Below are 56,743 nucleotides of genomic sequence, written 5' to 3' on the forward strand. Positions count from 1 at the left end.
CCCGACCCAGCTCAACCGCCAGGGGCCGGACACGGGCCCGCAGTACCGCTCGGCCATCTTCGCCACCGACGCCGCGCAGCTCAAGACCGCCCAGGCCTATGTGGCCCAGCTCGATGCCGCCAAGGTCTTCGGCAAGCCCATCGTGACCCGGCTGGAGGACAAGCCCAGCTTCTTCCCGGCCGAGAACTACCACCAGGACTTCATGACCGAGAACCCGCGCCATCCCTACATCGTCATCAACGACCTGCCCAAGGTCCAACAGCTCAAGCGCCTGTTCCCGGACAGCTACCGGGCCGAGCCGGTGCTGGTCAAGCAGGCCGCGCGGCAGATGTAGCGCCTGCGCAGCGCGGGTGCCTTCAGGCATCGGGGGCGGCTGCCGTATGAGACATTTGCGGCATGCCCTCCAGCCTGCAGACCGCACCCAACCCGCCCGCGCCCCTTCCCGCGGCCCCTGTGGCCCCTGTGGCCCCCACCCGCGCCGAAGCCCTGCGCTACTGGCTGAAGCTGGGCTGCATCAGCTTTGGCGGGCCGGCCGGGCAGATCGCCATCATGCATGAGGACCTGGTGGAGCGGCGGCGCTGGATCTCGGAGGGGCGCTTCCTGCATGCGCTCAATTACTGCATGCTGCTGCCCGGCCCCGAGGCGCAGCAGCTGGCCACCTATATCGGCTGGCTGCTGCACCGCACCTGGGGCGGCATCGTGGCCGGCGGGCTGTTCGTGCTGCCCTCGCTGGTGCTGCTCATCGCCCTGTCCTGGATCTATGTGGCCTTCGGCCATGTGCCGGCCATTGCCGGCATCTTCTACGGCATCAAGCCGGCCGTGACGGCGCTGGTGGTGCAGGCGGCCTGGCGCGTGGGCTCGCGCACCCTGCGCAACGGCTGGCTGTGGGGCATTGCCGCGGCGGCCTTCGTGGCCATCTTCGCGCTGAAGCTGCCGTTTCCGCTGATCGTGCTGGCGGCCGGCGCACTGGGCTACCTGGGGGGCAGGCTGGCGCCGCGCCACTTCGCCCCTGCAGGCGGGCACGGCCACGGCGGCGGCAGCCACGGCCCGGCCGTCATCGACGATGACACGCCCGTACCGGCCCATGCACGGTTCAGCTGGCGTTTTTTCAGCCAGGTGCTGGCGGCCAGCCTGGGGCTGTGGGCGCTGGCGCTGGGCCTGCTGACCGCCGCCTTCGGCTGGCAGGGCGCGCTCACCCAGATGGGCTGGTTCTTCACCAAGGCGGCACTGCTGACCTTTGGCGGCGCTTACGCCGTGCTGCCCTACCTCTACCAGGGCGCCGTGGACCACTACCACTGGCTCACGGCCACGCAGATGATGGACGGGCTGGCCCTGGGCGAGACCACGCCGGGGCCGCTGATCATGGTGGTGTCCTTCGTGGGCTTCCTGGGCGGCTGGAGCAAGCAGGTGTTCGGCCCCGATGCGCTGCTGCCTGCCGGCGCCGCCGCCGCCCTGGTCGTGACCTTCTTCACCTTTTTGCCGTCCTTTGCCTTCATCCTGCTGGGCGGCCCCTTCATCGAGTCCACCCATGGCAGGCTGGGCTTCACCGCGCCGCTAACGGGCATCACGGCCGCCGTGGTGGGCGTCATCGCCAACCTGGCCGTGTTCTTTGCCTGGCACGTGCTGTGGCCACAGGGCTGGGCGGGTCCCTTCGACTGGCCGTCCGCACTGCTGGGCCTGGCTGCGGCGGCCGCGCTGCTGCGCTGGAAGGTCGGCGTGATCCCCGTGGTGGTGGGCGCGGGGCTGGCCGGCCTGGCGATCACGCTGGCACGCCAGGGTGGGTAGGAAAGGCTGCGGCATGGTTTCGACCACGGATGGGCATTTCAGCTGGCTGCGCTGCCGCACCGCAGGCGTGGAGGCCGTGGCCGCCGACACGGCGAGGCACTTTGGGCGGCATACCCACGAGCAGTACGGCATCGGCCTGATCGAGCGTGGCGCGCAGAAGTCCGCCAGCGGGCGAGGTCTGTACGAGGCCGGGGCCGGCGACCTCATCATGGTCAACCCCGGCGAGCTGCATGACGGCATGCCCCTGGGCGATGGCGGTCGCGCCTGGCGCATGCTCTACCTGGAGCCCTGGGTCGTGGCCGGGCTCATGGCGGACATGGATGGCGCAGGGCCGGCGGCCGGCTTCGAGTTCCGCCAGCCCGCCGTGCGCGACCCGCGCCTGGCCGCGTGTTTTCAGACCCTGTACCGCAGGATGACCGGCAGCGGCGAGCCAGCGGACGCCCTGGACCTGGACGAAGCCCTGCTGCAGCTGCTGGGCGGCATGCTGCAGCGCCCTGCCCCTGCGCCCCGCGCACCGGCCCCCATCACCCTGGCCCGCGCCCGGATGGACGACGATCCCGGCGCGCCCCTGACCCTGGGCGCCCTGGCCCACGAGGCGGGCCTGAGCCGCTACCAGTTCCTGCGCGCCTTTGCGCGCGCCACAGGCATGACGCCCCATGCCTATCTGCTGCAGCGGCGCCTGCACCAGGCGCGCGGGCTCATCGCCAGCGGCATGCCGCTGGCCGAGGCCGCCGCGCACAGCGGCTTTGCCGACCAGAGCCATATGACGCGCCTGTTCGTGCGCAGCTTCGGCATGGCGCCCGGCTTCTATGCCAGGGCAGCAAGCGCCTGCGCTGCGTGACGCGCTGCAATTTCCTTCAAGACCACGCAAACCGGCCTGGCGAGGATGGGGATCACATCCCCTCTCCACTCACAAGGCCAGATCTTGCCGTTCTCCTACGCACCCTCCATCCCCCGCGACTTTCCTGAACTGGCCACGCAGACCTTGCTGCTGCGCGGCCTGTCGCCCGACGTGCCCGCACACGCCGTGATCGCCCCCTTCATGGCACAGGCCAGGCAGAACCTGGCCTGCACCCCGGAAAGCGAGATGCCATCCATCCAGGCCTGGCGGCGCGGCTTTGCCAGGATGGGCCTCAAGCCCACGCAATACCGCTGCGCCGCCGAGGCCCTGCTGCGCCGCCTGCGCAAGGAGGGAGATCTGCCGGGCCTGCATCCGCTGGTGGACCTGTGCAATGCGGCCTCGGTGGCCTTTGCCATTCCCGTGGCCGTCTTCGACCTGGACCGCATCAGCGGCTGCCTGCAGGTGCGCCCCGCAACCGGCAGCGAGGTCTACGAGACCTTCTCGGGCGAGATCGAATATCCCGAGCCCGGCGAAATCATCTTTGCCGACACGGCTGGCCGCGCCCACGCCCGGCGCTGGTGCAACCGCCAAAGCGGCCACTCGGCAGTGCGCGAATCCACCGTCAACGCGCTGATCGTGACCGAAGCGCTGCACGCCACCGGCAAGACGGATACGCAGCAGTTGGTGCAAGCCTTGCAGGCGGCGGCCGGTCGGCTGTGGCCCGAGGCCGTTTCACACCCAGGCAACCCCTTGCAGGCCGCTTAGGCCTGAGGCGACCGGGGCCGTTGGCGCCCCGGCGCGAAGAGGGCTATCACGCTGCGCGGACTTCCCGCAAGCAAGACCGTACGCGTATCGCACCGCCCTGCACATCGACCCGCAGGTACCTCCAAAACAAGCTTCTACGCTATCAAATTGATAACAATGCGTTGCATGCTACATACAAATGAAAAGAAAAAGAAATCATTCCCATTGTCATTCTAGAATCCGCACCCGCCATGACAGGCTGCGCTGCTGGCCCCAGGGCCGGCAGCAGCGCCGACGCACCCAGAGCACGCCCCACGGCACAGGTTTCCCAGCTCTCGACCATTGACCATGCTTACCCAAAGACTCTCGCGCACGGCAGTTGCGCATGCCGCCCTGCTTGCCCTGTGCGGCGCAGCCCACGCACAGGCCCAGCCTGACAAGGTCCCCGAGGCCACGCTCGCCCCGGTCACCGTGAACGCAGGCACCGAGAAGGAAAATCCCACCGGCCCTGTGGTGGGCTTCACCGCCAAGCGCGCCATCTCGGCCACCAAGACCGACACGCCGCTGATAGAGACGCCCCAGGCCATCAGCGTGGTCACGCGCGACCAGTTCGAGGCCCAGGGCGTGCAGACGCTGCGCCAGACCACCGCCTACAGCGCCGGCGTGGTGTCCAACTATTTCGACAGCCGGGTGGACAGCTTCTCGGCACGCGGCGGCAGCGTGAGCCAGTACCAGGACGGGCTGCTGCGCACCTACGGCACCTACAACACCAGCCGGCCCGATCCCTACACGCTGGAACGCGTGGAATTCCTGCGCGGACCCTCTTCCGTGCTCTACGGCCAGGGCAGCGTGGGCGGGGTGCTCAACCTCACCAGCAAGCGCCCGCAGGCCGAGGCGCTGCGCGAGGTGCAGGTGCAGATGGGCAGCTACGGGCGCAAGCAGATCGCCGCCGACCTGACCGGCGCCGTCACCGAAGACGGCCAGTGGCTGTACCGCCTGGTGGCCGTGGGCCGGGAAAGCGGCACCCAGGTGGACCATGTGAACGACGACCGCCTGGTGATCGCGCCCAGCCTGACCTGGCGGCCCAGCGCCGACACCTCGCTCACGCTGCAGGCGCTCTACCAGAAGGACAAGAGCGGCTCGCTGATCGGCTTCTTCCCCTGGCAGGGCACGCGCCTGCCCAGCCCCTACGGCCAGATTCCCACCAGCACCTTCATCGGCGAGCCCGGCTGGGACTCGTTCGACACAGAGAACAAATCCTGGGGCTACCTGTTCAGCCACCGCCTGAACGCGGACTGGACCGTGCGCCAGAACCTGCGGCGCACCATCAGCGACGTGGACTACCGCTCCATCTACACCAGCTTCACCGCCATCCCCGGCCAGGGCCGCCCTGCGCGCCCGGTCTTCAACCCCGACAACCGCAGCGTCTACCGCGATGCCTCCTGGCAGGTCAACGGCGGGCGCATGCTGGTGATCGACACGCAGCTCGAAGGCCGGCTGCGCTGGGGCACGGCCGAGCACACCGTGCTGGCCGGCATGGACGCACAGCGCAACAGCACCAGCCAGTCCACCTGGCGCGGACTGACCGCGCCGTTTGACGTCTACAACCCCGTCTACGGCAACTTCACGCCGCCCACGGCCTCGCAGCTGGTGCGCCAGCCGGGCGTGTCGCAAAAGCAATTGGGCTTCTACGCCCAGGACCAGATCAAGTGGGGCCGCTGGACCGCCACCCTGGGCCTGCGCCACGACAGCGCGCAGACGGACACCGAAGGCCGTCCCGCCTCCGCCGTGGACGAGAAGGCCTGGACCAAGCGCGCAGGCGCCACCTACCAGATGGACGGTGGCTGGGCGCCCTACCTGGGCTACTCCGAGTCCTTCCAGCCGCTGGGCGGCGTGAACGTCTACGGCACGCCCTACAAGGCGCAGCGCGGCGAGCAATGGGAAGCCGGCGTGAAATGGCAGCCACCGGGCCAGGGCCTGTCGGCCTTTGCCGCCGTCTACACGCTGCGCGAGAAGAACCGCAAGACCACCGACCCGGCCAACCCGCTCAACAGCCTGCAGATCGGCGAGGTCAAGGTTAACGGCTTCGAGGCCGAGCTGACCGCCAGCCTGGCCCGCCACTGGGACGCCACGCTCGCCTATGCGTACACCGACGCCGTCATCTCGCGCAGCAATGGCGGCGACCAGGGCCAGCGCGTGACCAGCGTGCCGCGCCACACGGCATCGGCCTGGCTGACCCACCGCTTTGCCAGCGAAGGGCGCGGCGGCTGGAGCCTGGGCGCCGGCGTGCGCTACACGGGTTCGCAGTGGACGGGCACCAGCCTGGTGGACACGCCTTCGGCCACCCTGCTGGATGCCATGGTGTCCTATGACGCCGGCCCATGGCGCCTGGCCTTCAACGTGGTCAACCTGACCGACAAGGTGCAGATCACGCAGTGCCTGGCACGCGGCGACTGCTTCTACGGCCAGCGGCGCACCTTTGCGGTGACGGGAACGCACCGCTTCTGAGAGCCGCCGCCGCGCGCCTCACACGGCCCAGGCATTTCACGCAGCGCAGGCAGCTCAGGCAGGCAGCTGCCTGAAGCTCCTTCGGTCCGCCGTGCTGCCAAACGATGCGCAGCCCGACAGCACGGCGGGCGAAGGCGCGGTGGTCGACAGCGCCTCGCTGCACTGCCGGGGCAGCTGGCTGTGCTCGTCTTCCAGGGCCTGTGTCTGGATCATGGGGGCCATGGCCACCACGTTGCCGAAGATGGTGGCAAAGGCCACGTCGGCCGCGTCACGGCCCGTGCCAAAGCGCATGAAGCCCATGGGAATGGCCGTGCCCGATGCATCGAACAGGTACCACCTGTCGCCCAGGTAGGCTTCCACGTAGGCATGGAAATCGGGCGGACCCAGCGCAGGGTCGGCACCGTAGTCCGTGCCGGTGGCGATGCGGGCGGGAATGTTCAGCGCGCGGCACAGGGCGATCATCAGGTGCGTGAAATCGCGGCACACGCCCACCTGCTCCACCAGGGTATCGACGGCCGAGGTGGACGAGTTGCTGGTGGCCGAAGCGAAGGTCACCAGCTCCTGCACCCACTGCTGTATGGCCAGCACGCGCGAATAGCCGGGCGCCAGTTGGCCGAAATTGCGGAAGGCCAGCTGCATCAGCCGGTCGGACTGGCAGTAGCGGCTGGGGTAGATGTACGGCAGCACCTCCAGCGGGATGCAGCGCACCGGAACCTCGCCCAGCGCCGCCGGATCCTCGCGGTGGTGCGCGATGCAGACGGTGGCCGTGTAGGTCAGGTGCAGGGGGCCGGGGTTGGCATGCAGGCGCATGAAGCGCGTGGAGGTGGCGGGCTCGGTGGCAATGTCGGGCTCCACCGGCTGGCTGAGCACCAGACGCTCGTTCTCCACCGTCTGGTGCGAGGTGTGGGCCGCATGGATGTTGAACACGAAGTCGGCCCCGGCCGGATCGCGGATGTCATAGGCAAGATCCACCTGGATCTGCAGCCTGATTCCTGGTTGGGCCATTGTTTTTCCCTGGTTGGTCTGTCGGATCAGCATCCATGGTGGGATCAAGAGTCTCCGCCGGCCGTAGGCCCCTGCTGAAAAGCCTGTAGTGCTTGGCAGGGACAGCGCGTGCGCCCGCCCGGCGGCCCGCAGGGGATGCAAACTCGGCTAACATCGGCGCCGCCCCGCATGGCGCAATGCCTGTGGCGGGGGCATCCACCAGCCAGGAACAGCCAAGGAGACCGCTAGATGGCGGAGATCATCGAGATATCGCGGGCGGCGCTGCACGAGCAGGTGGCGGACCGTTTGCGGTCCATGCTCAACGAGGGGCGCATCGCCCCGGGCGCCAAGCTCAACGAGCGCGAGCTGTGCGAGCAGCTGGGCGTCTCGCGCACGCCGCTGCGCGAGGCCATCAAGCTGCTGGCCGCCGAAGGCCTGGCCGACCTGCTGCCCAACCGCGGCGCCATCGCCGTCAAGCTGAGCGAGGCCGATGTCATGCACGCCTTCGAGGTGCTGGCCGGCATCGAGGGCCTGTCGGGCGAACTGGCCGCCCAGCGCATCACCGACCAGGAATTCGCCGAGATCCGCGCCCTACACTACGAGATGATGGCCAGCGTGGCGCGCGCCGACGTGTCTGCCTACTACCGGCTCAACGCCGCCATCCACGCGGCCCTGAACAGCGCTGCCAAGAACCCCGTGCTGACGGAGACCTTCCAGCGCATCAACAACCGCGTGCAGTCGCTGCGCTTTCGCACCAACCTGGACACGGCCAAGTGGAAGCAGGCCGTCAAGGAGCACGAGGCCATGATCGATGCCCTGGGCGCACGCGACGCCACGGCCCTGCGCGAGCTGCTGGTCACCCACCTGCACCACAAGCGCGATGCCGTGCTGGCCATGCTGCGCGCCGAGGCCCTGCAGCCGCGCAAGGCGCGCTGAAGCCCAGGGCCCCTACCGCTGCGGCGCGGCCCCCAGCGCCGCAACGCCGGCCCGCGCCACCTCCGCATCCTCGGCCGGCTTCACCCCGCTGACGCCCACGGCGCCCAGGCAGTGGCCCTCACTGGTGATGGGCACGCCGCCTTCCAGCAGGCCCTGCAGCGCGGGCACGCTCAGGTAGGCGGTGCGGCCGCCATTGATCATTTCCTCATAGAGCCGGCTTTCCTTGCGGCCCAGTGCTGCGGCGTGGGCCTTGGCCGGCGCGATGTGGGCCGAGGCCGGTGCCGCGCCGTCCAGGCGCTGCAGCCACAGCAGGTGGCCGCCGTCATCGGCGATGGCGATGCTGACGGCCCAGCCGCGCGCCGTGGCATGCGCCTCGGCGGCCTGGGCGATGGCCTTGATGTCCTGGAGGTCCAGGCAGGGCTTGTGCTTCATGGGAGTGCCTTGTCCTGTGAAGGATGGAGGATGGCGATCAGCGGGCAGTCAGCGGGCGTCCAGCAGGCTTTCCAGCAGCCGCGCCACATGCACGGCTTCGCGCGCCGCGCCGTCGGCGATCTGGTGGCGGCAGCTGGTGCCGTCGGCCACGACGATGGCTTCGGGGCGCTGGCGTATGGCCGGCAGCAGGGCCGCCTCGGCCATGTCCATGGAGACCTGGTGGTGGCTGGCCTCGTAGCCGAAGCTGCCGGCCATGCCGCAGCAGGAGCTTTCGATCAGCTCGGGCTGGGCGCCGGGAATCAGCCGCAGCACGTCGAGGATGGGGCTGACCGCGCCAAAGGCCTTCTGGTGGCAATGGCCGTGCACGAGGATGGGCGCCCCGGCGGCGCGCAGCGGCAGCGCGAAGCGGCCGGCCTTGACTTCACGGGCAATGAATTCCTCGAACAGCAGGGCCTGGGCGGCAACAGCCTGCGCAGGCTCGCCCAGGCCCATGACCAGGGCTTCGTCGCGCAGGGTCAGCAGGCAGGAGGGCTCCAGGCCGACGATGGGGATGCCGGCCCGGGCCAACGGCGCCAGGGCGTTGATCAGCGCACCGGCGCTGGCCTTGGCCTGCTCGACCATGCCGGTGGCCAGGTAGGTGCGGCCGCAGCAGTGGTGGCCGCCCCCCTCTTTGCCGGACTTGCTGGCGGTGTGCAGCGCATAGCCGGCCGCCTGCAGCACGCGCGCGGCGGCCAGGGCGTTTTCGCTCTCGAAGGTGCCGTTGAAGGTGTCCACGAAGAGCACGGCCACGCGCTCGCCGGCCGCCGCGCGGGCCAGGGCCTGGTCGCGGTCAAGAAAGGTATGTGCTTCGGGCGCGCGCCAGAAGGTGTCGCTGCGCCAGGCCGGCAGCGAGCGCCGGGCGGACAGGCCCAGCAGCTTTTCGCCCAGTTGGCGCAGCACGGGCAGGCGGTTGCGCAGGTTCAGCAGCCAGGGCATGCGGCTGGCCGTGGCCGCGTAGCGCGGCAGATGGGCAACCAGCCGGTCCTTGAGCGTGTGGCCATGGCGGGCCTTGTAGTGGGCCAGGAATTCCACCTTCATGCGGGCCATGTCCACGCCCGTGGGGCAGTCGCGCCTGCAGCCCTTGCAGCCCACGCACAGGTCCATGGTGTCGTGCATGGCCTCGCTGGTGAAGGCGTCCGGCCCCAGCTGGCCCGAGATGGCCAGGCGCAGGGTGTTGGCGCGGCCCCGCGTCAGGTGCTGTTCGTCGCGCGTGACGCGGTAGCTGGGGCACATGGTGCCGGCGTCGAACTTGCGGCAGTGGCCGTTGTTGTTGCACATCTCCACGGCCTTGGCAAAGCCGCCCGTGACGTCGCCGCCCGTGCCGGGCGCCGTGGTGACTTCGGTGACCGGGTCGGCCTGCACGTTCCAGGCGGACCAGTCGAGCACGGGCGTGATGGGAATGCGCCGGTAGGGCCGGGGTGTATCGGCGGGCGCGAAGCGGAACAGCCGGCCATCGTCCATCTTCGGCGTATCGATGATCTTGCCGGGGTTGAAGAGGCTGTCCGGGTCGAAGTGCTGCTTGATGGCGCGCAGGGCCTCGGTGATGGCGGGCCCGAACTGCCAGGCAATCCACTCGCCGCGGCACAGCCCGTCGCCGTGCTCGCCGCTGAAGGCGCCCTTGTATTTGCGCACCAGTTCGGCCGCTTCCTCGGCAATGGCGCGCATGCGCGCCGCGCCGTCGGTGCGCATGTCCAGGATGGGCCGCACATGCAGCGTGCCCACGGAGGCATGGGCGTACCAGGTGCCCCGGCTGCCGTGGCGCGCGAACACTTCGGTGAGCGCGTCGGTGTACTCGGCCAGGTGCTGCAGCGGCACGGCGCAGTCCTCGATGAAGCTCACGGGCTTGCCGTCGCCCTTGAGGCTCATCATGATGTTCAGCCCCGCCTTGCGCACTTCCCAGAGGTTTTTCTGAGCCGCTTCCTCGGGCATTTCCACCACGCTGCCGGGCAGGCCCAGCTCGCCCATGAGTTCCACCAGTTGGCGCAGCCGCGCCAGCAGCGCGGCGCGGTCGTCACCTGCGAATTCCACCAGCAAGATGGCGGCCGGGCGGCCGATGAGCGCGGTCTCTATGGTGGGCTTGAAGGCCGGGTTGGCCAGGCCCAGCTCGATCATGGTGCGGTCCACCAGCTCCACGGCCGTGGGGCCCAGCTTCACGATGTGCTGGGCCGAGTCCATGGCCGCGTGGAAGGTGGGAAAGTTCACCACGCCCAGCACCTTGGCGCGCGGCAGCGCGCTGAGCTGCAGGGTGAGCGAGCGCGTGTAGGCCAGCGTGCCCTCGGCGCCTATCAGCAGATGGGCCAGGTTGACGCTGCCGTCGGCCGTGTAGGGCCGCTCACTCTGGTTGTCGAAGATGTCGAGGTTGTAGCCGGCCACGCGGCGCATGACCTTGGGCCAGTGGGCGTGGATTTCCGCCCGGTGCTGTTGCGCCAGCCCGTGCACGAATTGCGCAATGCGCGCCGCGCGGCCCGTGGCCTGGGCGACAGGGCCGAAGTCCAGCAGCTCGCCATCGGCCATCCAGGCGCGGGCGCCGCGCACGTTGTGCACCATGTTGCCGTAGGCAATGGAGCGCGAGCCGCAGGAGTTGTTGCCCGCCATGCCGCCCAGCGTGGCCTGGGCGCTGGTCGATACGTCCACCGGATACCACAGGCCGAGCTTCTTGAGCCGGGCGTTGAGGTGGTCCAGCACCAGGCCGGGCTCGACCTCGGCCGTGCCTGCATCGGGGTCCACCGAGAGGATGTTGCGCAAATGCTTGCTGTTGTCGATGACCAGGGCCGCGCCCGTGGTCTGCCCGCACTGACTGGTGCCGCCGCCGCGCGGCAGCACGGGCACCTTCAGCTCGCGGGCGATCTGCAGGGCCGTGGCAATGTCCTGCTCGCAGGTGGGCACGAAGACGCCCACGGGCATGATCTGGTAGATGGAGGCGTCGGTGGCATAGCGCCCGCGCGAGGCGGCGTCGAACAGGACCTGGCCGCGCGTGTCCGAGCGCAGGCGGCGCGCCAGCATCTGGCTGACATCGTCGGGCGGCAGCACGGTGCCGGGGGCGGGCACGGTGTCGTCGGGGGAAGCGGCAAGGCGGTGCGTGGATTCCATCAGCATGGCGGCTCTCATTCGTTCATGGTTCGTGGGTAGATCTGGCCTGCCTTGAGCAGGGCGATGACGGTGTCGCGCTTGTGCTCCAGGTGGGCCACCAGCACCTGGCGCAGCGCGGCGGCGTCGCGCGCCTGCAGCGCCTCCAGCATGCGTTCGTGCTCCTGGACGGCACGCTTCCACTTGGCCGCGTCCTGGTTGGTGCGAAAGCGCAGCGACTGCACGCGGGCGTTGATGCGGCCATAGGTCTCGGCCAGCACGGGGTTGGCGGCGGCGCGGTTGATGGCCGAGTGGATCAGCGCATTGAGCCGGTAGTAGCCGGACAGGTCCTGGCGCGCATGGCTGGCCAGCATCTCGAAGTGCAGGGCCCGCACCTCGGCCAGCTGCTGCTCGCTGATGCGCTGCGCGGCCAGCTCGCCCGACATGCCCTCCAGCCCCGCCAGCACTTCGAAGGTCTGCAGCACATCGGTCTCGCCCAGGCGCACGGCCACGGCGCCGCGGTTGGGCACCAGGTCCACCAGCCCTTCGGAGGCCAGCAGCTTGATGGCCTCGCGCAGCGGCGTGCGCGAGACGCGCAACTGCTCGCACAGCGCGCGCTCGTTGAGCTTGGCGCCGGGCGGTATGCGCCCCTCCACCAGCCAGGTGCGCAGCCGCGCCGCCACCTGGTCATGCAGGGCAAGCCGCGAAATCTCGATGATCTCCGCCATGGATTCTCCTGGTCGAATGAATTTTGCATTCATTTTTACGCAAGCATTTCTCAAGGCATTCATGGTTATCACCAAGGCATTTATGAATTTTGAATGCAAAAATTCGCAAACACCCTCCCCCCCGCAGACCGACCTGGCATTTCCTTGAAAAGGACGCACCATGCTCACGCTCGACAACCATCCCACGGGCCGCCACTTCCTCCAGATCCCCGGCCCCAGCCCGGTTCCCGACCGCATCCTGCGGGCCATGAGCCTGCCCACCATCGACCACCGGGGGCCGGAGTTCGGCCAGCTCGGCCTGAAGGTGCTGGCCGGCATCCAGCAGGTCTTCAAGACCCGGCATCCGGTGGTGATCTATCCGGCCTCCGGCACGGGCGCCTGGGAGGCGGCCCTGATCAACACGCTCAGCCCTGGCGACCATGTGCTGATGTTCGAGACCGGCCACTTCGCCTCGCTGTGGCAGAAGATGGCCACGCGCCTGGGCCTGTCCACCGAGTTCCTGTCCTATGGCGGCTCCGATGAGCACCTGCCCCAGGCGCCGGGCTGGCGCCATGGCGTGCAGGCCGGCCTGATCGAGGCGCGGCTGCGCAAGGACACGGAGCGCCGGATCCGCGCCGTGTGCGTGGTGCACAACGAGACCTCCACGGGCGTGACCTCGGACATCGCCGCCGTGCGCCGGGCCATCGACGCGGCGGGCCACCCGGCCCTGCTGCTGGTGGACACCATCTCGGGCCTGGCCAGCGCCGACTACCGCCATGACGAATGGGGCGTGGACGTGACCATCAGCGGCTCGCAAAAGGGCCTGATGCTGCCGCCCGGCATCAGCTTCAACGCGCTGTCGCCACGCGCGCTGGAGGCCGCCAAAAGCGCGAAGCTGCCCAAGTCGTTCTGGGCCTGGGACGAGATCGTGGAGATGAACCAGACCGGCTACTGGCCCTACACGCCCAACACCAACCTGCTGTACGCCCTGTCCGAATCGCTGGACATGCTGCTGGCCGAAGGGCTGGATACGGTGTTTGCGCGCCACCAGCGCTGGGCGGCCGGCGTGCGTGCCGCCGTGCAGGCCTGGGGCCTGCCCATCCAGTGCGCCGATCCGCAGGTCTACTCGCCCGTGCTCACCGGCGTGATCACGCCCGAAGGCGTGGATGCCGATGCCCTGCGCCGCCTGATCCACACGCGCTTCGACCTGTCGCTGGGCGCGGGCCTGGGCAAGCTCAAGGGCCGCATGTTCCGCATGGGCCACCTGGGCGACAGCAACGACCTCACGCTGCTGGCCATGGTGGCGGGCGTGGAGATGGGGCTGAAGCTGTCCGGCATCCGGCTGGCCGGCAGCGGCGTGCAGGCGTCCATGGATTACTTCGCTGCCCACGCCGCAGCCGGGGCGCTGCGCAAGGCCGCCTGAACCCATCGGCCCCGCGCCGAAACCCCTTGGCAGAGCCGGAGCACATGGCTCGCCCCCTTGATCGTGGATTGCACCAATACCAGGAAATAACAGGAGACAAGAGACATGACATCGCCCCGCAACCGCCTGGCGGCAACTGCCGTCGCCACCCTCGCCGCCACCGCCGCCATCACCCTCGCCGCCCCTGCCGCCTGGGCGCAATGGAAGCCCGCCAAGTCCGTCGAACTCGTCGTGCCGTTCTCGGCCGGTGGCGCCTCGGACCAGATGGCGCGCGTGATCCAGGCCATCGTCACCAAGCACAAGCTGATCGAGCAGCCCGTGGTCATCCTCAACAAGGCCGGCGCCTCCGGCGCCGAGGGCATTCTGGATGTCAAGGCCTCGGCGCGCGACCCGCACAAGCTGCTGGTGGCCTCCACGGCCATCTTCACCCTGCCCATGGCCACGGCCCTGCCCTTCCAGTGGCGCGACCTGAATCCCGTGGCCATGATTGCCCAGGACCAGTTCGTGCTCTGGGTCAATGCCGAGACCGGCTACCAGACGCCCGCCGACTACCTGGCCGCCGCGCGGCAGGCCGGCGGCAAGTTCAAGATGGGCGGCACCAGTTCCAAGCGCGAGGACCAGATCATCACCGCCAACATGGAACAGGCCGCCGGCGTGAAGTTCACCTACATCCCCTACAAGGGCGGCGGCGAGGCCAGCACGCAGCTGGTGGGCAAGCACATCGACTCCAACGTCAACAACCCCAGCGAGTCCATGGCGCAGTGGCGCGCGGGCCAGGTGCGGGCGCTGTGCGTGTTCGACACGCAGCGCATCGAGTACACGGCCAAGGTCACGGGCAGCCAGGCGCTGTCGGACATCCCCACCTGCAGGGAGCAGGGCCTGGACGTGCAATACACCATGCTGCGCGGCTTCTTCCTGCCGCCCGGCACCACGCCGGAGCAGGCGCAGTTCTATGCGGGCGTGATGCACAAGGTGGTGGCCACGCCCGAGTGGAAGGAGTACCTGGAGAAAAACGCGCTCAAGCCCGAGTACATGACGGGGCAGGCCTTCGTGGACTTCCTGGCCAAGGACGAGACGCGCCACCTCGACATCATGAAGAAGGCCGGCTTCCTGTCGGCCAGCGTGGCCGCCGCCGCCAAGTGAGGAGCCGCGCCATGGACACCGCCATCCACCTTGCCCCGCCCTCCTCCAATTCAGCGGCAGCAGCAGCAGCAGCAGCCCCGGCCCAGCCCTCCAGCGCGGCCACCGAATCCATCCCCGCCACCGAAGCCCAGGCCCCCGGCCTGTCCCGCCGCCATGTGGAGTACGGCGTGGCCGCCGTGCTGCTGGCGCTGGCCGTGCTCGTGGTCTGGGACAACCAGCGCATTGGCGCAGGCTGGAGCGACACCGGCCCGCAGGCCGGCTACTTCCCGCTGCGCGTGGGCGCCGTGCTGGGCATCTGCGCCATCGCCGTCTTCGTGCAGGCGCTGCGCAGCCGCAGCCAGGAGCAGTTCGCCAGCTGGCTGCAGCTCAAGCGCGTGGCACAGGTGCTGCTGCCGCTGACGGCCTACATCGCCGTGATCGCGCCGCTGGGCATCTACGCGGCCTCGGTGCTGTTCATCACGGGCTTCATGGTGTTTGCGGGCCGTTATCCCTGGTGGAAGGCCGTGGTGCTGTCGGGCTTCACCAGCGTGCTGCTGTTCTACGTCTTCGAGATCCAGTTCAAGGTGCCCCTGCCCAAGGGTCCGCTTGAAGCCTGGCTCGGATATTGACCCCTGTCGCCGCCACGGAGCAACACCATGGACGAACTCCAATACCTTGCGCACGGCTTCGCGGCCGTCACCACCTGGCAGAACACGGGGCTGATGCTCACGGGCATCCTGCTGGGCATCGTGGTCGGCGTGCTGCCGGGCCTGGGCGGCCCCAACGGCGTGGCCATCCTGCTGCCGCTGACCTTCGGCATGTCGCCCACCTCGGCCATCATCCTGCTGTCGTGCATCTACTGGGGGGCGCTGTTCGGCGGCGCCATCACCTCGGTGCTGTTCAACATCCCGGGCGAGGCCTGGTCGGTGGCCACCACCTTCGACGGCTACCCCATGGCCCAGCAGGGGCACGCGGGGGCCGCGCTGACCACGGCCTTCACGGGCTCGTTCATCGGCGCCATCTCGGGCGTGATGCTGATCACCTTCCTGGCGCCGGTCGTGGCCTCGTTCGCGCTGCAGTTCGGGCCGCCGGAGTTCTTTGCGGTCTTCTTCCTGACGTTCTGCTCCTTCATCGGCATGGGCAAGGAGCCCAAGGCCAAGATCGTGGCTGCCATGGCCGTGGGCCTGCTGCTGGCAGCCGTGGGCATGGACACCATCTCGGGCGACCTGCGCATGACCTTCGGCTCCACCGAGCTGCTGCGCGGCTTTGATTTCCTGGTGGTGGTGATCGGCCTGTTCGGCATCAGCGAGATCCTGATGACCATCGAGGAAGGCCTGGCCTTCAAGGGCAAGAAGGCCTCCATCGACCTCAAGGTGGTGTTCAGGACCTGGGCCCGGCTGCCGCGCTACTGGCTGACCATGCTGCGCTCGGCCCTGGTGGGCTGCTGGATGGGCGTGACGCCGGGCGGAGCCGTGGCGGCCAGCTTCATGGGCTACGGGCTGGCCAAGAAGTTCTCGCGCGACCCCGACAGCTTCGGCAAGGGCAACCCCGAAGGCGTGCTCGCCCCCGAGACCGCCGCCCACGCGGCCGGCACCTCGGCCCTGCTGCCCATGCTGGCCCTGGGCATTCCGGGCTCGGCCACGGCGGCCGTGCTGCTGGGCGGGCTGATGATCTGGGGGCTGCAGCCCGGCCCGCTGCTGTTCACCGAGCAAAAGGACTTCGTCTGGGGCCTGATCGCCAGCATGTACCTGGGCAACATCGCCGGCCTGGTCATCGTCATGGCCACCGTGCCGCTGTTCGCCGCCATCCTGCGCGTGCCGTTTTCCATCGTCGCGCCCATGATCCTCATGGTCTGCGCCATCGGCGCCTTCACCGTGCACGGCAATGCCACGGACATCTGGCTCATGCTGGTCTTCGGCGTGGTCGGCTACGTGTTCAAGAAGCTGGACTATCCGCTGGCGCCCATGGTCCTGGCCATCGTGCTGGGCGACCGAATGGAAGACGCCTTCCGCCAGAGCATGCTCTCCAGCCAGGGCGAGCTGGGCATCTTCTGGCACAACGGCCTGTCCGGCACCATCACCACGCTGGCCCTGCTGATGCTGGTGTGGCCGCTGCTGGGCAGGCTGCGGGCGATGGTGTTCGGGGCGAGGGCTATGGCGGCCTGAGAGGAGCCGTCTACAGCGAGTCAGCCTCCGCTTCCGGCCAGAGGCGGGGGAAGTAAAAACGCAGGGCGTGCAGCGGCACGCCCAGGCGCACTCTTCCATACGGTGAATCCGTCTCCAGCAGGCCGCGCTTGAGCAGTGCCGATACCTGGGCGGTGGCCAGCCGGTCACCCAACCCCAGCATGGCCTTGAAGTCGGCCCGATCCATCTCCGCCTGGGCCGCAAAAAGATAGTGCAATGCGCGCAATGCCTCGCTGCGCACGCCTTGGCGCACCACCCGTTCCTCATAGGCAAGGCATGCCGCCATGCGTTCCTTCATGCCGTCCAGCGACAGAAGTCCCTCCATGAAGCTCACTTGGTCCATGCATAGTTCCAGCACGTATGCGATCCAGTCGATCAACCCCAGTTCGGTCAGATTGCCACGGCCATCAAGGTCACCACGGCGCGGCTCGTCTGCGGCGGCAAGCAAGGCGTAATAGCGCTCCTGCGACCGTGCGAACCCCCTCAGGGGGGACCACAGACCATTGCTCAGGCCCATGTGGGTTAGTACGAGATGTGAATGCAGCCGGGCCACGCGCCCGTTGCCGTCCCGGAACGGATGGATCCAGGCCAGGCGCTGGTGCGCAGCGGCCATGGCCACCAACTGCAACTCGCCACGGCGCACGCCTGAGTAGAAGCTCGACCAGCGGTCCAGAAAAAATGGCAACTGCCCCGCTGCAGGCGCCGCATGCCTGCCCACGCTAACCTCCCGCGTGCGCCATCGACCCGGCTCGATGGCATCGTCGCCAAGGGCGCCGGCCTCCAGATCGGCCTGGGGCAGACGGGCGAAGAGATCCTGGTGGATATCGGCCAGCATCTGGGGGGTCCAGACCTGCGCATTCGTCCATTGCGTGGACCTGTACTCCAGTTGCTCTTCAGTGGCCATGTGCGCCAGCGCCAATCGCTGACGGCGGGCCTGATCTTCGTCCTGCGCATAGTCGTTGTGCAGGGCGCGCTCGATATCCAGCGGAAAGGTGTGCTGCCCCTCGATCCTGTTCGAGTAATACGAGTTCATGGCCCGAAGCAGCCGGCGCAGGCCTGGCAATGTGTCTGGTCGGTAGCGGCCGGCCAGCCGCTCACCCAACCTGATCAGGTCATGGGAGAGCTCCAGCAAAGGGCCCAGCTTGTGTTCCCCCGGCAGCAGCGGCTCCATCTGGGCAGGATGGTCGTAGAGCAGGAATTTTTGCGACATTGATCACCTATATAAGCAGCTGATTTATATAGATGAAATCCGTTTGGTGCGAGATATTTTGCGAGTTCTTCTGCAAGATTCCCTGACACGTCCCCTAATCCCTGTACCGCTTCTTGCGAAACGCCAGCCAGGCGGCGATGACGGTGAAGGCGACGACGATGGACACCACGATCCAGAAGCCGTGCTCGTGCTCGGCCAGCGGTATGCCGCCCACGTTCATGCCGAACAGGCCGGCCAGGATGTTGATGGGCAGGGCCAGCACGGTGACCACCGTCAGCACGAAGAGGCTGTTGCTGTTGTCCTCGTTCACGGCGGCGGCCACCTCTTCCTGCAGCAGCTTGATGCGGTCCTGCAGGGTCTGCATGTCGCGCAGCATGAGCGAGAACTCCTCGCTCGCTGCGGCCAGGCCGCGCCGGTCTTCCTCGCCCATCCAGCCGGGGGGCTGCTGCAGCAGGCGGAACAGCGCGGCGGGCTCGGGCGCCAGCAGGCGCTGAAGGCGCACCAGCAGGCGGCGCAGCCGGCCCAGGTGGGCGCGCGGATGGTGGTAGCGCTGGGCCAGGATGGCGTCCTCGATGTCGTCCACGCGCGCCGTGGTCTCGCGCACCACCTTGACCAGCACATCGGCCTGGGTGCGCATCAGGTGCTCCAGCAGCTCGGCCGTGCTGGCGGGGCTGTCGCCGCGGCGCACGGCGTCGCGCAGGGCATCGACAGAGCGCAGCGGCTGGGTGCGCGCGGTGATGACCAGACGCTCGTCCAGGCAGATCCACAGCGTGGCGATGTCGGCCGAATCGAAGTTGAACTCGAAGTTCACATCGTTGAGCACGGCGACCAGGCTGTCGTCGGCGCGCTCGATGCGCGTGGAGGTCAGGCCCTCGCGCAGGGCGGCATAGAACACGTCGGGCAGGCCCGCATGGCGCTGCAGCCAGCGCAGGGACTGGGTGTGGGTCAGGTTGAAGTGCAGCCACAGGAAATCGCGCCGGCCCGCATCGGACCGGGCTGCGGCATCGGCCAGCCACTGCGCGGCGGATGGCGCCGTCACGGCCTGCACGCACTGCCGTGTGTCACTGAAGAAGCGCCAGCCGCAGATCAGGCCTGCGTCTTCGTGGGCCTGTGCCAGGGGGGAGGCTGCATCGGTCATGGGGAGGAGGAAGCACCTGCGGAAGTGGCCCGCGCGGGCCGGGCAAGTGCGGGATTCTTGGCTGCGTCCATGACAGGGATGTGACAGCCGTCATCAGACCGTCATGCACAGGCCCTTGCGTCCCCTCTCCGCCCCCTCACTGCCCTTTCTCCGCCTCCTCCCCTTGCCGCGACCCTGCATCAGCACATCACGACGTTCTCCAGCGAGAACGAGAAGGGGCGGGAATTCGCCCCCGAGCCGCCGCCGCGCATCACGATGTCGGCACGGGAGATGCCCAGCAGGGAGATTTCGGTGTTCATCTGGGAGACGATGGCCGAGTTCATGATCTGGCCCTGCTGGATGTGCGAGGCCACGCCGATCCAGATGCTGGGCTTGAATTCGAAGACGGCCTTTTGCCGGGGGGCAATCGCGGTCTTGACGGCCAGCAGCCTGCCGTCCTTGTAGCAGCTGGCGTTGATGGCGCCTTGGGGCAGCGCGTTGAGCACCTGCACTTCCTTGGAGCTGGCGCCGTAGCCTGCGGGCGCCAGGCGATCGCCGGCGGTGGACGGTGCCATCTGGAACTGCTGGCCGTACTGCGCCTCCAGCTGCGGCGTGCAGTTGCCATGGCTGTCGCTGGCGCCGACCTGCAGGCCCAGCGGAAAGGTGAACGGATGGTTGTCGCCCTGTCCGCAGTACTTGATGACGCGCCACGCCACGGCAGGCGCATCGAGGTCGCTGGCGACGTTCTTCTGGAAGATGACGATCTGCGGGTGGTTCGCGTCGTTCGATTGGTTGAAGAAATTGAGTTGAACGCCCATGCATTCCTCCTGGTGGAACGAAAAGCGCTGCGGCATCCCCGGGCACTGCCTGCTGTCCCGCCACGCTTGCTGCGGGAGTCACTGTAGGGAACAACGGCCTTGCGGAGAATTACGCCCGATTACATCCCTGGGCTCACCCAGGCACGGCCCAGACCCGGTCCGCGCCCACGGCAAAGAGCTGGCGGCCTGGCTCGGGCGGCAGGCTGGCCATGCCGGTGAACAGGCCGAAGGCGGGCAGCAGGGTAAAGCCCGGGTGCACGGCAAAGCACGGCAGGCGCAGGGCGTCGCGGCCGGTGCCGCGCAGCACGATGGCGGGATGGACATGGCCGGCCAGCACATGCCAGGGCCGGGCCTGCTGCGCCTGCAGGTCCTGCGTTGGCGGCGGGGGGTGATGGCAGGCGGCGAACGGCCCCAGGTGCCAGGGCTCGTCCACGATGGCAAAGCCCAGCGCGGGCGGCGGATCGCCTGCGTGGCTGTCATGGTTGCCGCGCACCAGCACCAGTTCCACGGCCGCATGGCGGCTGCGCCAGCGGGCCAGTGCAGCCAGTACGGCAGGATTGCGTGCCTCGGCCGCGTGCAGGAAGTCGCCCAGCACCACGAGCCGCCGCACGGGCAGGCCCAGAAGAAGGGCCGACAGCCGCTCCAGGTTGCCCTGCGTGGTGCCCGCCGGCACGGGAATGCCGCGCGCGCGGAAGGTGGCGGCCTTGCCCAGGTGCAGGTCGGCGATGAACAGCGTGCCCTGGGCGGGCCACCACAGCGCATGCTGGGCCAGCAGGTGCACGGGCTCGCCGGCCAGGAACATGCCCAGGCTGCCGGCCAGGGCGTCGGGGGAAACAGGACTTGGCAACGGTGCGTGGCCTTTCATCAGCGGTGCAATGGTTCTACAGCAGCGGCAAGGGCCGCGAGGGCTTGCGCACGCGGCGCGGGCGGCGGCTGGCGGCATCGGCCTCGGGGCCATCGGTGGCCTGCAGCGAGAAATCCAGCGTGCGGCGCACGGCGGCCGTGTCCTCGTCCACGGCGGGGGGCTGGTCTGCCTTGGGCTTTTTCCGTGGACGCAGCGGCGGATCGGGCGGGACCAGGTCCTGCGTGCGCGGCTCGCTGGCTGCACCGCCGGCATCTGCCGCCTCGTGCAGCTGGGCCAGCATGCGCGCGATGCGGTCGGCCAGATGCTCGTTGGTGAGCTTTTCGCGAAAGCGCTCCACCATGAGCGGGAAGGCAAACGGGCTGGGCCGGCGCAGCGCGCTCACCACCAGCGTCTGCGCCTGCATGCGGCGCAACGCGGCCAGCAGCTGGGCGACATCGAGTTCCTGGCTCAGCACTTCCTCGTCGGCCTGGCGCAGCAGCAGGTTGCTGTCGTCGTACTTGCGAAACACCTCGAAGAACAGCTGGGCCGAGGCCTGCAGCTGGCGCGCACTGCGGCGCTCGCCCGGGTGGCTCTGGAAGATCAGGCCCGAGACGCGGGCGATCTCGCGGAAGCGCCGCCTTGCCATCTCGGTGGCGTTGAGGCTGGCCAGCACTTCGTGCAGCAGGGCATGGCGGGCTTGATGGGCCTCCTCGCCCGCCAGGTGGGCATCGTCGGCGGCCTGGTCCCAGTGGCGGTCCGCATTGGCGGTGTTGCGCGTGGCGACCGCCTGGCTGGCGGACACGCGCCCGGGCACTGCCACGGCCTGCACCGGCTCGGCGCGCAGCAGTTCGGGCAGCATGGCGGCCCAGTCACGCTCGGTGGCGCTCAGCAGCTCCAGCCCGTAGTCGTTGACGGCGATGGAGAAGGTGCCCGTCTCGCCCTGCGCGGCGCGCCAGGCCAGCAGGCTGGCCAGCCCCGTATGGGCATGGCGGCCCGCAAACGGGTAGAGGAAGAGATGCCAGCCTTCGCGCGTGCGCAGGGTTTCGGCCAGCAGCGTGCCGGGCGTGGGCAGGGCCGACCAGCGCTGCTGCACCTCCAGCAGGGGGCGCACGCAGCGCAGCTCGGGCGAGTGGTAGTCGCCCGCTGCCGCCAGCGCCAATTGCTGCACCACGAAGTCGGCCAGCACGGTGGACAGCGGCATGCGCGCGCCCGCCCAGCGCGGCACGGTGGGCCGTGTTCTGGCGGCGCGGCGCACGTAGGCGGTCATGTCCTCGATGCGCACCAGCTCCAGCACCTGGCCCGCGAAGACAAAGGCATCGCCGGGCGACAGGCGCGACAGAAAGCTCTCTTCCATGCTGCCCAGCCGCGCGCCGTGCAGGATCTGCACGCTCATGCTGGCGTCGCTGACGATGGTGCCTATGTTGGCGCGGTGCCTGCGCGCCAGCCGCGCATCAGGCATGCGCCAGATGCCCTCCCCGTCGGGCCGCACGCGCTGGTAGTCGGGATAGGCGGCCAGCGAGGGGCCGCCGCGGTGCACGAAGTCCAGGCACCACTGCCAGACCGCAGGCGCCAGCCCGGCGTAGGCGACGGTGCGGCGCACTTCGGCATACAGCTCATCGGGCACGAAGCCGCCGCCCAGGGCCACGGTGGCCAGGTGCTGCACCAGCACGTCCACGGGCTGGCGGGGACTGGCGCGCATTTCCACCTGCTGCGCGCGCACGGCGGCGCGGGCGGCGGCGGCCTCCACCAGCTCCAGGCTGTGCGTGGGCACCAGGGTGATGCGCGAGGGCCGGCCCGGCGCATGGCCCGAGCGGCCCGCACGCTGCAGCAGCCGTGCAATGCCCTTGGCCGAGCCGATCTGCAGCACGCGCTCCACGGGCAGGAAGTCCACGCCCAGGTCCAGGCTGCTGGTGCAGACCACGGCCTTGAGCGTGCCGGCCTTGAGCCCGGCCTCCACCCATTCGCGCACGCCCCGGTCCAGAGAGCCATGGTGTATGGCCAGCAGGCCGGCCCAGTCGGGCCGGGCCTCCAGCAGCGCCTTGTACCAGAGCTCCGCCTGCGAGCGCACATTCACAAAGACCAGGGTGGAGCCCGCCGTGGCTTCGAGCTCGCGCACCACGGCCGGCAGCATGGCCAGGCCCAGGTGGCCGGCCCAGGAAAAGCGCTCGGGCCGGTCGGGCAGCAAGGTGTCCACCACCAGGCGCTTGTCCACCTGGCCCTGGACCAGTACGCCGGGCCGCGGCTGGCCATGGTCGTCCAGGCCCAGCAGGGTCTGCATGGCTTCGTCCAGATTGCCCAGCGTGGCCGACATGCCCCAGACGCTCAGCTGCGGGCTCCAGCCGCGCAGCCGTGCCAGGGCCAGCTGCAGTTGCACGCCGCGCTTGTTGCCCAGCAGCTCGTGCCATTCATCGGCCACCACCAGGCGCACGGAGCCCAGCAGCTCGCGCGCATCGGCCCGCGCCAGCAGCAGGGACAGGCTCTCGGGCGTGGTGACCAGCACGGTGGGCAGCTGGCGCGACTGCGCGCCGCGCTCGGCGCTCCCCGTATCGCCCGTGCGTGCGCCCACGGTCCAGCGCGCCAGCGCGGGATGGCCCTGGGCCAGCGCCTGCAAGGGCGTCTGCAGCGCCTTGAGCGTGTCGGCCGCCAGGGCGCGCATGGGCGTGATCCAGAGCACGGTGAGCGGTGCGGAGGCCGGTTTTCGTTTTCCGGTGTGCGCCGGCATCGGGGTTTGCGGCGGGCCCGCAAGGGCCTGCAGCGCGCCCAGCCAGACCGCATAGGTCTTGCCCGCGCCCGTGGTGGCATGCAGCAGGCCGCTGTGGCCCTGGGCCAGCGCCTTCCACACGGCGCGCTGGAAGGCAAAGGGCTTCCAGCCCCGTGCGGCAAGCCAGGCGGTGGCGAGGGGGTGGGGGGAACGGGTGGCCATGGCGCGGTGCGTCAAGGGTGGGTCACGGGTCGGAGTGCGGCAGCAGGGCCGCCAGCGTATCGATGGAGTCGGCCTCCTGCACAGGCTTGTCCTCGCGCCAGCGCAGCATGCGCGGAAAGCGCACGGCAATGCCGCTCTTGTGGCGTGCGCTGCGTGCAATGCCCTCGAAGCCCAGCTCGAACACCAGGGTGGGCCGCACGCTGCGCACGGGGCCGAAGCTCTCCACCGTGGTCTTGCGGATGATGGCGTCCACGCGCGCCATTTCTGCATCGGTCAGGCCCGAATAGGCCTTGGCGAAGGGCACGAGGGCCCGGCCCTCGGTGCCGGGCGGCGCGTTCCAGACGGCAAAGGTGTAGTCGCTGTAGAGGCTGGCGCGACGGCCGTGGCCGCGCTGTGCGTAGATGAGCACGGCGTCCACGCTCAGCGGATCGATCTTCCACTTCCACCACACGCCGCTGTCCTTGGTGCGGCCCACGCCGTAGGCGGCGTCGCGGGCCTTGAGCATCATGCCCTCCACACCCAGGGAGCGGGCCTGCTCGCGAAGTTCGGCCAGGGCCTGCCAGCTGTCGCCTGCCAGCACGGGGCTGGGCAGCAGCGCCGGGTGCGCCACCAGGGCCACCAGCCGCTCCAGCCGCGCGCGCCGTTCATGCTGGGGCAGAGCGCGCAGGTCCTGGCCGCCCTCCTCCAGCAGGTCATAGGCCAGCAGCACCACGGGCAGCTCGCGCAGCAGCTTGGGGCCCAGGGTCTTGCGGCCTATGCGCTTTTGCAGGTCGGCAAAGGGGCGCACATGGGCGGGCGCCTCGCCCTGCTGGGCGGCCCAGACGACGATCTCGCCGTCGATCACGGTGCCCGCAGGCAAGGCATCGCCCATGGCCTGCAGCTCGGGGAAGCGCTCGCTCACCAGTTCCTCGCCGCGCGACCAGATCCAGGTGCCCAGCGCGTCACCGCTGCCGCGCCGCACGATCTGGGCGCGTATGCCGTCCCATTTCCACTCCACCACCCATTGGGACGGCGGGCCGAGCACGGCGTCGAACTGCTGCAGCGGCAACTGCAGCGGATGGGCCAGGAAGAAGGGATAGGGGTGGCCACGGGCTTCGCCCGAATGCGCGTCATCGCCCTCTTCCTCGCCTGCCACCAGCCGCAGGTAGTCGGCCGCCCCGGGCCGCGCGCCGATGTGGGTGTAGCCCATGAGCCGCTGGGCGATGCGCTTGGCATCCACGCCGCTGACGGCCGCCAGCGCCTGCGTGACCTGCAGCCGCGACACGCCGACACGGAAGGCGCCGGTGATCAGCTTGAAGTAGACCAGCCGCTCATCGGCCGCCAGCCGCGCCCATTGCATGCGCAGCGTGTCCGCCAGCGCCTCGGGCGCCATGCCGCGCAGCGGCAGCAGGTGGTCCGTGACCCAGGCGGCCAGGCCCAGGTCGTGCGCGTCACCGGGTGGCGGCAGCAGCAGCGCAATGGTCTCGGCCAGGTCGCCCACGGCCTCGTAGCTTTCGTCGAACAGCCATTCGGGCAGGCCGGCCGCCTCGCGCGCCAGCTCCTTCAAGACCTTGGTGGGCACCAGCTGGCGCGGCTTGCCGCCGGCCAGGAAATAGACGGCCCAGGCCGCATCGGCAGGCGCTGCGGCGCGCAGATAGGCCTGCAGCGCGGCCTGCTTGTCGCGGCTGGCGGTGCTGGCGTCCAGCGCGCGGTAGAGGGCGGCGAAATCCTTCATGGGGCAGGAGCCTCATCCGGTGCAGTCTGGGCGGCGGCAGCCTCGTCCTCATCGCCGTATTCGGTCTGGAAGGCTTGCGCATCCAGGCCCTGCTCGCGCAGCCAGCGCACCAGCACGGCCACGCTGCCGTGGGTGACGAAGACCCGCTCGGCGCCCGTGGCGCCTATGGCGTACTGCAGGCCGGGCCAGTCGGCATGGTCGGACATGACGAAGCCCCGGTCCACGCCACGGCGCCGGCGCGTGCCGCGCAGCTGCATCCAGCCGCTGGCAAAGGCATCGGCATGGCCGGGAAAGCGGCGCATCCACGGCGTGCCCTGCGCCGAGGGCGGCGCCAGCACCAGGGCCGTCTTGAGTAGTCGTGCATCCACGCCGGGGTCGGTCACGCGCAGCGTGGGCGGCAGGTCCACGCCCGCCGCGCGGTACACGGCATTGAGCGGCTCCACCGCGCCGTGCACGACGATGGGGCCGATGCCGCTGTCCACCCCGTGCAGGATGCGCTGGGCCTTGCCGAAGGCATAGCACAGCAGCACCGAGGGCCGGCCCTGGGCCGCGTTGGCCTGCCACCAGGCGTTGATGTCGGCCATGAGCTCCGGCTGGCGGGGCCAGCGGTAGATGGGCAGGCCGAAGGTGGATTCGGTGATGAAGGTGTCGCAGCGCACGGGCTCGAAGGGGGTGCAGGTGCCGTCGGCCTCGGTCTTGTAGTCGCCCGAGGCCACCCAGACCTGGCCGCCATGCTCCAGCCGCACCTGGGCCGATCCGAGCACATGGCCGGCCGGGTGCAGGGAGATGCGCACGCCGTGGTGATCGATGGCTTCGCCATACGGCAGGGTCTGCAGCGTGATGTCCGCGCCCAGCCGTGCGCGCAGCACGCCTGCGCTGTCGTCATGGGCCAGGTAATGGGCGTGGCCGGCGCGCGCATGGTCGGAGTGGCCATGCGTGATCACGGCCCGCTCCACGGGCCGCCAGGGGTCGATGTAGAAGTCGCCGGCCGCGCAGTACAGGCCTTCGGGACGGGCCACGATCAGGTCGGCGGCCATGCGGGATCGGGGAAAGCAGTGCTCATGTCCCCATGCTAGTGGGGCAGTCGATGGGCGCGCGCTGGCCCGGAGCGCGGCAGGCTGTCAGCCTGCACCTACCCGCGCTGCCATGCTGCCGCAACTGGCCTGCGGCGCCCTGCAAATCGGGGAAGATAGCGCCCTGGCCCCTTCCTGCAGCCGGCCCGCCGGCTCCCTTTGATCCCACACGCACCGAACACGCCTCCATGAACAACTCCGTCGTCCGCATGTCCAACCTCTTCCTGCAACTGGGCCTGGATGCCAGCGACCAGGCCATTGCCGACTTCATCCGCGCCCACCAGCTGGCCGCCGATGTGGATGTGGTGGATGCGCCCTACTGGAGCGATGCGCAGCGCCAGTTCCTGGCCGAGCAGCTCAAGGCCGATGCGTCGTGGTCCATCGTGGTCGACCAGCTCAGCGAGTCGCTGCACGAGGACGCCGTCAGGCGGCGCGCCGAAGGCCTGAGCTGAAGCGAGGCTGCCTGTCCACCCCGATGGCTTGCATGGACGGCAGCCCCAGGCCGCGAACGGCCATGCCGCGCCAGGACGAAGGCTGTCGGCTCACAGTCCTCCAAAGAGGTGCCTGCCCCTCAGGCCCATCCGCGTCACAAAACTGAAACAGGGAAATCGTAACATTCCCTAACAATTTTGCGATGTGCATTCCATGGATGAGTCCCGCGCCTACCTGAGCGATTCCCGGCCCCGTTTCCGCCCACCCAGCGCCGCGGACCTGTGCACCCCCGTACCCTGCATGACCGCCGACGAGACCAACGAGAAGGTGCTCGAGGTCTTCACGCGCCACCGCGATCTGGCCAGCCTGCCCGTGGTGGAGGGCGACCGCCCCATCGGCCTGATCAACCGCAGCATCTTCCTGTCGCAGTTCAGCAAGCCGTTTCGCATGGAGCTGTACGGCAAGAAGAGCTGCATCGCCTTCATGGACAAGGAGCCGCTGGTGGTCGATGCCTCCACCGACATCGACACCCTGACCGTGAAGACCGTGGAGTACGGTGAAAAGGCGCTGACCGACGGCTTCATCATCACGCGCGGCGGCCTGTTCGCGGGCGTGGGCCACGGCCTGCAGCTGATGCGTGCGGTGGCGGACATGCAGGTGGCGCGCAACCGCCAGATCATGCACAGCATCGAATACGCCAGCGTGATCCAGCAGTCGCTGCTGCGCAGCTCGCGCGAGGCCCTGGCACGCGCCTGCCCCGGCGCCGACCTGGTCTGGGAGCCGCGCGACGTGGTCGGCGGCGACTTCTACCAGTTCAGCCAGGACGGCGATGGCTGGTTTGCCACCGTGGCCGATTGCACGGGCCACGGCGTGCCCGGCGCCTTCATGACGCTGATCGCCACCAGCAGCCTGGGCCAGGCCATCAAGGAACACGGCCCGCGCGACCCGGCCGCGCTGCTGGGCCATGTGAACCGCAGCGTCAAGCAGATGCTGGGCCAGCTCGACGGCAAGGACGGCACGCCGGGCTCGGACGACGGGCTGGACGCGGCCTGCTTCTGGTTCGAGCCCGCGCACCGGCGCCTGCGCTTTGCAGGCGCGCGCCTGTCGCTGTTCCTGCTGCGCCCCGGCGCCGAGGCGGTGGAGGTGGTGGACGGCCAGCGCAAGGGCGTGGGCTATGTGGACAGCGAATTCGACTTCGCCTGGAACAACATCGACCTGGAGCTGCCCGCAGGCACCCTGGTCTTCACCACCACCGACGGCCTGATCGACCAGGTCGGCGGCCCGCGCGGCATCACCTTCGGCAAGAAGCGCCTGCGCGAGCTGCTGCTGGAGCAGGCCGGCCGCACGCCCGCCGAGATCAACCGCGCCCTGCTGGACGCCCTGCAGGCCTGGCAAGGCGAGCACCACCGCCGTGACGACCTGACCTTCTTCTGCTTCAGAACCTGAATGCCTCCCATGCCCCAAGCACAGATCGCCGACAAGTACGGCAGCTTCTTCCACCTGGCGCGCCAGCACCAGGTGATCTTCTACTACGTGGGCTACTTCTCGCAGAACATCGTCGCGGCCATGGCCGAGGCCGTGCGGCTGCAGCTGGAAGTGGCCGGCGTGCCCGGCCCCACGCGGCGCAAGCTGTTCTCGTCCTTCGTGGAGATGGCGCAGAACATCATCCATTACTCGGCCGATGCCCTGACCCCGCCCCACCAGGACGATGGCGAGCTGCGCCACGGCGCGGTCTGCATCCGCCGCGAGGACGACGGCAGCTTCGTGCTGCTGTGCGCCAACCCCATCGAGCCCGGCATGGGCGAGGCGCTGCGCGCCAAGCTCGACGCCCTGCGCAGCATGACCCTGGACGAGATCAAGAAGGCCTGCCGCCAGTCGCTGCGCGACGACGCGCCCGAAGGCAGCAAGGGCGCGGGCATGGGTTTCCTGACCCTGGCCCGCGATGCGCGCGAGCCGCTGCAGTTCGACTTCGATCCCGCCCAGACCGTGGACGGTCGTCCCGTCTTCTACCTGAAAGCCACGCTCTGAGCCGCACCGGCCAGCCAGGAACGCTCCGGCACCGGACCTGGACAGGCCGGGCGCGCAGGCACGGACAACGCACCGAGATCACGCATGGACAACCTCTACATCGCTCCGACCCCCAGCTCCCCGGAAGTGGACTTCCGGTTCGACACGCACACGCTGCACCTGCGTGGCGAGTCCTATCCGGAGAACGCCGCCGCCTTCTATGGCGGCATCCTCACCCGCCTGCAGGACTACCTGGCCCTGGCGCAGCCCGCGCAGCAGCAGGCACCGATCCAGGTGCACATCGCGCTGGCCTACTTCAACAGCTCCAGCACCAAGATGCTGTTCAACCTCATCGAGGCGCTGAGCGAGGCCGCCGAGGCCGGCCGCACCGTGGCCCTGCACTGGTACTACGACGAGGAAGACGACACCATCTGCGAATTCGGCGAGGAGCTGCGCGACGACTTTGCCGCCATTGCCTTCACCGGCCATCCCGTGAAGGCCGCGTGATGGACACCGTGGCAGCACCCGCCGCCTGCGCCGCTCCTGCAGATCTTTTCGATGCCGAGCACCGGGCCCTGCTGGCGGCCCGCGCGGCCCACGAGCTGGGTGAGGAGGCCGGCGCCCGGGCCTGCCACCAGGCCCTGGGCGCGCTGCTGGCCGCCTATGACCGCCTGCTGCGCGAAACGCGCCGGCTGGTGCGCCGCAGCGACCGTGCCGAGCTGGAGATGACCCAGCTCAACCAGCGCCTGCAGGAGCTGGCCGGCGAGCTGGAATACCGCGCCACGCACGACCCGCTGACCGGCGTGCTCAACCGCGCGGCCATCATCGAGCGCGTGAACCGCCACTTCACCCAGCAGGGGCTGGCCCTGATCGTGCTGGACATAGACCACTTCAAGCGCGTGAACGACAGCTTCGGCCACCCCGTGGGCGACAGCGTGATCCTGGGCGTGGTGCGCTGCCTCAAGGCCGCCGTGCCGGACACGGCCCACATCGGCCGCGTGGGCGGCGAGGAATTCACCGTGCTGCTGCCCCAGCACGACAGCGACGGCGCCGTGCGCGTGGCCGAGCAGGTGCGCGCCGCCATCGAGGCCCATCCCTTCGGCCTGCCTGACGCCAGCTGCATCACGGCCAGCTTCGGCGTGAGCTGGCGCCCGAGCGGCGGCCGCTTCGACGAGGCCTACAGCCTGGCCGACGAGGCGCTGTACGCCGCCAAGCGCAGCGGGCGCAACCAGGTCGTGCGCGCGGCAGACCATGCCACGGCCTGAGCGGCGCGGACACAGACAGGGCTGAGGCATGAGTTTCGTGATGCGCGCACGGGCGCCCAGGGCGCCCGCCCCTGCTTCCGCCCTCCTGCAGCCGGCTCTGCAGCCGCCCCCGCCATCGCCCGTGCCCGGGCCTGAATGGCGGGTACTGATCGTGGACAGCGACCCCGACGTACACGCCGCCTTCCGCCTGGCGCTGGAAGGCCACAGCCTGTTCGGCCGGCCGCTGGTGTTCCTCTACGCCCGCTCCGGCACGCAGGCGCGCAATCTGCTGCGCAGCGAGCAGGACCTGGCCGTGGTGGTGCTCGACGCCGTGACCGACGGCACGGGCGCCGGGCTGGATCTGGTGGATTTCATCCGCTACACGGCCGGCCTGCGCAACAGCCGCATCGTGCTGCGCACCGGCCGCCCGGGCCAGGCGCCCGATCTGGAAACCCTGCTGCGCTACGACATCAACGACTGCCGCACCAAGACCGAACTCACGCCCGACCGGCTGCTGGCCATCGTGGTGACCGCCGTGCGCTCCTACGAGCAGCTGTGCGCCATCGAGGCCAACCGCCGCAGCCTGGAGCTGATGGTGCGCTCCAGCGCCTCGCTGCTGGAGGAAACCAACCTGCACGCCTTCGCACGCGGCGTGATCACCCAGCTGGCCACCTTGCTGGGCGTGGCCAGCGAAGGCCTGGTCTGCTCGGAGGGCACGCACCCGGCCGAGCCCTACCGCGTGCTCGCGGCCACGGGGCCGTTCGCCCGGCTCATCGACCAGCCCATCGCCACCGTGCTGGCCTCACGCGGGCTGCGCCTGCTGCGCCAGGCGCTGCAGACCCGCCGCAACATCTATGGCGTGCAGCGCGGCGTGGCCCTGTACATAGGCCGTGGCGACGAGCAGGACATGGCCGTCTTCATCGACGCGCCGGCCTCGCACAGCGCACTGGACCGCCAGCTGCTCGAAGTCTTCTGCGCCAACCTGCGCACGCTGCTGCACAACCGCGGCCTGCTGGAGCGCCTGCACCAGTCCGCCTATTTCGACCCCCTGGTCTGCCTGCCCAACCGCGCCCACTTCGTGGAAAAAGTGGACGAATGCGTGTGGCGCGGCACGCAGGACCATGTGCTGGCCCTGGTGGACATCGACGACTTCAGCGCCACCAACGACGTGATGGGCCACCGCTTCGGCGACCGCCTGCTCGAAGCCATGGCCCGCCGCCTGGCCGGCGCCCTGCCCGCCGGCGTGCTGCTGGCGCGCGTGGGCTCGGACACCTTCGGCATCCTGGGCCCCACAAGGGAAGTGGCCCTGGGCCAGCTGCTGGACTGCGCGCGCCAGCCCCTGGCCGTGGACGGCGTGCCGCACAAGGTCTCGCTGACCTGCGGCTACGTGCACCTGCCCCGTGAACGCCAGGCCGGCACCGACCTGGTCAAGGACGCCACCATCGCCCTCAAGCGCGCCAAGCGCGACCACCGGGGCCAGCTGCTGGAGTACTCCGAGCACATGGGCATGGAGGCGCGCGACCGCGCCCTGCTGCTGTCCGACCTGCGCGCGGCCATCGACGGCGCCCAGCTCTTCCTGGTCTACCAGCCCCAGGTGGACCTGGAAACCCATGCCCTGGTCGGCCTGGAGGCCCTGCTGCGCTGGCCACGGCAGGACGGCAGCTTCGTGCCGCCCGACCGCTTCATTCCCGTGGCCGAGCATTCGGGCCTCATCGTGCCGCTGGGCCAATGGGTGCTGGCCACGGCCTGCCGCACCATGCGTGAACTGCTGGACGCCGGCCGCGCGCCCCGGCGCATGGCCGTCAACGTCTCCACCGTGCAGCTGCAGGACCCGGGCTTCCTGCAGACGGTGCGCCATGCCCTGGCCGAGCACGGCCTGCAGGGCGCGCAGCTGGAGCTGGAGATCACCGAGTCGGTGGCCGTGCTGCCCACCCAGCTGCTGCAGGCCACGCTCAGCGCCCTGCGCGCCCTGGGCGTGACCATTGCCATCGACGACTTCGGCACCGGCTACTCCTCGCTGAGCTACCTGGAGCGCCTGCCGCTGGACCGCATCAAGATCGACCGCAGCTTCGTGCGCCAGCTTGGCGAATCACAGGAAGCGCGCATCGCCGAAATGATCGCCCAGCTGGGCCGCAAGCTCGGCCTGCAGGTCCTGGCCGAAGGCATAGAGGACGCCAGCGCCTGGCAGGCCCTGCGCGCCATGGGCTGCCAGGAGGGACAGGGCTATCACGTTGCCCGGCCGATGGACAAGGCGCAGTTGCTGGGCTGGCTGGGCCAGCGCAATGAAGCGCTTCAGCGGCAGCCTGGCACCTCTCAGTTCCCCTGAGGCGGGCAGGCCGCGCCCTGCTCCCTCCCTACCTACCTGCACACCGCAGGAAACCCATGCCGCCTGGCCGCCCACACCACGGCCAGCGATGCGCCCAGCAGCGCCAGCAGCACGGGCGTGAAGGCGCCCACGCCCATGCGCGCCAGCAGCAGGCCGCCCACGATGCCGCCGCCGGCAATCGCCAGGTTCCAGGCCGTGACCAGCATGGACTGCGCCACGTCGGCGGCCTCGCCCGCCGTGTGGGCAATGGCAGTCTGCAGCAGCGTGGCGGCGCCGCCAAAGGCCAGGCCCCAGACGGCCACCGCCGCATACACCAGGGCCGGCGCATCTGCGGCCACGCCCAGCATCAGCGTGGACAAGGCGAACAGCGCAATGCTGGCCAGCGTGAGCGCACGCAGGTGGCGGTCGATCAGCACGCCGGTGATCCAGATGCCCAGCACGGAGGTGGCGCCGAACACCAGCAGCACCAGGTCCGTGCGCGCGGCCATGCCCGCCACCGCCAGGAAGGGCGCGATGTAGGTGTAGAGAATGTTGTGCGCCAGCACGAAGGCCAGCACCACGAACAGCACGGGGCGCACGCCCGCCAGGGTGAACACGCGCCGCAGCGGCAGGTGGCGGCCTGCCGCCTGCCCCGCGAAGTCGGGCAGGCGGGCGCGCACCCAGACCATGAGCGCCAGCGCCAGCACGCTCATGAGGCCGAAGCACAGCCGCCAGCCCACCCACTGGCCCAGCACGGTGCCGGCCGGCACGCCCAGCGACAGCGCCAGCGGCGTGCCCACCATGGCAATGGCGATGGCGCGGCCCTTGAGATGGCCGGGCACCATGCGTGCCGCGTAGCCGGCCAGCAGCGCCCAAAGCAGCCCGGCCGAGACCCCCGCCAGAAAGCGCGCCACCAGGGTCAGCGCAAAGTGCGTGGACAGAGCCGTGACCGTGTTGGCGACGACAAAGCCCGCGATCGCCGCCAGCAGCAGGGGGCGGCGGCGCATGCCCTGCGTGGCGGCCGTCAGCGGTATGGCGGCCACCAGGGAACCTATGGCGTAGAGGGTGACGGTCTGGCCCACCCAGGCCTCGGTCACGGCCAGGCCCTGGGCCATCTGCGGCAGCAGGCCCGCCGGCAGCGCCTCCGTCAATATGGTGATGAAGGCTGCCATGGCCAGCGCCAGCAGGGAGGCAACGGGCAGACGGTCCTGGCTTGTTCCGTTCATTGCGGCTCTCCCGAAGCCCCGTGGACCTCACAAACCCCGTAGACCGCGTCGCGCAAATCGTTGACGAAGCGCCCCGACATGCCCTCGTACAAGGTGTTGGTGAAGGCCACGACACTGAGTTCCTGTGCCCGGTCCACGAACCAGGAATGCCCGTAGGCCCCGCCCCAGCGCCAGGTGCCCGCCGACTCGGGCGACGCGGCCAGCGCCGGATCGCGCAGCACGGAAAAGCCCAGTCCGAAGCCGAACCCGGGCGCATCGGGCAGCTCCAGCCCGCCCGTCTGGTCGCGCGCCATCTCGGCGACCAGCGCGTCGGGCAGGAGCGTTCCGCCGCCCTGGCGCAGGGCCTCCAGCAGGCGCAGGAAGTCGCCGGCCGTGCCGGCCATGCCCGCACCTCCCGAGGCAAAGGCCCGCGCATTGAAGATGCGGGCCGGGCTGAACGGGATGCCGATGGCACCCTCGAAGGGCGACACGGTCTCGCCCTCGGCCAGCGGATGGGGCTGCGGCACATCGCTGACATAGGCCGTGGCCACGCGCCGTGCGGCCAGCGCATCTGTCACGGCAAAGCCGGTATCGGCCATGCCCAGCGGCCCGGCCACAAGGTCGCGCACGGCCTGCTCCAGCGGCCTGCCGTGCACCTGTTCGATGAGGGCGCCCAGCACATCGGTGGCCAGCGAGTAGCCCCAGGCCGTGCCGGGCTCGTACCGCAGGGGCACGCTGGCGATGCGGCGCAGGTTCTCCGCCAGGCTGATGCCCGAGCCATCCATGCCGTCCGATACACCGGCCAGCGCATAAGGGCCCTGTGCGTCGGCCTCGAAGAAGCGGTAGCCCAGCCCCGCCGTGTGGCTGAGAAGCTGCCGCGCGGTGATGCGCGCCGGCCGGCCATCGGCCAGCCGGGGCCGGAACTGCGGCAGCCAGCAGTCCACGCCCTCATCCAGACCGAGCCGGCCCTGCGCCACCAGCACCAGGGCCGCCGCCGAAACAATGGGCTTGCTCGCCGAGGCCAGGCGGAACACCGTGTCCACGGCCATGGGCAGGCCGCGCTCGCGGTCAGCCCAGCCGGCCGCCTGGCGGTGGACCAGGGCACCGCCACGCGCCACCAGCACCACGGCGCCGACCAGGCGCTGCGCCTCAAGCGCCTGCCGGACCACGGCCTGGATGCGGTCGGACAGGGGCGAGTTCAACGGGGCTGCAGGCAGCGCAGCGGGTGCAGCAGATGCCGCAGAAAGAGCAATCGTCATGGGAATTCCCGGGATCAATGAACAGGGTCCTGACGATAGAAAGCCCTCGATTAAAGAAAAAGTGGGGTAGATTTCCGGGTTATGCGGAGCTTTCTGTCCGCAATGAAGGAGTGGCCTTGGACAGCCTCAACGGTTTCCTGGTGTTCGTGCAGGTCGCCGAGACCCGCAGCTTCGTGGCGGCAGGCCGGCTGATGGGAGTCTCGGCATCGGCCATCGGCAAGAGCGTGGCAAGGCTGGAGGACCGGCTGGGCGTGCGCCTGTTCCACCGCAGCACGCGCAGCATCACGCTGACGGCAGAGGGCGCGCTGTTCCTGGAGCGCAGCCGCCGCATCCTGGCCGAGATCGAGGCCGCACAGCTGGAGCTGTCGCAGGCCAGCGCCGCGCCGCGTGGCCGGCTGCGGGTCAGCCTGCCCCTGGTCAGCTCGCTGGTGCTGCCGGTGCTGGGCGAGTTCATGCGCGCCTATCCCGAGATCGAGCTGGACCTGGACTTCACGGACCAGCTGGTGGATGTGATCGAGGAAGGCTTCGATGCCGTGGTGCGCACGGGCGCGCCCGCCGACTCCCGGCTGTCCGCGCGCCGGCTGGGCGCCTTCGGCTACCTGCTGGTGGCCTCGCCCGGCTATCTGGCGCAGCGCGGCACGCCCCGGGTGCCCGAGGATCTGCTGCAACACAGCTGCCTGCACTACCGCTACCCCCACAGCGGCAAGCTGGAGCCCTGGGTGCTGCGGCGCGCAGCGGGCGCGCCCGAGCTGCAGCTGCCCACCTCCATGATCTGCAACAACATCGAAACCCGGCTGTGCTTTGCGCTGCAGGGCCTGGGCATCGCCTACCTGCCGGATTTTTCCATCCGCGAGCCGCTGGCCGACGGCCGGCTGCAGCCCGTGCTGGCGGACTGCATGGAGCACACCAATGTCTTCCACGTGCTGTGGCCCGCCAGCAGGCACCCCTCGCCCAAGCTGCGGGCACTGGTGGACTTCCTGTGCGCGCGGGTGTTTCCACAGGCGCAGCCCGGGCAGGTCCAGGACGCTGCCAGGACCGGGGCGCCCAAGACACCCAAGACACCCCAGACATCCGGGACGCGCGGATAGGCTGCGCGCCGGCTGCTGCCCTGACTTGCTGGCTATCGCGCAGGCCCCCATCTGAGTTAGCATGCTTATAGAGCGACGTATTCACAGAGTCATATCGGTTGCTCTGGCCCACCGGCAGGCAGGACCTGCGTCTCGAGCGCTGTGGCGTGCGGGGCGCTGTATCGGTGGGCCATTGCGGTTGACAGCTGGCGTTGCAGATCTTTTTTCTTGTCTCGCTGCGTTGCATGTCTTCTCGTTCCACCGCTATCCATCGTCCCGCCCTTTCCTCGCGCTCGCACGCAAGAACATCGTTGGCCGTCATTGCAGGCGTCTGCTTGATGGCGCTCGCAGCGGGGCTGTACTGGGCCGCGTTGCTGGCCAGCCACCAGTACATGCAGCGCTACACACAGGATCAGGCTTGGCTGCGCGTCTCGCAGATGTCCCAGGCGGTTTCCGCGCAGGCCGGGACCATGCTGTCGGGCCTGAACTATTCCCTGCGGGACCTGGCCCAGGACTACGAGTCGGGTGACTCCGAGGCGTTCGGGCGGGCCGTCGCCAGCGTCCAGGAGGCCTATCCGCCCGGCACCATCGTCCAGGTGGCCGTGGCCGATGCGAAGGGCCAGGTGGTGTATTCGAGCCTGGCAGCCTCGGAGCCGCCTGCGCAGGGCGTATCCATTTTCGACCGCGAACATTTCCAGGCGCATCTGAAGGGCCTGACGCAGGGAACCTTCATTGGCCGTCCGGTACAGGGACGGGTCTCCGGGCAGTGGGGTATCCAGCTGAGCCGCGCCCTGCACCACCGTGGCGCGTTTGCGGGCGTGCTGGTGGTGTCGCTGTCGCCGCAGTACCTGTCGCGGCAGTTGCAGGCCATCTTCGACAGCCCGCGCGACGTGATCTTGCTGCTGCGCGAGGACGGCACCTATCTTGCACGCTCGCAGAACCAGGACCGGGTGCTCGGGCGCCAGTTGCCCGCGAAGCGGGTGGCGCTGTTTGCCCCCGATGTCACGCATGGCACCTACGAGGTGCTGGCGAGCACCGACGGAATACAGCGCATGTATGCCTGGAGCCGCGTCAGCGGCTTTCCGATACTGGTGAGCACGGGGCTGGACCACGAGGCCGTGTTCGGCCCGCTCAACGAGACCATACGGCAGAGCCTGTGGCGCAACGGCATAGGCACGCTGCTGATTTTTCTGGGCGGGATGCTGACGGCCTGGCTGGCGTTCCAGCGCTGGCGGGAGGAGGACCAGCGGGTCCAGTCCGAAGAGCGCTTTCATCTCCTTTCGCAGGAAGTGCCGGGCGGCCTGTTCCAGTACAGCTGGGACCCTGCCGGCCACTACGCTCTGTCGTTTGCCAACCCCGGCTTTTATGCCATGCACTGCATCGATCCGGATACGGCAGACACTGCCTTGCAGGACCTGGCACAGCGGGTTCATCCGGAAGATATCTCCGCGCTCAGGCGGTCCATCGACGAAGCGATGCGCAGCCAGGGGGACTGGGCCTGCAAGTACCGCGTACAGTCCGCCGATGGCTCCGTGCGCTGGCTGCAGGGCCATGCACGCCCGCAACGCACTGACGACGCAACCGTGCTCTGGCATGGCTACATCCTCGATGTCACCCAGGACGAAAGCCTGCGCAAGGCGCTTCACGAAAGCGAGGAACGGCTGCGGCTGACCATCGGTGCCGTGCGTGACGGACTTTGGCAGTGGGACCGCGAACACGACCAGGTGCTGTGGGATGCCCGCTGCTACCAGATGCTGGGCATGCCGGACCAGGCACTCGGTTCGTTCACCGTGGCCGGCTTCATGCATCTGCTGCACCCACTGGACCAGCCTCGCGTCCAGGAACGGCTCAGGCGCCACCTCGAACACGGCGACCCATTCCGTGTCGAGATGCGCATAAGGCAGGCCGATGGCTCCTGGCGATGGATCGAATCGCGCGGGGAAGTGACCCTGCGCGATGCCGACAACAAGGCATTGCGCATGCTGGGAATGCACACCGATATCCAGGAACGGGTGGAGCAGACCCATATGGTGAGCGCCCTGCTGGAGCGCGGAAGCGCCCTGGTGCTTGTCGCCAGCCATCGCCGCAGCATCGTCTACGCCAATGCCCGGGCAGCCGAGTGCTTCGGCCTTGCCGCGGGCGCGCTCGAGCCGCAGTGCTCTTTCCAGCAGCTGCATCCGTCCAGCGACAGTTTCGACAGCTTCGCATCGCTGTACGAGCGCCTGAGCCTGAAGGGCACGGTGCGTACCGAGTGGGCACTGAAGGTCAAGGGTGGCCACATGCGCTGGTTCGACATGCAGGGCGCACTGCTGGACCCCGAAGACCCCCAGGGCAATGTGATCTGGACACTGTTCGACGTAGATGCCCGCCATCAGGCGGAAAGCGCATTGCACCAGGTACAGCAGCGGCTGGAGGCCATCATCGAGAAATTTCCGTCAGGCATCCTGGTGACCGACGATGCGGGGCAGTGCATCAGGGCAAGCAACGCAATGCTGGTGGACCTGTTCGAGCTGCCGCTGTCCGCCACGGACCTTGTGGGGAAAAGCCTGCAGACCTTGCTGTCCTATTTGCCCCCGGCCATGGCAACGGCCTTGCAGCCTGCACCGCAACCGGGGGCAGGCGCCCTGTCGCAACGAACGATCTTTGCTCTGTCCAACGGCCGCCATATAGAAACGGAGCTGCTGCCGCTTCGCAGGCAGGAGCGGCTGCTTGGCTACTGCTGGGTATTCCACGACGTGACCGACTACAAGAGGCGCGAAACGCAGCTCGAAGCCCTGGCATTGACCGATGCGCTCACGGGTGCCAGCAACCGGCGGGCCTTCATCACGCGCATGGAGTCGGAGCTGGAGCACCTGCGCCTGGGACTGAGCCATCCGTCGGCACTGATCATGCTGGATATCGACCATTTCAAGCGCGTCAACGACAGCTTCGGCCATGGCGTGGGCGACGAGGTGCTCAGGCATCTGGTGATCGCGGTGTCCAAGCAGCTGCGCCAGGGCGACATGCTGGGCCGCCTGGGCGGCGAGGAATTCGCCGTCTTGCTGACGGACGTGGACGCCCCGACCGCACTGCGGCGCGCGGAGAACCTGCGTGAGGCCGTGGCGGCGCTGGCCGTGTCCGTACAGGGCCAGGACAGCCCGATCCGCTTCACCGTGAGCCTGGGCGTATGCCTCATGGACGAGGGCGAGGCATCGGTCGAGCGCTGCCTGGAGCGGGCCGACGCCGCCATGTACTTCTCCAAGCGCAATGGCCGCAACCGCACCACGTGCTGGACGCCCGATACCCCCGTGATTTCAGACGCCAAGTGAACGCGATGCCAGTGCCGCGACACGCCCGTGCGCCCGGGCAAGGCGATGTGTCAGCTACCCGGCCGCCTCACTCATCGCCCGGCACTCCGTAGCTGGGCGCGGCCGTGGGATCGATGGCGCGCGTCTGGTAGTCCTGCATCTGCGGCGCGTAGGCGGCCCAGAGGCCTTGCAGCGCGCCGATGGGATCGTGCTCGGACCAGTCCACGCGCAGGTCCGCCATGGGCCAGCTGTGCTCGCCCGCCACCTTGAGCGCGGCCGAATGCACGGGCCCGGCCTCGCCGCCCGCGGCCATGGCGGCCCGCATGGCGGCCAGCAGGCGCTCGGCCAGCGGCAGCGCCGCGCTGCGCTCGAAGGCCGGCACCATGGCCTCGATGGTGCGTTCGCTGGCCAGCAGGTTGCCGGCCGCCACGCACTGCCGCCCCACGGCGCTGGTGAAGATGCCCAGCGCCTGGCTGCCGCTGAAGACGCCGGTGCGGCCCTGCGCGTCCACCACGGTGACCTGGCGGTACTGCGGCCAGCTGCCGTCGTCCAGCGCCTGGCGCAGCGCGGCCTGGGGGTCGGCGCCCTGCTCCAGCAGGTCCAGCACGCGCGGGCCCAGGGCGGGCAGCGTGATGTTCTGCGTGGACACCACGCCCACGCCCGCGCGCACCCAGGGGCAGCGCGCGCCCACCGCAATGCTGGACGAGCTGATGGCCACGCCCAGCTGCCCGGTGCGCTCGCAGCGCCCCACAATCGAAAAAGTCATGGTTTCTTCCTCATGCCGATGCGGCTGTACCAGGTGCTTGCTGTGGTCGACGTTCAGGCGCTGGCCGGCGGCTGCCAGTCATCGGGGATGACCGCGATCACGTCGATCTCCATCAGCCACTGCGGCTGCCCCAGGGCCGAGATGCACAGCCCCGTGGAGATGGGAAACACGCCCTTGAGCCACTTGCCCACTTCCCGGTAGACGGGCTCGCGGTAGCGCGGGTCGATGATGTAGGTGGTGGTCTTGACGATGTGCGACAGGTCGCTGCCCGCTTCCTCCAGCAGCTGCTTGACGTTCTTCATCGCCTGCTCGGCCTGCTTTTGCGGATCGCCCAGGCCGACCAGGTTGCCCTCGAAATCGGTGCCGATCTGGCCGCGCACATAGACGGTGTTGCCGGCGCGCACGGCCTGGCACAGGTCGTTGTCCAGCGACTGGTTGGGATAGGTGTCCTTGGTGTTGAACATGCGGATGCGGGTATGGGTGGGCATGGTCTGGCTCCTGCAGGGGGTGGATGGGAAGGTGTCTCAGAGCGCGCTACCTGCTACCTGCTGCGGGCGGCGGCGTCGTAGTCGCTGTAGCGGCGCTGCTTGGCGATGTGGTCGGCCACGAACTTGGCGTCATGCCACACGCCCCAGATGAAGGACGAGCCACGGCGCGACAGCCAGGGCAGGCCCAGGAAGTAGATGCCGGGCTCATGGCCCACGCCGCGGTGGTGGCGCGGCTTGCCGCCGGGCTCGAAGCTGTCCACCTGCAGCCAGCTGAAGTCCACCCTGTAGCCCGTGGCCCAGATGATGGATGTGATGCCTGCGGCAGCCAGGTCGAGTTCGCGCAGCGGATGGCGCACGCACTCGGGATCGGGCAGGCGCCTGCGCGCCTCGGGCTCCTCGGGCAGGTCCAGGCCGTTGCGGCGGATGTAGTCGTCGGCCGCATCCAGCATGGCCAGGTAGTTGGCGTCGCCGTTGGCGATGTTCTCGGCCAGGTCGTCCCGGAAGCGCACACTGCCATCGGCGAAGGACTCGGTCAGCCCCACCAGGGTGATGCCCTGGTGTCCCAGCGCGCGAAAGTCCACGGTGTGGCCGCCGCGCGCGCCGCTGACGGCAATGGTCACATGCTCGCGGCCGGGCTTGGCAATGGCCGCATCCCATTCGCCCAGCACGCCCAGCCACCAGCAGAAATCACGGCCGCGGTAGGCGCGCGGCGGCCGGTCATGGGCGCCCACCGACAGGAACACCTTGCGGCCCGCGCGCTGCAGTTCGTCAGCGATCTGCACGCCCGAGGAGCCTGCGCCCACCACCAGCACGGCGCCTTCGGGCAGCTGCGCGGGGCGGTGGTAGTGCGCGGAATGGATCTGCAGCAGGCGGCCATCGGCGGGCGCAGCCGGCACTATCGGCGGGATCACCGGCACCTGGAACGGCCCCGTGGCCGCGATCACGTTGCGGGCCTCGATCACGCCCTCGGACGTTTCCACCGTGAAGCCCGGCCGGCCCTGGTTGCGCGTGACCCGCCTGACCTCCACGCCGGTGCGCACGGGCGCCTTGATCTGGCGGACATAGTCCTCGAAGTAGTCGGCCACCTCGTCCTTGCCGGGAAAGCCGTCGCGGTCGCCCTTGAACTCCAGGCCCGGAAAGCGGTCATGCCAGGCCGGCCCGTTGGCCACCAGCGAGTCCCAGCGCCCCGTGCGCCAGGCCTGGGCGATGCGCTGGCGCTCCAGCACCAGGTGCTCTACGCCAAGCTGGCTCAGGTGTTCGCTGGCCGCGATGCCGGCCTGCCCGGCGCCGACCACGAGCGTGTTGATGGTTTGGATTTCAGCTGTCATGGTGTGGGTCTCTCAGGAAAAAAGGCGCAGGCCGTCCCGCATCGGCGCGGTGCCGACTGCCTTGGTGTGGTCCGCAACAAAAAAGGGAAGGAGGTGAAGGCCGCCCGTGCGGCGCTACAGGTACAGGTGCTTCACCACGTCGTTGGCCAGCAGCTCGCTGGCCGTGCCCGAGGCCACCAGCTGGCCCTTGAGCAGCAGATAGCCCGTGTGGGCGATGGACAGCGCCGCCTCGGCGTTCTGCTCGATGAGCAGCACGGTGATGCCTTGGCTGTGGATGCGCTGCACCGTCTCGAAGTACTCCTCGATGAGCTTGGGCGACAGGCCCAGCGTGGGCTCGTCCATCACCACCAGGCGCGGCTCGCCCATGAGCACGCGGCCCAGCGCCACCATGGCCTGCTCGCCGCCGGACAGCGTTCCGGCCGCCTGCGACAGGCGCTCGCCCACCCGGGGGAACAGGGCCACCACACGCTCCAGCGCCTGGGCAAAGCCCTGCTGCGGGCGCAGCGCGTCGTGGCCGATCTTCAGGTTCTCCTGCACGGTCAGCTCGGCAAACAGGCGCCGGCCTTCGGGCACGAAGCCCACGCCCAGGCCGGCCAGGTCCTCGGTGCGCATGCGCGCCAGCGGCTGGCCCATGACGCGGATGGCGCCGTGGTGCACGGGCAGCAGGCCCGCAATCGCCTTGAAGGTGGTGGTCTTGCCCGCGCCGTTGGGGCCCAGCAGGCAGACGATGCTGTGCTCGGGCACCTGCAGCGAGACCTGGTTGAGCATGTTCACCACGCCATAGCGCGTGCTGATGGAGTCCAGTTCAAGCATGGCTGGCCTTTCTGCCCAGATAGGCTTCCTGCACGCGCGGCAGCCGGCGCACCGCCTCGAAGCTGTCGTCGCCGATCTTGCGTCCGTAGTCCAGCACCATCACGCGGTGCGGCAAGGTGGCGATGAGCCGCATGTCGTGCTCGATGATGATGAAGCCCAGCGCCGGATTGCCTTCGCGCAGGCGCTGGATGTCGGCGATCAGCGCATCGGTGTCGCGGTCGTCCATGCCGCTGGAGGGCTCGTCCAGCAGCACGATACGCGGCTCGGCGGCCAGGGCGCGCGCAATCTCCAGGCGGCGGCGGTCGGCCTGCGGCAGGCTGCTGGCCAGCACGTTGCGGCGCTGGTGCAAGTCGCTGGACACGCTTTGCAGCAGCGCGCAGGCGCGCTCGGCGCAGCGCTTCATCTCGGCGCGCGAGACGGCCGGGCGCAGCAGCGCGGTGAGCACGCCGCAGCGGGTGCGCGAGTGCATGCCGATGATCACGTTGTCCAGCACGCTCAGCGAGCCGAACAGCCGGCTGGTCTGGAAGGTGCGCGCAATGCCGGCGCCCGCGATGTCGTGCGCGGCCATGCCCTTGAGCGAGCGGCCTTGCAGCAGCACCTCGCCCTCGGTGGGCTGGTAGATGCCGGTCAGCAGGTTCAGCAAGGTGGACTTGCCCGCGCCGTTGGGCCCGATGATGCCCAGCACCTCGCCTGCCGCCAGGTGGATGTCCACGCCCTGCACCGCCGTCAGGCCGCCGAAGCGCATGGTCAGGCCACGCCCCTCAAGGACCAGCGGGCCTGCGGTCGCGGCATGGTGGGTGGGATGGGAATCAATGCTCATGGTTGCGCACCCGTTGGGGGAAGATGCCGCGCGGGCGGATGATGAGGAAGGCGATCACCACCAGGCCGTAGAACAGGATGCGGTAGTCGGAAAACGCCCGCAGCTTCTCCGGCAGCATGGTCAGCAGGAAGGCGCCGACGATCACGCCCAGCGTGTTGTCCATGCCGCCTGCGATCACCAGCGTCATGATGGTCACGGACACCAGGAAGGTGAAGTTGTCCGGCGAGATGAAGCTCACATAGAACGCATACACCGTGCCCGCGAAGCCCGCCAGGAAGGCGTCCACCGCAAAGGCCTTGACCTTGAACCAGGTGACGTTGATGCCGCAGGCGCGTGCGGCGATCTCGTCGTCGCGCAGGGCATTCCAGGCCAGTCCCACGCGCGAGCTGTGCAGGCGCTGCGCCGAGACGATGGCCAGCCCCAGCAGGGCGACGGCCACGTAGTAGAAGTTGGCCTGGCCCGGCAGGCTGTGGCCCCACAGCGTGATGGGGTCGTTGAACGAATGGCCGAACAATGTGGGCGAAGGAATGCCCACCAGGCCGTTGGCGCCGCCCGTCCACTCCAGGTTCATCAACAGCTGGTGCACGACGATGCCGAAAGCGATCGTCACCAGCGCCTGGTAGCTGTCGCGGGTGCGCATGGACGGCAGGCCCAGCAGAAAGCCGAAGACCGTGGCCACGGCGGCGGCCACCAGCAGGCAGATCCAGAAGCTCACGCCGAAGTGGATGGCCAGCAGGGCCGACGCATAGGCGCCGATGCCGTAGGACGCGCCAGTGGCGAAGTTCGGTATGTTGGCGCTGCCCAGCTGGAAGTTCAGCGCCAGCGCCAGCACCGCGTACAGGCAGGCGATGATCATCAGGTGCATGGCGTAGCTGTCACCGCCCAGCACCCACGGAAACACCAGGGCCAGCACCACGCCCGTGCCCACGGCCAGCGGCCTGCACTGGCCGAAGGCGGCCACGATGCGGTCCTCCACCAGCGGGCGTTTCTGCACCGCGACCAGGGCCACGGCAAAGCAGGCCAGCAGCGCCAGCACCGTGATCCAGCTTTCGGCCAGCAGGAACTGGCGCAGCAGCACGGCGCCCGCCAGGGCCACGCCCAGCACGATGGCGGCAGAGCCCGCATTCCGTGGTGCCGCCCGCGGCGGCACCTGTATCGTCGTTGTCTGCATCACACCTTCTCCATTTTTTGAACGCCGAACAGGCCGGCGGGGCGAAAGATCAGCACCAGGATCACCAGGGCGAACACGAACACCAGGCGGTACGAGGTGCCGTTGGGCACATAGCCCTGCACGATGGTCTCGATGGCCGCAATCAGCAGGCTGCCGACAATGGCGCCCCCGAGCCGGCCCAGGCCGCCGACCACTGCGGCGGAAAAGCCGATCAGCCCCGCCTGCACGCCGAAGTCAAAGCGCACCACGCCCGCATAGCTGGCCAGGAAGATGCCGCCCACCGCGCCGGTGGCCGAGGCAATGAAGAAGGTGTTGCGAAACACCGGCCCCGGCGCAATGGAGAACAGCCGCGCGGTTTCGCGGTCCTGCGACACGGCGCGTATGCGCATGCCCATGGGCGTGTGGTGCAGCACGTACAGCAGCACGCCCACCAGCGCCATGGCCACCAGCACCGAGACCACGCTGATCAGGGGCAGCGGCCCGAACGGGGTGGGAACGGCCCCCTGCGCAATCGCCGGGAACGCGTGCGGATTGCTGCCCTGCGGGTACAGGTGGCGGATCAGCTCGCGGATCACGATGCCCAGCGCCACCGTGGCCACCAGCGGCATCATGGCCGGCGCATTGCGAAAGCGGCTGATCACCAGCCGGTCCAGGGCGATGCCCAGCCCTCCCACCGCCGCAATGGCCACCAGGCAGGCCAGGCCCAGCACCAGCCAGGGGGCCGAGCCGCCCAGCGCGGTGGCCAGGGCCTGCACGGCCGCCAGGGCGATGAAGGGGGCGACCATGGCCACGTCGCCATGGGAAAAGTGAATCACCTGCAGCACGCCAAACAACAGGCTGAAACCCAGGGCAAGCAGGCTGTAGATGCAGCCCAGGGTCAGCCAGTTGATGAGTTGCTGGAACAGCGCGTCATGCATCGATAGGGTTCCTCTTGTGTCGGGTTCGGCCGGGTTGGCGGGGCTTCGCTTGTCTCCATGTCACGCAACCATTGAAGCAAGAAACCGCACAAAACCTGCGTCGCTTTTGCCGAGGCGCTGCTTCGGAAAACGCGATCCAGTCCCGGGCCGGTGCGGCGATACATTGATCCGGCGGCGTTGCCAGACAGCGCCGGCCAGCCCGCCATGCACCGTGGCGCCCCGCCGCCCCGGGCCCCGCCCGGGCCGCCATGGCTGCCCTTCGTCTTCACCTGAACAGGACCGACCGACCATGCAAGCCTTCACGACAACCACCGCCCTCCTGCCATCGCGCCGGCGCCTTGCCGCATCCGCCCTGGCGCTGGCCGCCGCCACGCTGGCCTGCGGCGCGGCCTGGTCCCAGTCCACCGTGAAGCTGGGCTTCATCGGCCCCGTCAGCGGCGGCAACGCACAGCAGGGCCTGGGGGCGAAGAACGGCTTCCTGCTGGCCATCGACCAGTGGAATGCCACGGCCGGCGTGCCGTTCAAGGCGGAGGGCGTGGTGCTGGACGATGCCTCCGACCCGCAGACCGGCGTGTCCGCCGCGCTCAAGCTGGTCAACGACCGCGACGTGGTGGGCGCCATAGGCCACTGGAACAGCCCCGTGGCCCTGGCCACGCTGCCGGTGTTCAACCGCGTGCAGATGCCCTTCATCGTCTGGGGCGCCATCGGTCCCAAGATCACCGACCAGAACTTCGCCAACACCACGCGCGTGACGCCCACCCTGGTCAACGAGAACAAGCCCCTGGCCGCCTGGGCCGCCACGGGCCTGGGCGCAAGAAAGATCGCCATCATTGCCGACACCAGCGACTACGGGCGCGCCAACCTGGCCTCGTTCGGCAGCTTCTACAAGGCAGAAAAAGGCAGCGTGGTGGCCGAGGAAAGCTACCCCGTGGGCACCACGGATTTCCGCTCCATCCTCACCAAGATCAAGAGCCTGAACCCCGACGCGGTCTACTTCGGCGGCGTGATCACCGAGGCCGGCATCGTGCGCAAGCAGATGGCCGAGCTGGGCATGAAGCAGCCCATGCTGGGCATCAGCGGCATCTTCGATCCGCAGCTCATCCAGATCGCCGGCCCGGCCGCGGACGGCACCATCGTCGGCACGCCCAAATCGCAGACCAACCCCCGGCTGGACGCCATGAGCCGCGCCTATGCCGCCAAGGGCTATGCCGACTCCGAGAGCCCGTACACCAAGTACGCCTACGACGCCACCGGCATCCTTTTGCAATCGCTCAAGACGGCAGGCACCAAGGACCGGCAGGCCGTGGCCAAGGCCATCCGCGCCATACGCTACGACGGCGTGACCGGTACCGTGACTTTCGATGCCAACGGCCAGACGCAGGTGCCCGTGGAGCTGCAGCTGCACGAGGTCAAAGACGGCAAGTGGGCCAGCCGCTGATGATCAGGACAGGCAGCCAGTACCGCGACTCCATCCGCGATGGCCGGCGGGTCTGGATGAACGGCGAGCGTGTCAAGGATGTGACCACCCACCCCATGTTCAAGCCGCTGGTGGACATCCGCGCGCGCATGTACGACCTGCAGCACGAGGCCGCGCTGCGCGACGCGCTCACCTACGACGAAGGCGACGGCGACCGCCACCCCATCGCCCACAAGCTGCCGCTGACGCGCCAGGACTGGTGGGACAAGCGCCGCGCCACCGACCTGCTGCTGGAGGACATGGGCGGCGTGGTCATGCGCGTGGGCGACGAGAGCGTGGGCGAGATGTGGTCGCTGTTCGACGGCCAGGACGTGCTCAACGAGCTGGACCCGCGCTTTTCCGCCAACATCCGCACCCACATCCGCCGCGTGGTGCGTGGCGACCTGTTCCACGTATCGGCCAACACCGACCCCAAGGGCGACCGCTCGCGCCTGCCGCAGGACCAGGACCCCGACGTGCTGCTGCACGTGGTCAAGGAGACCGATGCAGGCGTCATCGTGCGCGGCGCCAAGTACGAGACCGCTGCCGCCTATGCCAACCAGGCCTTCACCAAGCCGGGGCTGGCGCACTGGGGCGACGCGGCGCAGTCCGAATACGCCATAGGCTTCATCTGCGACCTGGGCGCGCCCGGCCTGCGCTTCATCTGCCGCCCGGGCCTGGCCGCCCGCGCATCGGCCCAGGACCATCCGTTGAGCCATCGCTTCGACGAAGTGGATGCCATCGTGGTCTTCGACGACGTGCTGGTTCCCTGGGAGAACGTGCTGTTCTACCGCCACACCCGGGCCGCCCATTTCCTGCGCGAGACGCTGCACCGCTACTCGGCCTTCACCTTCCTGCAGCGCAGCCTGAAGCTGGCCGACATGCTGATAGGCACGGCCCTGCACAACGCGCGCCAGACCGGCGTGGAGAAGCTGCAGGCCGTGCAGGACAGGCTGGCCGGCCTGGCCTGCTACCGCGAAGGCATCAACGCCCACCTCACGGCCGCCATCGCGCTGGCCGAGCGCAGCCCGGCCGGGCTGATGATGCCCAACCAGTCCCTGCTGTTCACGGGACGGTCGCTGGCCACCGGCCAGCTGCACCACATGATGAACACCGTGCGCGAGCTGTGCGGCGGCCAGGTCTGCCTGACGCCGGACCACGCCAGCTTCGAGAACGAGGACACCGGCCCCTGGCTGCGCAAGTTCTACACCCTCGGCCCGCAATGGCAGGCCGACGACCGCCGCAGGCTGCTGGCCTATGCGCGCGACCTGCTCGACTCGGACCACGCCGGCCACCGGCTCAGCTTCCAGCTGTTTGCGCAATGCCCGCCCTACGCCCAGACGGCGGCCGTGTACCGGCATTTCAACTGGGATGCGCCGCTGGACTTCGTGGGCAAGTCCGCCGGCCTGACGGACCGCGTGAAGGCCACGCAGGCGCCGGCCCAGGGCGACGGTGCGGTGGCGCAATGGTTTCGCAATCACAACGCCAGCGACTGAAGGCTGCCGGGGCCCGACCGCCGCACAATGCAGGCGCCTTGCGGGAAGGGCCTCTTGCAGCGCGGTCCGCCGCTTGGTCAACTACGCGGCGGATCACCCTGGCCGCCCTCCCCCTCTCCACCTCTTGCACACCGTGCTGACACGACTGACCTTCAGACAATTGGAATACTGCGTGGCGGCGGGCGAGTTCGGCAGCATTGCCGAGGCCGCCAACCGCATCCACGTCTCGCCCTCGTCCATCTCATCGGCCATCACCCAGGTGGAGGCGGAGCTGCAGGTGCCGCTGTTCGTGCGCCACCATGCGCAAGGCCTGTCCGTCACGCCCGCAGGCGCCGAGGTCCTGCGGGAAATCCGCGGCCTGCTCGACCAGGCCATGGCCTTGTACGACGTGGCCAGCAGCGCGCAAAGCCAGGTGCGCGGCCCCGTGCGCGTGGGCTGCTTCACCACGCTGGCGGCCATGGTCGCCCCCGAGCTGTGCCAGGGATTCGCGCGCGCCCACCCCAAGGCCACGGTGACACAGATCGAGGACCACCAGGAAGGCCTGATCCACAAGCTGCGCACCGCGCAGATCGATGTCGCCATCACCTACGACCTGCTGGTGGCCGAATCGGACATCTGCTTCGAGCCCCTGGCCCAGCTGCCGCCCATGGTCATCGTCAGCGAACTCAATCCGCTGGCCAACCACCGCTCCACCACGCTGGAGGCGCTGGCCCAGCTGCCCATGGTCCTGCTGGACCTGCCCCTGAGCCGTGAATACTTCATGTCGCTGTTCCGCGAAGCCGGCGTCTCGCCCCTGATCGCGGCCCGCAGCGCCAGCCCCGACGTGGTGCGCTCCCTGGTCGCCAACGACGTGGGCTACTCCCTGGTCAACGTGCGCCCGCGCAACTCCCATGCGCTGGACGGCAAGAAGATCGTCAACCTGCACCTGAACGGCAACCACCGCCCCATGAAACTGGGCCTGGCCTGGGCCCGCGAACAAAAGCCCCGCCATGTGGTGGAAGCCTTCATGCACCGCTGCCGCAGCTTCATCTCCAATGAATACATTCCGGGGATGACGGCGCCTGGGCGCGGGGAGGCGAACTGAGCGGCGCGCAGACCGAATCAGGGGGCCTGTCAGCTCGTGCTCTTGCGCACCTCGTAATGCAGCACCGCCATGCCCTCGCCAATCTGCCGCACGGACAACAAACGCAACACCGGATGCAGCACCCGGCGCGGGAACAGCGGCTTGCCCCGGCCCAGCGTGGCCGAGCCCACGCTCAGGATCATCTCGTCCAGCAGGCCCGCGTCATAAAACTGGCCTGCCAGGTCCCCGCCCCCCATGATCCAGAGGTTGCGCCCGCCTGCCGCAGCCTGCATCTGCGCATGCACGGCACGCACATCACCGCTGACAAACCGGATATCGGCCCCCGGGATACCAGGCAGCGTGCGGCTGGAAAACACCCAGGCAGGCTGCGTATAGGGCCACGCCGCCCCGGTCTCCTGCGCCACCGTCTCCGCGTGGCGCAGCATCCATTCGTAGGTGGCGGACCCCATGGCCAGCGCGCCCACGCCGGCAATGAACTCCGGGTAGCCCGTGGCCTGCATGTCGCCCAGCGGGAACAGCCAGTCCAGGGAGTCGTCCTCGGTGGCCAGGAATCCGTCGAGTGAGGTGGCGGCGAAGTATTGGGTCTTCATGGGGGAGATGGTAGCCAGGCAGGCGCGGCACGGCCATCCGCCCGGGTGTCGTGCAGGCCGCGCCTGGACCCCATCGTCAAATTTCTTTTGAAGCCGCCTTCAGTCCTGCGGGTCTTTTTCAATTGAAACACCCAGGTCAACATCGCTCCATGCCCAGACGACTTGCGAACCGGGTTTCCGCCACCGCCCCAACACCTCTACAGCTCCGCCAAGGAACCGCATGACCACCGCCTCCACGCCCCTGTTTCGCCCCCTGCAGCTCGGCCCGCTCAGCCTGCCCAACCGCATGGTGATGGCCCCCATGACGCGCAGCCGCACCAGCCAGCCAGGCGACGTGCCCAATGCATTGATGGCCACCTACTACGCACAACGCGCCAGCGCCGGCCTGATCGTCTCGGAAGCCACCCAGATCTCCCGCCAGGGCCAAGGCTACAGCTTCACCCCCGGCATCTATACAGAGGCGCAGGTGGACGGTTGGCGCCGCGTCACGGACGCGGTGCATGCCGCCGGCGGGCGCATGGTGCTGCAGCTGTGGCACGTTGGCCGCATGTCGCATGCCAGTTTTCACGCCGATGGCCTGCCGGTCGCGCCTTCGGCGCTGTCGCCCCAAGCGCAGGTCTGGGTGGTCGGCGACGACGGTGTCGGCCGCATGGTCGACTGCCCCGTGCCGCGCGCACTGAGCGCACAGGACATCCAGGACGTGATCGGCGACTTCCGAAGGGGCGCGGCCAATGCGATGCGTGCCGGTTTCGATGGCGTGGAAATCCACGGCGGCAACGGCTACCTGATCGATCAGTTCCTGCGCACCACCTCCAACCACCGCACCGACGCCTACGGCGGCGGCATCGCCCAGCGCACGCGCTTCGCCGAAGAGGTCGCGGCCGCCGTGGCGGGCGAGGTCGGGGCCGAGCGCACCGGCATCCGCCTGGCGCCCTTCATCACGCAGCGCAACATGAACTGCCCGCAGATCATCGAGACCATCCTGCATCTGGCCAGCAGGCTCGACGAGATCGGCCTGGCCTACATCCACCTGTCCGAAGCCGACTGGGACGATGCGCCCGAGATTCCGCAAGACTTCCGCCACGCGCTGCGCCGCGCCTACCAGGGCAAGGTGATCGTTGCGGGCAAGTACGACGCGGAGCGCGCCCAAGCCATCCTGCACGAGGGCCTGGCAGACCTCGTCGCCTTCGGCCGCCCCTTCATTGCCAACCCGGACCTGCCGGCGCGCTACGCCGCCCAGGCGCCGCTGGCCGCATTCGATCCGAAGGCCCTGTTTGGCGGCGACGAGCGCGGCTACTCGGACTACGCAGCCCTCGCCACTGCCTGAAACCCTCCTTGCTATCCCCTCTTCCTCAACCTTTGAAAGCACGACCATGAAAGCCGTTGGATACCAGAAACCCCAGGCCATCAGCCAACCCGAATCGCTGATCGACATCACCCTGCCCGATCCCGTGGCCACCGGCCGCGACCTGCTGGTCGAAGTCAGGGCCGTGTCCGTCAATCCGGTGGACACCAAGGTGCGCGCCAGCGGCGCGCCCGCCGAGGGGCAGACGCACAAGGTGCTGGGCTGGGATGCCAGCGGCATCGTCAAGGCCGTGGGCCCCGAAGTCACGCTGTTCAAGCCGGGCGACCGCGTCTGGTACGCCGGCTCCATTGCGCGCCCTGGCACGAACAGCGAACTGCACCTGGTGGACGAGCGCATCGTGGGCCACGCGCCCAGGTCGCTGGACTTTGCACAGGCTGCGGCCCTGCCCCTGACCGCCATCACCGCATGGGAGATGCTGTTCGACCGCCTGGGCATCGCGCCGGGCAAGCACCCCAGCCACAAGACGCTGCTCATCATCGGCGCCTCCGGCGGCGTGGGCTCCATCCTCACGCAGCTGGCCACGCGGCTGACCAGCCTTACCGTCATCGGCACCGCATCGCGGCCCGAGACGCAGGCCTGGGTCAAGGAGCTCGGCGCCCACCACGTGATCGATCACAGCCAGCCGATTGCCGACGAACTCAAGCGCATCGGCTTTCCCACGGTGGACCTCATCGTGAGCCTCACGCAGACCGACCTGCACTTCGCACAGATCGTCGAGGCGATCGCGCCCCAGGGAAAATTCGGCCTGATCGACGATCCCGCGTCGCTGGATATCACCAAGCTCAAGCGCAAGTCGGTGTCGGTGCACTGGGAATTGATGTTCACCCGCGCCCTGTTCGGCACCGACGACATGATCGGCCAGCACCGCCTGCTCAACGAGGTTGCCGCACTGGTCGATGCCGGCCTGATCCGCACCACGCTGGCCGAGCGCTTCGGCAGCATCAACGCCGACAACCTCAAGCGCGCCCATGCCCTGATCGAGTCGGGCAAGGCGCGCGGCAAGGTGGTGCTGGAGAACTGGGGCTGAGCCATGAAGACAGAGACCATTTTCAACCTGGCCATCCTTGAGGCGAAGGCCGGCCAGCAAGACCAGCTGCGCGACGCCCTGCGCGCGCTGGTGCCATTCACCCGGCAAGAGCCCGGATGCCTGGACTACACGCTGTTCGAGCTGGCGGACAAACCCGGCACCTTCTACATGCGGGAGTCATTCAGGGACCAGGCAGCGCTGGATGCGCACTTCCGCATGCCGTACTTCAAGGCGTTCGAGAAACGCTTCGACGAACTGCTGGCACGCCCCCTGCAACTGGTGGGCCTGAAGGAAGTGCCCTGACGGGCGGTACGGGTCCGGGCGGTACGGGTCCGGCCGACGACTAGCGCGCGGCTGCAACGCGCCGCCCCCACGCTGGCGGCAGCGTGGGGGTTGCCGCCGACAGCTCGTCCCATACGTACTGGGCGGCAAAGCCGTGGTGACGGCTGCGTGAGCGCACCAGGCAGGCTTGCCGGCCCAGATTTCTTTCGGCCAACGGGACTGCGTCCTGCACGTCCAGGCTCATTGCCGCGGCACCGTTGAGCAGCGCGACCATGCCGTTTTCACGGGCGGCATGCACCAGGTCCTCCAGCGTATCGGACTCCAGATGCACGCCCGGCTTCAGCCCCTGCGCCGCAAAGGCGTTGTCGAGCTGGCGCCGCATGGCGTATTCGCTTGGCAGCAAGGCCAGGGGGTGGTTCGCGACCTCGCTGAGCTCCAGCAGGCGTCGCCGCCGGCGGGGCTTCAATCCCACGGCCACCACCGGCTCGTCGAAGCAGGCCAGGATCTCCAGATCGGCATGCGGCTCCGGGTCGAAGCTGACGGCGAGATCGAAATCGCCACGCAACACGCCCTCCACCAAGGCCTGTGCGGTGCGCCTGCGCAGTGCGATCGCCAGCTGCGGCCACTGCGCCTGGGCCCTGCGCACGACGGGCAGTACCCAGCATCCCGCGTAAGACTGCACCAGGCCGATGCGCACCAGGCCCGCCACGGTGCTCGCACGCGCCTGCACGTCGCGCAGCGCCGCCTGCAGCTCACTGAGGCAGGCCGACACCCGGCGGTCGAGCTCATGTCCGGAGGCCGTGGCTACGGCGCGCCCGCTCGCACGGTCGAACAGCTGCACGTCCAGGGTCGATTCCAGCAAGGCGATCTGCTCCGACAGCGCCGCCTGCGAGATCGAGGCATCGCGTGATGCCGCACTGAAGCTGTGCGCCCGCATCGCCGACACGAAGTAGCGCAACTGGCGCAATGAGACGAGATCGAGGGGGTCGCGGCTGCGTGCGGACATGGCCATCGGATTATCCGATAGGCGCGGCCAGAAAATGCGAATTGCGAAGAAACAAGGGCCTGCCGACACTACGGCCACGAGACAACTCTGGTCACGAGAGCACCGATGAAACGACGCAACTTCCTTCAGTACGCCAGCACGGCGACGGCCATTTCAGCCTTGGGCGCAAGCCCCTCGGCGCGCGCACAGGCATTCCCTTCCAAGCCCATCCGCATCATCTGCCCCTATCCGGCAGGTGCGACCACCGATGCCGTCTCCCGCCTGATGGCGAATGCCTTGCAGTCGGACAGCGGCAGCACGGTGATCGTCGACAACCGCAGCGGTGCGGGCGGCAACATCGGCACGGAGGCGGCAGCACGCGCCGAGGCCGACGGCTACACGCTGCTGCTGGGCGCACTCGGCCCCATGGCCGCGAACCCGGCGCTGTACTCCAGGCTCAACTTCGATCCGGCCAAGGACTTCACACCGCTGGCATGGGCCGCCTCGGTGCCGTTGATCTGGGCCGTGCATCCCTCCTTCCCGGCGGCCACGGCCAAGGAGGCGCTCGAATGGCTGCGCAAGAACCCGGGCAAGTTCTCCTACGCATCCGCCGGCAACGGCACGCCGCAGCACCTGGCGGGAGAACTCGTCAAGCGCCAGACCGGCACCTCGATCCTGCACATTCCCTACCGCGGCTCCGCGCCTGCACTCAACGACGTGCTGGGCGGCACGGTGCAGATGGTGTTCGAAGCCACGCCGGCCATCCTGCAGCATGTGCAAAGCGGGCGCCTGAAGGCGCTGGCCGTGACGTCCGCCAGGCGCATTCCCGCGCTGCCTGGCGTGCCCACGCTCAAGGAATCGGGTGTGGACGCCGAGATCAGCGGCTGGTACGGCTTCCTCGCGCCCGCTGCAATTGCGGCCGACCGCAAGGCCTGGCTGGTCAAGCACATGGGCGCGGCGCTGGCGGCCAAGGCCACGCAGGACAGGCTGGCCGAACTCGGCTCGGTGCCCATCGACAACTCGCCCCAGGCATTCGCACGCCTGCTGGACAGCGAGCGGGCACGCTGGCAGACGCTGATCCGCGAAGTCGGCATCAAGCTCGACTGAAGGCGCCGCCCCATGCCGCACATCGCCATCGAGGTATCGCCATCCTTGCTCCCGTCGATCCAGTGGGAGCCGGTCCTGCACGCCATGCACCTTGCGCTGGCCGAGCGCGGATGGGCACGGCTCGCGGACCTGAAGTCGCGCGTGGCACCCATCGCCGTCGGACTGTGCGGCGACGACCCCCACGCGCAGCAACTCATCGCCACCCTGACGCTGACCAACCCGCGCCCGCCGCAGATGTGCTCGGCCATGGCCGAGGTCGTGTTCGAGCATCTCTCGCGCGCGATCGGTGCGCAACCGGAGTCAGCGGCGTGGGTGCAGTGCTGCGTGTTCCTGCAGGAGCACCCGAAGTCGCACTACCTCAAGCGGCAATGGAACGCGCCGCCGCCCGCTCCCTCAACTCCATGACAACGGGAAAAGCGCCATGTGTTGCGGTTGGCCGCTGATCGCTGATCGCGCGCTGCCGGCTCAGGCCGCCAGGCCTGCGGCCAGCTGCCGCACGGTCCGGGCACTGGCGCCCTTGCCGGTGATGGCCACCGCTGGAGGGTGGGCCAGCATGCGCTCGAAGACCTTGCGCACTTCCTCGGCCCCGATGCCATCGATCATCGCCAGCGTTTCGGCCACGGACGTCACGCTGCCATGGGCAAAGAGGTCCTCGACAGCCCGCTCCATGGTGGCGTAGGTCCGCTCGCCCGCACGCACCCGCGAGACCGCCAGCTGGTTCTTGGCCCGCTCCAGATGCACGGGGTCGATGCCGGCAGCCTGGGCGCGCAGCAGGCCGCCTGTCGCAGCCACCAGCGCTTCGAGCTTGTCCGGCGTCGTGACGGCATGCACGATGAAATTGGCCCACACGTCACCGCCCTCCATCGCCGCATAGGCCGTATAGGCCAGTCCGAGCCGTTCACGCACGGTATCGACCAGGGGCGACGACATCCCCTCGCCCAGCAGATGGGCCGCCAGCGAGGCCACGAGACGCGCACGCTGCGGGTGCTCGCCCTGCAACTGCTCGAACACCAGGGGATAGGCCAGGTTCACGAACACCTGGGACACCTGCGTGAAGCGTTGCGCCAGGGCCTGCCCCACATACTTTGCGGGCTGAGGGGGCAGCGCCACAGCGGGATCGGCCGACGCAGGCATGCCGGCGAACAGCTGCGCCGCCTGCTCCAGCCAGGCCGGCACATCGAAGTTTCCGGCCGCGACGACGACGGTCTTTTCTCCCACGTAATGGGACTCCACATGGCGCACCAGATCCTGCCGGGTGAAGCCTTCAATATTGGCCACCGTGCCGATCACAGGCATGCCCATGGGGTCGTCGCCCCAGATGGCGCGGTCCAGCAGATCGCCGGCGCTGTCTTCCGGGTCCTCTTCGTACTCGATGGCCTCCTGCCGGATCACCTGCAGCTCTCGTTGCAGCTCACGCTCGGGAAACACGCTGTTCAGCACGATGTCCGCAATCATTCCCAGCAAGGCCTGCGCATGCCAGCCCAGGCCGGTCATGAAATAGCCGGTGATGTCCTTCCCGGTGAAGGCGTTGACCTCCGCGCCCAGCCGCTCCGCATCCAGGTTGATCTCCTGCACGGAACGCGTATGCGTGCCCTTGAACGCCATGTGTTCCAGCACATGGCTGATGCCGTTGCTGGTGGAGGTCTCGTCGCGGGAGCCCACGCGTAGGAACACACCCACGCTGACGCTCTGCAAGTGCGGCATGGGCAGCGCCAGCAGCCGGACCCCATTCGCAAGAGTGCGCAAGGCCATGGCAGGCCGCTCCAGTTCGG

49 protein-coding genes (1 of these 49 running past the window's edge) are annotated in these 56,743 nt (G+C 68.9%); 26 read left to right on the forward strand and 23 right to left on the reverse strand.

Annotation, left to right across the window (positions count from 1 at the left end; translation table 11 throughout):
- From msrA to U6958_RS20755, 5 genes are all read left to right on the forward strand, one after another.
- Positions 1-334, forward strand: the end of a protein-coding gene (gene msrA / locus U6958_RS20735; protein ID WP_061287803.1) for a peptide-methionine (S)-S-oxide reductase MsrA. It extends 416 nt beyond the left edge of the window; 334 of the gene's 750 nt are visible here — the last part of the coding sequence; the start codon falls outside the window, past its left edge; the stop codon is at positions 332-334.
- A gap of 62 nt (positions 335-396) precedes the next feature.
- Positions 397-1,785, forward strand: coding sequence for a chromate efflux transporter (chrA, locus tag U6958_RS20740; protein WP_074923444.1), 1,389 nt, complete (start codon positions 397-399; stop codon positions 1,783-1,785).
- Between the two features lie 13 nt (positions 1,786-1,798).
- Positions 1,799-2,626: an AraC family transcriptional regulator gene (locus U6958_RS20745; RefSeq protein ID WP_070080477.1), complete on the forward strand. Its 828-nt coding sequence runs from the start codon at positions 1,799-1,801 to the stop codon at positions 2,624-2,626.
- Positions 2,627-2,710: 84 nt separating this feature from the next.
- Complete coding sequence (locus U6958_RS20750) at positions 2,711-3,391, forward strand: B3/4 domain-containing protein (RefSeq protein WP_016448174.1); 681 nt, start codon at positions 2,711-2,713, stop codon at positions 3,389-3,391.
- Positions 3,392-3,718: 327 nt separating this feature from the next.
- Complete coding sequence (locus U6958_RS20755) at positions 3,719-5,878, forward strand: TonB-dependent siderophore receptor (protein WP_074923445.1); 2,160 nt, start codon at positions 3,719-3,721, stop codon at positions 5,876-5,878.
- A gap of 54 nt (positions 5,879-5,932) precedes the next feature.
- On the opposite strand, the gene U6958_RS20760 is transcribed toward U6958_RS20755, so the two are convergent.
- Positions 5,933-6,883 carry a transglutaminase family protein gene (locus U6958_RS20760; protein ID WP_046241312.1) on the reverse strand — a complete coding sequence of 317 codons (951 nt, stop codon included), beginning with the start codon at positions 6,881-6,883 and terminating at the stop codon, positions 5,933-5,935.
- Positions 6,884-7,111: 228 nt separating this feature from the next.
- On the opposite strand from U6958_RS20760, the gene U6958_RS20765 reads away from it, so the two are divergent.
- Positions 7,112-7,798 (forward strand): GntR family transcriptional regulator, encoded by a 687-nt coding sequence (locus tag U6958_RS20765; RefSeq protein ID WP_074923446.1) that lies wholly within the window; start codon positions 7,112-7,114, stop codon positions 7,796-7,798.
- A gap of 12 nt (positions 7,799-7,810) precedes the next feature.
- On the opposite strand, the gene U6958_RS20770 is transcribed toward U6958_RS20765, so the two are convergent.
- Genes U6958_RS20770 through U6958_RS20780 form a run of 3 tightly spaced genes read right to left on the reverse strand, consistent with a single transcriptional unit; the run spans position 7,811 to position 12,063 of the window.
- On the reverse strand, positions 7,811-8,230 hold the full coding sequence (locus U6958_RS20770; RefSeq protein WP_074923447.1) for a heme-binding protein: 420 nt from the start codon (positions 8,228-8,230) through the stop codon (positions 7,811-7,813).
- A gap of 48 nt (positions 8,231-8,278) precedes the next feature.
- Positions 8,279-11,365, reverse strand: a complete 3,087-nt coding sequence (locus tag U6958_RS20775) for an FAD-binding and (Fe-S)-binding domain-containing protein (protein ID WP_074923448.1) — start codon at positions 11,363-11,365, stop codon at positions 8,279-8,281.
- Between the two features lie 8 nt (positions 11,366-11,373).
- Positions 11,374-12,063 (reverse strand): GntR family transcriptional regulator, encoded by a 690-nt coding sequence (locus U6958_RS20780; RefSeq protein ID WP_074923449.1) that lies wholly within the window; start codon positions 12,061-12,063, stop codon positions 11,374-11,376.
- 160 nt (positions 12,064-12,223) lie between these two features.
- On the opposite strand from U6958_RS20780, the gene U6958_RS20785 reads away from it, so the two are divergent.
- The 4 genes from U6958_RS20785 (at position 12,224) to U6958_RS20800 (ending at position 16,752) form a co-directional block, all read left to right on the forward strand.
- Positions 12,224-13,465, forward strand: coding sequence for an alanine--glyoxylate aminotransferase family protein (locus U6958_RS20785; protein WP_012204896.1), 1,242 nt, complete (start codon positions 12,224-12,226; stop codon positions 13,463-13,465).
- 105 nt (positions 13,466-13,570) lie between these two features.
- Positions 13,571-14,608: a tripartite tricarboxylate transporter substrate binding protein gene (locus U6958_RS20790; protein ID WP_071955152.1), complete on the forward strand. Its 1,038-nt coding sequence runs from the start codon at positions 13,571-13,573 to the stop codon at positions 14,606-14,608.
- Positions 14,609-14,619: 11 nt separating this feature from the next.
- Positions 14,620-15,216: a tripartite tricarboxylate transporter TctB family protein gene (locus U6958_RS20795; protein ID WP_083393668.1), complete on the forward strand. Its 597-nt coding sequence runs from the start codon at positions 14,620-14,622 to the stop codon at positions 15,214-15,216.
- Between the two features lie 27 nt (positions 15,217-15,243).
- On the forward strand, positions 15,244-16,752 hold the full coding sequence (locus tag U6958_RS20800) for a tripartite tricarboxylate transporter permease (RefSeq protein WP_074923450.1): 1,509 nt from the start codon (positions 15,244-15,246) through the stop codon (positions 16,750-16,752).
- A 10-nt stretch (positions 16,753-16,762) separates the two neighbouring features.
- On the opposite strand, the gene U6958_RS20805 is transcribed toward U6958_RS20800, so the two are convergent.
- The 7 genes from U6958_RS20805 to U6958_RS20835 all read right to left on the reverse strand — a co-directional run bounded on the left by U6958_RS20805 (position 16,763) and on the right by U6958_RS20835 (position 26,433).
- Positions 16,763-17,980, reverse strand: coding sequence for a Fic family protein (locus U6958_RS20805; RefSeq protein ID WP_016453711.1), 1,218 nt, complete (start codon positions 17,978-17,980; stop codon positions 16,763-16,765).
- Positions 17,981-18,074: 94 nt separating this feature from the next.
- On the reverse strand, positions 18,075-19,118 hold the full coding sequence (locus U6958_RS20810) for a transporter (protein WP_016448182.1): 1,044 nt from the start codon (positions 19,116-19,118) through the stop codon (positions 18,075-18,077).
- Positions 19,119-19,297: 179 nt separating this feature from the next.
- Complete coding sequence (locus tag U6958_RS20815; RefSeq protein WP_016448183.1) at positions 19,298-19,915, reverse strand: hypothetical protein; 618 nt, start codon at positions 19,913-19,915, stop codon at positions 19,298-19,300.
- 133 nt (positions 19,916-20,048) lie between these two features.
- On the reverse strand, positions 20,049-20,780 hold the full coding sequence (pdeM, locus tag U6958_RS20820) for a ligase-associated DNA damage response endonuclease PdeM (RefSeq protein WP_074923451.1): 732 nt from the start codon (positions 20,778-20,780) through the stop codon (positions 20,049-20,051).
- Positions 20,781-20,796: 16 nt separating this feature from the next.
- Positions 20,797-23,682 (reverse strand): ligase-associated DNA damage response DEXH box helicase, encoded by a 2,886-nt coding sequence (locus U6958_RS20825; protein ID WP_074923452.1) that lies wholly within the window; start codon positions 23,680-23,682, stop codon positions 20,797-20,799.
- Positions 23,683-23,704: 22 nt separating this feature from the next.
- Positions 23,705-25,396, reverse strand: coding sequence for an ATP-dependent DNA ligase (locus U6958_RS20830; protein WP_047327237.1), 1,692 nt, complete (start codon positions 25,394-25,396; stop codon positions 23,705-23,707).
- Positions 25,393-26,433 (reverse strand): ligase-associated DNA damage response exonuclease, encoded by a 1,041-nt coding sequence (locus tag U6958_RS20835; RefSeq protein ID WP_074923453.1) that lies wholly within the window; start codon positions 26,431-26,433, stop codon positions 25,393-25,395. The genes U6958_RS20830 and U6958_RS20835 overlap by 4 nt, the downstream gene beginning before the upstream one ends.
- A 224-nt stretch (positions 26,434-26,657) precedes the next feature.
- On the opposite strand from U6958_RS20835, the gene U6958_RS20840 reads away from it, so the two are divergent.
- From U6958_RS20840 to U6958_RS20865, 6 genes are all read left to right on the forward strand, one after another.
- Positions 26,658-26,921, forward strand: a complete 264-nt coding sequence (locus U6958_RS20840) for a DUF2789 domain-containing protein (protein ID WP_017404395.1) — start codon at positions 26,658-26,660, stop codon at positions 26,919-26,921.
- Positions 26,922-27,114: 193 nt separating this feature from the next.
- Positions 27,115-28,347: a SpoIIE family protein phosphatase gene (locus U6958_RS20845; protein ID WP_016448189.1), complete on the forward strand. Its 1,233-nt coding sequence runs from the start codon at positions 27,115-27,117 to the stop codon at positions 28,345-28,347.
- Positions 28,348-28,356: 9 nt separating this feature from the next.
- On the forward strand, positions 28,357-28,929 hold the full coding sequence (locus tag U6958_RS20850; RefSeq protein WP_016448190.1) for a SiaB family protein kinase: 573 nt from the start codon (positions 28,357-28,359) through the stop codon (positions 28,927-28,929).
- A gap of 84 nt (positions 28,930-29,013) precedes the next feature.
- A complete protein-coding gene (locus tag U6958_RS20855) occupies positions 29,014-29,415 on the forward strand; it encodes a DUF1987 domain-containing protein (RefSeq protein ID WP_016448191.1) in 402 nt (133 codons plus the stop codon).
- Positions 29,415-30,173, forward strand: a complete 759-nt coding sequence (locus U6958_RS20860; RefSeq protein ID WP_016448192.1) for a GGDEF domain-containing protein — start codon at positions 29,415-29,417, stop codon at positions 30,171-30,173. Before U6958_RS20855 ends, U6958_RS20860 begins: the two co-directional genes overlap by 1 nt.
- A 28-nt stretch (positions 30,174-30,201) precedes the next feature.
- Entirely contained in the window at positions 30,202-32,478 is a 2,277-nt protein-coding gene (locus tag U6958_RS20865; protein WP_074923454.1) for a bifunctional diguanylate cyclase/phosphodiesterase, read from the forward strand.
- 32 nt (positions 32,479-32,510) lie between these two features.
- On the opposite strand, the gene U6958_RS20870 is transcribed toward U6958_RS20865, so the two are convergent.
- Both U6958_RS20870 and U6958_RS20875 read right to left on the reverse strand, forming a co-directional pair.
- Positions 32,511-33,683 carry an MFS transporter gene (locus U6958_RS20870; RefSeq protein ID WP_047327232.1) on the reverse strand — a complete coding sequence of 391 codons (1,173 nt, stop codon included), beginning with the start codon at positions 33,681-33,683 and terminating at the stop codon, positions 32,511-32,513.
- On the reverse strand, positions 33,680-34,921 hold the full coding sequence (locus U6958_RS20875; protein WP_074923455.1) for a serine hydrolase: 1,242 nt from the start codon (positions 34,919-34,921) through the stop codon (positions 33,680-33,682). Before U6958_RS20875 ends, U6958_RS20870 begins: the two co-directional genes overlap by 4 nt.
- 116 nt (positions 34,922-35,037) lie before the next feature.
- Between U6958_RS20875 and U6958_RS20880 the strand changes: the two genes are divergently transcribed.
- Positions 35,038-36,009, forward strand: coding sequence for a LysR family transcriptional regulator (locus U6958_RS20880; RefSeq protein ID WP_074923456.1), 972 nt, complete (start codon positions 35,038-35,040; stop codon positions 36,007-36,009).
- Between the two features lie 317 nt (positions 36,010-36,326).
- Positions 36,327-39,296: a diguanylate cyclase gene (locus U6958_RS20885; RefSeq protein WP_083393670.1), complete on the forward strand. Its 2,970-nt coding sequence runs from the start codon at positions 36,327-36,329 to the stop codon at positions 39,294-39,296.
- Between the two features lie 67 nt (positions 39,297-39,363).
- On the opposite strand, the gene U6958_RS20890 is transcribed toward U6958_RS20885, so the two are convergent.
- From U6958_RS20890 to U6958_RS20920, 7 genes are all read right to left on the reverse strand, one after another.
- Complete coding sequence (locus tag U6958_RS20890) at positions 39,364-40,041, reverse strand: DUF1028 domain-containing protein (protein WP_016453722.1); 678 nt, start codon at positions 40,039-40,041, stop codon at positions 39,364-39,366.
- 53 nt (positions 40,042-40,094) lie between these two features.
- Positions 40,095-40,529, reverse strand: a complete 435-nt coding sequence (locus tag U6958_RS20895; protein ID WP_012204875.1) for a RidA family protein — start codon at positions 40,527-40,529, stop codon at positions 40,095-40,097.
- Positions 40,530-40,582: 53 nt separating this feature from the next.
- Entirely contained in the window at positions 40,583-41,857 is a 1,275-nt protein-coding gene (locus U6958_RS20900; protein WP_074923457.1) for an NAD(P)/FAD-dependent oxidoreductase, read from the reverse strand.
- A 114-nt stretch (positions 41,858-41,971) separates the two neighbouring features.
- Entirely contained in the window at positions 41,972-42,670 is a 699-nt protein-coding gene (locus U6958_RS20905) for an ABC transporter ATP-binding protein (RefSeq protein WP_016448200.1), read from the reverse strand.
- Positions 42,663-43,490: an ABC transporter ATP-binding protein gene (locus U6958_RS20910; RefSeq protein ID WP_074923458.1), complete on the reverse strand. Its 828-nt coding sequence runs from the start codon at positions 43,488-43,490 to the stop codon at positions 42,663-42,665. Before U6958_RS20910 ends, U6958_RS20905 begins: the two co-directional genes overlap by 8 nt.
- Complete coding sequence (locus U6958_RS20915) at positions 43,480-44,661, reverse strand: branched-chain amino acid ABC transporter permease (RefSeq protein WP_074923459.1); 1,182 nt, start codon at positions 44,659-44,661, stop codon at positions 43,480-43,482. Before U6958_RS20915 ends, U6958_RS20910 begins: the two co-directional genes overlap by 11 nt.
- A complete protein-coding gene (locus tag U6958_RS20920) occupies positions 44,661-45,578 on the reverse strand; it encodes a branched-chain amino acid ABC transporter permease (RefSeq protein ID WP_074923460.1) in 918 nt (305 codons plus the stop codon). Before U6958_RS20920 ends, U6958_RS20915 begins: the two co-directional genes overlap by 1 nt.
- A 289-nt stretch (positions 45,579-45,867) precedes the next feature.
- On the opposite strand from U6958_RS20920, the gene U6958_RS20925 reads away from it, so the two are divergent.
- The 3 genes from U6958_RS20925 (at position 45,868) to U6958_RS20935 (ending at position 49,614) form a co-directional block, all read left to right on the forward strand.
- Positions 45,868-47,016, forward strand: a complete 1,149-nt coding sequence (locus U6958_RS20925; RefSeq protein WP_017406794.1) for a branched-chain amino acid ABC transporter substrate-binding protein — start codon at positions 45,868-45,870, stop codon at positions 47,014-47,016.
- Entirely contained in the window at positions 47,016-48,530 is a 1,515-nt protein-coding gene (locus tag U6958_RS20930) for a 4-hydroxyphenylacetate 3-hydroxylase family protein (RefSeq protein WP_074923469.1), read from the forward strand. The genes U6958_RS20925 and U6958_RS20930 overlap by 1 nt, the downstream gene beginning before the upstream one ends.
- Before the next feature lie 133 nt (positions 48,531-48,663).
- Positions 48,664-49,614 carry a LysR family transcriptional regulator gene (locus U6958_RS20935; RefSeq protein ID WP_034398359.1) on the forward strand — a complete coding sequence of 317 codons (951 nt, stop codon included), beginning with the start codon at positions 48,664-48,666 and terminating at the stop codon, positions 49,612-49,614.
- A 29-nt stretch (positions 49,615-49,643) separates the two neighbouring features.
- Here the strand turns inward: U6958_RS20935 and U6958_RS20940 are convergent, their stop codons facing one another.
- Positions 49,644-50,204: a dihydrofolate reductase family protein gene (locus U6958_RS20940; protein WP_043820768.1), complete on the reverse strand. Its 561-nt coding sequence runs from the start codon at positions 50,202-50,204 to the stop codon at positions 49,644-49,646.
- Positions 50,205-50,424: 220 nt separating this feature from the next.
- Here U6958_RS20940 and U6958_RS20945 point away from each other — a divergent pair, with 220 nt between their 5' ends.
- From U6958_RS20945 to U6958_RS20955, 3 genes are read left to right on the forward strand one after another with little or no spacing between them, the layout of a single operon-like run.
- The gene (locus U6958_RS20945; RefSeq protein WP_074923461.1) at positions 50,425-51,531 is read left to right on the forward strand and encodes an alkene reductase; all 1,107 of its coding nucleotides are present in this window, start codon (positions 50,425-50,427) and stop codon (positions 51,529-51,531) included.
- Between the two features lie 46 nt (positions 51,532-51,577).
- Positions 51,578-52,597 (forward strand): zinc-binding alcohol dehydrogenase family protein, encoded by a 1,020-nt coding sequence (locus U6958_RS20950; protein ID WP_016448208.1) that lies wholly within the window; start codon positions 51,578-51,580, stop codon positions 52,595-52,597.
- A 3-nt stretch (positions 52,598-52,600) separates the two neighbouring features.
- The gene (locus U6958_RS20955) at positions 52,601-52,900 is read left to right on the forward strand and encodes a putative quinol monooxygenase (protein WP_074923462.1); all 300 of its coding nucleotides are present in this window, start codon (positions 52,601-52,603) and stop codon (positions 52,898-52,900) included.
- 40 nt (positions 52,901-52,940) lie between these two features.
- Here the strand turns inward: U6958_RS20955 and U6958_RS20960 are convergent, their stop codons facing one another.
- Entirely contained in the window at positions 52,941-53,891 is a 951-nt protein-coding gene (locus U6958_RS20960; protein ID WP_016448210.1) for a LysR family transcriptional regulator, read from the reverse strand.
- A 99-nt stretch (positions 53,892-53,990) separates the two neighbouring features.
- Between U6958_RS20960 and U6958_RS20965 the strand changes: the two genes are divergently transcribed.
- Positions 53,991-54,971 carry a tripartite tricarboxylate transporter substrate binding protein gene (locus tag U6958_RS20965; protein WP_074923463.1) on the forward strand — a complete coding sequence of 327 codons (981 nt, stop codon included), beginning with the start codon at positions 53,991-53,993 and terminating at the stop codon, positions 54,969-54,971.
- Between the two features lie 12 nt (positions 54,972-54,983).
- Entirely contained in the window at positions 54,984-55,376 is a 393-nt protein-coding gene (locus U6958_RS20970) for a 5-carboxymethyl-2-hydroxymuconate Delta-isomerase (RefSeq protein ID WP_074923464.1), read from the forward strand.
- Positions 55,377-55,436: 60 nt separating this feature from the next.
- On the opposite strand, the gene U6958_RS20975 is transcribed toward U6958_RS20970, so the two are convergent.
- Positions 55,437-56,723 carry a pitrilysin family protein gene (locus tag U6958_RS20975; protein ID WP_074923470.1) on the reverse strand — a complete coding sequence of 429 codons (1,287 nt, stop codon included), beginning with the start codon at positions 56,721-56,723 and terminating at the stop codon, positions 55,437-55,439.
- Positions 56,724-56,743: the final 20 nt, after the last annotated feature.

Origin of the sequence: Delftia lacustris (genome assembly GCF_040267515.1) — a bacterium.
GTDB classification, from domain to species: domain Bacteria; phylum Pseudomonadota; class Gammaproteobacteria; order Burkholderiales; family Burkholderiaceae_C; genus Comamonas; species Comamonas tsuruhatensis.

Coding starts and splice junctions, on each gene's coding strand:
- chrA (WP_074923444.1), top strand. CDS start 397: ATGCCCTCCAGCCTGCAGACCGCACCCAACCCGCCCGCGCCCCTTCCC.
- U6958_RS20745 (WP_070080477.1), top strand. CDS start 1,799: ATGGTTTCGACCACGGATGGGCATTTCAGCTGGCTGCGCTGCCGCACC.
- U6958_RS20755 (WP_074923445.1), top strand. CDS start 3,719: ATGCTTACCCAAAGACTCTCGCGCACGGCAGTTGCGCATGCCGCCCTG.
- U6958_RS20760 (WP_046241312.1), bottom strand. CDS start 6,883: ATGGCCCAACCAGGAATCAGGCTGCAGATCCAGGTGGATCTTGCCTAT.
- U6958_RS20765 (WP_074923446.1), top strand. CDS start 7,112: ATGGCGGAGATCATCGAGATATCGCGGGCGGCGCTGCACGAGCAGGTG.
- U6958_RS20770 (WP_074923447.1), bottom strand. CDS start 8,230: ATGAAGCACAAGCCCTGCCTGGACCTCCAGGACATCAAGGCCATCGCC.
- U6958_RS20775 (WP_074923448.1), bottom strand. CDS start 11,365: ATGCTGATGGAATCCACGCACCGCCTTGCCGCTTCCCCCGACGACACC.
- U6958_RS20780 (WP_074923449.1), bottom strand. CDS start 12,063: ATGGCGGAGATCATCGAGATTTCGCGGCTTGCCCTGCATGACCAGGTG.
- U6958_RS20785 (WP_012204896.1), top strand. CDS start 12,224: ATGCTCACGCTCGACAACCATCCCACGGGCCGCCACTTCCTCCAGATC.
- U6958_RS20790 (WP_071955152.1), top strand. CDS start 13,571: ATGACATCGCCCCGCAACCGCCTGGCGGCAACTGCCGTCGCCACCCTC.
- U6958_RS20795 (WP_083393668.1), top strand. CDS start 14,620: ATGGACACCGCCATCCACCTTGCCCCGCCCTCCTCCAATTCAGCGGCA.
- U6958_RS20800 (WP_074923450.1), top strand. CDS start 15,244: ATGGACGAACTCCAATACCTTGCGCACGGCTTCGCGGCCGTCACCACC.
- U6958_RS20805 (WP_016453711.1), bottom strand. CDS start 17,980: ATGTCGCAAAAATTCCTGCTCTACGACCATCCTGCCCAGATGGAGCCG.
- U6958_RS20810 (WP_016448182.1), bottom strand. CDS start 19,118: ATGACCGATGCAGCCTCCCCCCTGGCACAGGCCCACGAAGACGCAGGC.
- U6958_RS20815 (WP_016448183.1), bottom strand. CDS start 19,915: ATGGGCGTTCAACTCAATTTCTTCAACCAATCGAACGACGCGAACCAC.
- pdeM (WP_074923451.1), bottom strand. CDS start 20,780: ATGAAAGGCCACGCACCGTTGCCAAGTCCTGTTTCCCCCGACGCCCTG.
- U6958_RS20825 (WP_074923452.1), bottom strand. CDS start 23,682: ATGGCCACCCGTTCCCCCCACCCCCTCGCCACCGCCTGGCTTGCCGCA.
- U6958_RS20830 (WP_047327237.1), bottom strand. CDS start 25,396: ATGAAGGATTTCGCCGCCCTCTACCGCGCGCTGGACGCCAGCACCGCC.
- U6958_RS20835 (WP_074923453.1), bottom strand. CDS start 26,433: ATGGCCGCCGACCTGATCGTGGCCCGTCCCGAAGGCCTGTACTGCGCG.
- U6958_RS20840 (WP_017404395.1), top strand. CDS start 26,658: ATGAACAACTCCGTCGTCCGCATGTCCAACCTCTTCCTGCAACTGGGC.
- U6958_RS20845 (WP_016448189.1), top strand. CDS start 27,115: ATGGATGAGTCCCGCGCCTACCTGAGCGATTCCCGGCCCCGTTTCCGC.
- U6958_RS20850 (WP_016448190.1), top strand. CDS start 28,357: ATGCCCCAAGCACAGATCGCCGACAAGTACGGCAGCTTCTTCCACCTG.
- U6958_RS20855 (WP_016448191.1), top strand. CDS start 29,014: ATGGACAACCTCTACATCGCTCCGACCCCCAGCTCCCCGGAAGTGGAC.
- U6958_RS20860 (WP_016448192.1), top strand. CDS start 29,415: ATGGACACCGTGGCAGCACCCGCCGCCTGCGCCGCTCCTGCAGATCTT.
- U6958_RS20865 (WP_074923454.1), top strand. CDS start 30,202: ATGAGTTTCGTGATGCGCGCACGGGCGCCCAGGGCGCCCGCCCCTGCT.
- U6958_RS20870 (WP_047327232.1), bottom strand. CDS start 33,683: ATGAACGGAACAAGCCAGGACCGTCTGCCCGTTGCCTCCCTGCTGGCG.
- U6958_RS20875 (WP_074923455.1), bottom strand. CDS start 34,921: ATGACGATTGCTCTTTCTGCGGCATCTGCTGCACCCGCTGCGCTGCCT.
- U6958_RS20885 (WP_083393670.1), top strand. CDS start 36,327: ATGGCGCTCGCAGCGGGGCTGTACTGGGCCGCGTTGCTGGCCAGCCAC.
- U6958_RS20890 (WP_016453722.1), bottom strand. CDS start 40,041: ATGACTTTTTCGATTGTGGGGCGCTGCGAGCGCACCGGGCAGCTGGGC.
- U6958_RS20895 (WP_012204875.1), bottom strand. CDS start 40,529: ATGCCCACCCATACCCGCATCCGCATGTTCAACACCAAGGACACCTAT.
- U6958_RS20900 (WP_074923457.1), bottom strand. CDS start 41,857: ATGACAGCTGAAATCCAAACCATCAACACGCTCGTGGTCGGCGCCGGG.
- U6958_RS20905 (WP_016448200.1), bottom strand. CDS start 42,670: ATGCTTGAACTGGACTCCATCAGCACGCGCTATGGCGTGGTGAACATG.
- U6958_RS20910 (WP_074923458.1), bottom strand. CDS start 43,490: ATGAGCATTGATTCCCATCCCACCCACCATGCCGCGACCGCAGGCCCG.
- U6958_RS20915 (WP_074923459.1), bottom strand. CDS start 44,661: ATGCAGACAACGACGATACAGGTGCCGCCGCGGGCGGCACCACGGAAT.
- U6958_RS20920 (WP_074923460.1), bottom strand. CDS start 45,578: ATGCATGACGCGCTGTTCCAGCAACTCATCAACTGGCTGACCCTGGGC.
- U6958_RS20925 (WP_017406794.1), top strand. CDS start 45,868: ATGCAAGCCTTCACGACAACCACCGCCCTCCTGCCATCGCGCCGGCGC.
- U6958_RS20930 (WP_074923469.1), top strand. CDS start 47,016: ATGATCAGGACAGGCAGCCAGTACCGCGACTCCATCCGCGATGGCCGG.
- U6958_RS20940 (WP_043820768.1), bottom strand. CDS start 50,204: ATGAAGACCCAATACTTCGCCGCCACCTCACTCGACGGATTCCTGGCC.
- U6958_RS20945 (WP_074923461.1), top strand. CDS start 50,425: ATGACCACCGCCTCCACGCCCCTGTTTCGCCCCCTGCAGCTCGGCCCG.
- U6958_RS20950 (WP_016448208.1), top strand. CDS start 51,578: ATGAAAGCCGTTGGATACCAGAAACCCCAGGCCATCAGCCAACCCGAA.
- U6958_RS20955 (WP_074923462.1), top strand. CDS start 52,601: ATGAAGACAGAGACCATTTTCAACCTGGCCATCCTTGAGGCGAAGGCC.
- U6958_RS20960 (WP_016448210.1), bottom strand. CDS start 53,891: ATGGCCATGTCCGCACGCAGCCGCGACCCCCTCGATCTCGTCTCATTG.
- U6958_RS20965 (WP_074923463.1), top strand. CDS start 53,991: ATGAAACGACGCAACTTCCTTCAGTACGCCAGCACGGCGACGGCCATT.
- U6958_RS20970 (WP_074923464.1), top strand. CDS start 54,984: ATGCCGCACATCGCCATCGAGGTATCGCCATCCTTGCTCCCGTCGATC.
- U6958_RS20975 (WP_074923470.1), bottom strand. CDS start 56,723: ATGGCCTTGCGCACTCTTGCGAATGGGGTCCGGCTGCTGGCGCTGCCC.